This is a genomic window from Microbacterium sp. NPDC077663, assembly GCF_044542795.1.
Lineage (GTDB): Bacteria > Actinomycetota > Actinomycetes > Actinomycetales > Microbacteriaceae > Microbacterium.
On the sequence record NZ_JBITVE010000001.1, the window covers coordinates 452684 to 506801 of the forward strand.

Below are 54118 nucleotides of genomic sequence, written 5' to 3' on the forward strand. Positions count from 1 at the left end.
CGCGCACGCGTCGCGCGCACCGGTTCCAGGTCGTCGACGAGGCGCAGACGGCGTGGCTGCTGGTGTGTGAAGAGGGCGTCTGGCACGCCGAGGGCAGGTACGACTGATGGGGTGGGGCAACAACCCGTCGGTCTCGTGGTCGGAGATGGAGCGGATCCTCAGCGACCGGCGCCGCCCCGAGGGGGCTCCGGCGGGCGCCGACGGCGGCGACAGTCCGGCGTGGTCGCACAAGCGCGGCACGTACCGGACGCCCGAGATCGAGCGGCCGCGCGATGTCGTGCCCTACGCCGAGCTGCACGCGCACTCGTCGTTCTCGTTCCTCGACGGGGCGTCCTCGCCCGAGGACCTCGTCGAAGAGGCCGAGCGCCTGGGCCTGCACGCCCTCGCGATCACCGACCACGACGGGTTCTACGGCATCGTCCGGTTCGCCGAGGCGGCCGAGCACCTGCAGCTGCAGACCGTCTTCGGCGCGGAGCTGTCGCTGGGGCTCCCCGGTCCGCAGAACGGCGAGCCCGATCCGCACGGCACGCACCTGCTGGTGCTCGCCCGCGGCGAGGAGGGGTACCACCGGCTCGCCGCCGCCATCACGCACGCGCAGCTGTCGGGCGGCGAGAAGGGGCGCCCGGTCTACGATCTGCACGATCTCGCCGATCGGGCCGGCGGGCACTGGCAGGTGTTGACCGGATGCCGCAAGGGCGCCGTCCGGCAGGCGCTCGCCGCCGACGGGCCGGCCGCCGCGGCGTACGAGCTCGACCGGCTCGTCGACCTGTTCGGGGCCGACCGGGTCGAGATCGAGCTCATCGACCAGGGCGCTCCGACGGACTCGCGCGACAACGATGTGCTCGCCGCGCTCGCGGACGAGCGGGGGTTGCCCGTCGTCGCGACGAACAACGTGCACTACGCCGTGCCCGAGAAAGTGCACCTCGCGGCGGCGGTCGCGGCGGTGCGGGCGAACCGTGGACTCGATGAGCTCGACGGCTGGCTGCCTGCGCACGCAAGCGCGCACCTACGGTCGGGGGTCGAGATGGCGCGGCGGTTCCGGCGGTACCCGGGCGCGATCGAGCGCACCGTCGAGCTCGCCGAGGCGCTCGCGTTCCCGCTGCGGCGAGCAAAGCCCGCGCTCCCGAAGATGCAGGTTCCCGAGGGGCACACCCCGATGACGTGGCTGCGGCACCTCGTGTGGGAGGCGGTGCCCCGCAAGTATCCGGATGCCACCGACGCCAACCGCGCGCGCATCGAGAAGGAGCTGGGGGTCATCGAGCAGAAGGATTTCCCGGGGTACTTCCTCATCGTGCACGGCATCGTGCAAGAGGCGCGGCGCCGCGGCATCCTCTGTCAGGGACGGGGGTCCGCCGCGAACAGTGCCGTCTGCTACCTGCTCGACATCACCGCGATCGACTCGATCTTCTACGATCTGCCGTTCGAACGGTTCCTGTCGGCCCTGCGCGACGAGGAGCCCGACATCGACGTCGACTTCGATTCGGACCGGCGCGAGGAGATCATCCAATGGGTCTACGAGACCTACGGACGCGAGCGGGCGGCGCAGGTCGCGAACGTCATCCAGTACCGGCCGAAGAATGCGATCCGCGACATGGCGAAAGCCCTCGGGCACTCGCCGGGGCAGCAGGATGCCTGGTCGAAGCAGGTCGAACGCTGGGGGGCGACGCTCGACAGCCCCGCCGACCACGACATCCCGGATCGGGTGGTCGAGTACGCAGGTGAGCTGTTGAAGGCGCCGCGACATCTCGGCATCCACTCGGGGGGCATGGTGCTGACCGATCGCCCCGTCGGCGAGGTCGTGCCGATCGAGCACGCGCGCATGGAGAACCGCACCGTCATCCAGTGGGATAAGGACGACGCGGCGTGGATGGGGCTCGTGAAGTTCGACCTGCTGGGGCTCGGGATGCTCGCCGCCCTCCAGTACTGCTTCGACATGATCGAGGCGGCGACGGGGGAGCGGTGGAACCTCGATGCGATGCCGAAGGAGGAGGCGGCGGTCTACGACATGCTGTGCCGCGCCGACTCGATCGGGGTGTTCCAGGTCGAGTCGCGGGCTCAGATGGGGCTGCTGCCCCGTCTGCAGCCGCGGAAGTTCTACGACCTCGTGGTCGAGATCGCGCTCATCCGGCCGGGGCCGATCCAGGGTGGCGCGGTGCACCCGTTCGTGCGGCGCAAGCTGGGCGACGAGAAGATCACCTACGCGCACCCGAAGCTCGAGCCGGTGCTGGAGCGGACGCTCGGCATCCCGGTGTTCCAGGAGCAGCTCATGCAGATGGGCATGGCCGTCGGTGATCTGTCGGGGGAGGATGCCGACCTGCTGCGCCGTGCCATGGGGTCGAAGCGCGGGATCGAGCGGATCGATTCGCTCAAGAAGAAGCTGTACGAGGGGATGGCCCGCAACGGCCTGACCGGCAAAGCCGCCGACGACATCTACGTGAAGATCCAGGCGTTCGCGAACTTCGGCTTCGCCGAGAGCCACTCGCTGTCGTTCGGGCTGCTGGTCTACGCGTCGTCGTGGCTGAAGCTGCACTACCCGGCGGCGTTCCTCGCGGCGCTGCTGCGCGCGCAGCCGATGGGCTTCTACTCGCCCGCCACCCTGACCGCCGACGCCCGCCGGCACGGGGTGGAGGTGCGCCGTCCGGACCTGCACGCCTCGGGGGTGGATGCGGGGATCGAGCCGGTGGGTGCGGGCGACACGCACCGCCGCGCTCCGACGGGCCGGGACTCCTGCACCGACCGCCTCCAGCCGCCGGTGCCGACCTTCGACCGGTCGCTGCCCGACGAGTCGGCGGCGCACCGGCGGGACGGGAACTTCGCGGTGCGGCTGGGGCTCGCGTCGATCACGGGGATCGGCGTGCCGCTGGCGACGAAGATCGTGACCGAGCGCGAGGCATCCGGTCCGTACCGGGACCTGCGCGACCTCGTGCGGCGGACGGGGGCGACGGCGGCGCAGCTCGAGGCGCTCGCGACGGCGGGCGCGTTCGAGAGCCTCGGGATCACGCGGCGCGAGGGCATCTGGTTGGCGGGGGATGCCGCGCAAGACCGGCAGGAGTTCCTCGAGGGGTCGCTCGTGTCGGTGCAGCCGCCGCTGTTCCCCGACCAGTCGAGCTACGACGTGCTCGCGGCGGACCTGTGGGCGACGGGGGTGTCGGCCGATGACCATCCGCTGACGCACTACCGTTCGCAGCTCGACGCGCGCGGGGTGATCACCTCACGTGGGATGCGCGAGCACGAGGTGGGCAGGCGCATCGAGGTCGCGGGTCTGGTGACGCACCGGCAGCGGCCGGCGACGGCATCCGGCATCACGTTCCTGAACCTCGAGGACGAGCACGGCGTCATGAACGTCATCTGCTCGGTCGGGGTGTGGAACAGGTACCGCCGCATCCTGCGCGACAGTCCCGCGCTCATCGCGCGCGGCATGCTCGAGCGCTCGCCCGAGGGGGTGACGAACCTCGTCGCCGACGCGTTCGAGGATCTGCGGGTCGGGGTGCAGCACCGGTCGCGCGACTTCCGGTGAGCGGTGCCGCACCCCATGCGTCACGCGGTCGCGCGCCTTCGCTGCGCCGCGTCGACCGCGACGTCGATCACGACGAACGCGGCGAGCGTCCAGCCGAGGACCGGCAGCGCGAGGCCGAGGGCGACCCCACCGACGACGACGGCGGTGACACCCCACCAGGGGGCGCCGTCGAGCACACCGCGGCGCGGCGGCGTCCCGACCCGCGCGGTCTTCGTCGGGCGGCGCTTGATCCACAGGGCGTAGCCGAGCACGACCATGCCGGCGATACCGACGGCGAGCAGCAGCATGACGATCTGGTTGGCGACGCCGAACATCGTGCCCATGTGGATCGAGACGCCCCACGAGGCGAGCTTCGCGGGCAGGGAGAAGTCGGCGAAGTCCACCCGGTCGACGGGCTGCAGCGTCGCGCCGTCGATCGCCACGGCATCGAGGTGCCCCGGGAAGCCGCGGTCGATCTCCTGCACCTTCCACGCCTGGTCGGCAGCAGCGGGTGGCGTGATCTGAACGAGGCCCGTGTCGATGTTCACGCGTTGCGCCGCCGCCAGCACGTCGTCGAAGACGGCCGGGTCGACCTCGAGAGCAGCGGATGCCGCGCCGTGGCCGGCGTGCTCATCCTGCGTGGTCTCCGCTCCGAGGCTGGTCGACACCGCGGGCGTGCTCCAGTCGAGCGCGGCACGCAGGTCGGTGACGTTCTGTCCGCCGTAGGTCGACCAGGTGATGCCCGTCGCCGAGAGGAACACGGCGCCCAGGGCGACCCAGATTCCGACCGAGGTGTGCCAGCTGAACAGCCGGCGGTACCCCGTGAGCTTCCGCGACGGGCGCACGAAGTCCTTCTTCGCGCGGGCCTCGCGGATGCGGATCACCCAGAGGATCACGCCCGCCACGACGACGATGCCGAGCCAGGATGCCGCGAGCTCGCTGTACAGGCGACCGGGTTCGCCGAGCCCCAGGTTGCGATGGAACGTGCTGATCTCGGTGCGCAGCGGGAGCGACCCGCTCGTGCCGTAGACGGTCTCGTCGCCGCGGATCTCACCGGTGCCGGGGTCGATGAACACGGCGCGCGATTCGCTGGCGCCGAGACCGTCCTGCGCGAACATCACGCGGGTCGTGTCGCCCGCTTCGGGTGCGGGGCGGACGGCCGACAGTGTCGCCGCGTCGCCGACGTGGGATTCGGCGATCTCGACCTGCTCGCCGAGGGTCAGCGGGGTGTCGGTCGCCGGCGCGTGCAGCTGGCGCGCGTACACGGCCTGCTCGATCGTCGGCGCGATCGCGTAGAGCGCGCCGCTGAGCGCGGCCACGAGGATGAACGGTCCGACGAGGATGCCGGCATAGAAGTGCAGACGCACGAGCAGTGCGCCGAACCAGCCGGGGCGTGACGCGGGTCGCGGGGGAGAGGACGGAGGGGTGGGAAGGGTGGCGGTCATGATCGCTTTCGAGAAGAAGAGGATGCCGAGGCGGCGAGGGGGCGCGCCGAGGGACGGCGCGGCGCGCCGCGGCATCCGTCGTCGAGAGCGGGGAGGCGGCGCGTGTCAGATCGTCAGCGCGCGCGGGGGTCCGCGTCGGGCGGGAACCCGGAGGGCGACCGAGCGCAGCGCCGGCACGACGTCGGGTGCTGCGGGCAGCGTGGGCCGGTCGGCGGCGCCGAGGGCGAGGACGGCCGCGAGGATGCGGCGACGCGCCCAGCGGGCGAGGCCCGCCGCGACGGCGAGCAGGCGGCGGGCGGCGTGCTCGCCGCGGTGCAGCACGGCGACGGTGAGGACGGCGGCGACGCCGTGCATGACCCACATGAGGGGATCGGCGTGCATCGCGGCGGTGGGGGCCGCGGCACTCGTCATCGGCAGCAGGTGATGCGCGTGCGTCGCGCCCGACGGGGTGACGGCGCCGAGGACGAAGAGGGTGTGGAACAGCACCTGGCTCGCGGTCACCGCGAGGGCGAGCCGGAGGAGCGAGAGGCGGCGTCCGGCGAGGGCGGTGCAGACGGCGATCGACAGGACGAGCGGAACGGTGATGCCGAGCCATCCCGGCATCTGCCCGCCGGCCGCGACGTGCGAGAGGAGCGCCGCCCAGGTGGCGACGGATGCCGCGACCGCGCCGCGTACGACGCGGGAGAGACGGGACGGGCGCACGGGTCCATCATCGCAGGAGTGTTCCCGTCGGGATTGCAACCCCTGGGGTCACCGCGGTCAGCGCACGTAGCGTGAGGGGACGCTCAACGGTCGGAGGACACCATGTCGAACCAGGCACAACGCACCGCAGCGGTGCAGCGCACGCAGATGGGCTCGGGTGCGTTCATCGCGATCTTCATCAGCCTCGTGTTCCTCGTCGTGGCGGCGGGATTCGCGATCCTCGGGGTGCTGTTCATCACCAACCCGATGCCGGTGATCGTCCTGGGCGTCCTGATGCTGATCGGAGCCGTGGTCTTGCTCGCGACGAGCGGCGCCTGCATCGTCGCAAGTGTGCAGGCGATCGCGCGTCCCGCGAAGGCGAAGGCTCGACTCGACCGCATGGCGTGACGACGCGAGCCTGAACGCACGAGAGCCCCGAACCGACCGGTCCGGGGCTCTCGGGAAATCTGGGGGTCAGACGGCCTGCGCGAGGGCGAAGCCGACGGAGCCGTCCTCTTCGAGACGGGCGTCGAGGATGCGGTCGTCGAGCGCAACGCTGGCGGCCTGCTCGACGAACACTCGCGCGCCGTCGCTCTCGACGACGGTGTCACCCTCGGCGGGAGCCGGGGCGAGGGACAGGGCGTACCCGTTCTGCGGGTCTGCGGCCTCTGCGATGCGGAGTCCACCGGTCTCAGTGGGGATCTGCGAGGCGAGGCTCTTGACGGCGGTGCTGGCGTTCTCGGTGAGAGTGAGCATGATGCTCCCTTCCGTGGATTGCGTGCGTGAGGGGGCCACGATTCCGAGAATGAGCGGATGCCGCAACCGCTGACACACCTTGCGGCGGCACTCACACGGTTTACGGAGGTTGAGGGATCATCCGCCCGGCGTACCCAGATCATCACGCGGGCCGATTCCCCGGCGCGGCGCAGCGGCTTGGCTGGAGTCATGTCCCACCGCGCCGCATCCGCCTCGTCCCGCCGTCTCCGTCTCGCCGCTGCCGTCGGCCTCGTCGCCCCGCTCCTGGCCCTGACCCTCGCCGCGTGCAACCCCATGGATGTGCTCGAGAAGGTGCAATCCGAAGAGTTCGGCAGTCGCGCCGACGCCGAGAAGGGCTGGGTCGGTGTCGCCGTGCCGGCGTGGATTCCGGCGGACGCTACGAAGATCAAGAACACCGCGACGAACAACGAGACCAACTCCGTCATCGCCGTCGAGGGTGGCGGCGCTCCGGAGGGCTGCGAGAAGACGGACCGTGTCGGGCTGCCGTTCGACAGCCGCTACGGCAGCCTCGGCGAACCGCTCCCGACGGAGGCGTTCGCATGCGGACCGTACGAGGTCCTCGAGGCCGGCACCGGCTGGCTCGGGTGGTTCAACGCGCGCGAGGAAGGTCAGACCCCCGACGACCTCCGGTGAGAGCGGATGCCGTTAGCTCGACCGGCGGCGCAGGTTGAACCACACGGCGCGGACGGTTTCGTCGCCTTCGTTGCTGATGAGGTGATTCCGTTGAGCGACGTAGTGCACGGCGTCGCCCGGGCCGACCTGATGCTTCTCGTCGTCGAGGGCCACGGTGAGCGTCCCGTCGACGACGAGGCCGAACTCGTACCCCCGGTGGTGGGAGGGCTGCCGGTTATGGGTGTCGCCAGGCTCATAGGTATCGACGTACATCTCGACGCCCAGCTCGAGATTGTCGACCGCGAGCCGGCGAGTGGCGCCGCCGGCCGTCTCCCACTCGGTCTGCTGGTCGAGGGGCACGACCGGGCTCTCGGTGGTCATCCCGACGACGAACAGCGACGCGAGTGGAACCTCGAGCGCTTCGGCGAGGGCGTGCAGTGTCGTCAACGACGGCGCGGTCTGACCGCGCTCGACCGTGCTGATCATCGAGACGCTCAGCTCCGTCATCGCGGCGAGCTCGACGATCGTGAGCTGTCGTTCCCGTCGCAGGCTGCGTACGCGCGACCCGATCACCGCGAGGGTGGATTCGAGGTCGCGAGTGGTGGGGGCGAGGGCGAGCTGATCCGTCATGCGACCACGGCGCTGCGCGCCGCCCATGCGGCGGTGAGCTCGGCGGCATCCATCACGACACCCAGGTGGAGCGAAATGATGTCCATCGCGGCCTTCTCCATCTCCTCGTCGAGCCCGGCGGAGGCGTCGGGCAGCGCGATCACACGATAGTCCAGGTTCTGCGCGTCGAATGCGGTGTTGAGGACGCAGCAGTGCGAGAGCACGCCGTTGAGGACGATCGTGCGCACGCCCATCTGCCGCAGCAGGAAGTCGAGGTCGGTGGGGTAGAACGCCGAGAAGCGCTTCTTCGTGGTGACGAGCTCGTCGCCGGGCTCGATGCGCGTCGAGAAGCGCGCCCACCGGGAGCCTTCGATCGCGTGCTCGGCGACGTTCACCGGCGGGTTGTCACGCTCGGCGACGATGGCGCGCCAGGCCGAGGGGATGCCCTCGTCGACACCGGAGGGCCGAATGCTCGAACGCACGTGGATGATCGGGATGCCGAGCGCGCGCGCCTCGTCGTGGAAGGCGTCGACGGCGTCGATGATCGCTCGGCCGCGCGGGGAGGGGGCGGGTGTCATCGGATCGTCCGCGAGGTGCCCCTCGTGCATGTCGATCGAGACGACGGCCGTCCGGCGCGGATCCAGGTACTCCTGGAAGAACGGGTTCTCGGGGAAGTCCTTGCGCTGGCCGCGGACGTAGTAGGTCGTCATCGTGCTCCGATCTCGATGGGGCGGTCCTTCGATGATGCCATCGCGCCTTCGGTGAATTTCACTCCAGCTGGAATCCGTTACAACCAGATCCGCTGTTTGTTACACCGACGACACATTGCGCTCCTAACTTGGCCGTCAATCCCACCCCTCCGACGATCGGATCGCCATGAGTCGCCCGTACTCCCCGCGTCGCACCACCCTCACCCTGCTCGCCGCCGGCTCCGCTCTGGCCTTGGCCGGCTGCTCCGCTCCCGAAGGCGCTCCGGTCGCCGACGGCACGACCTCCGCGTCCAGCGGCGACGAGCTCGTCGTCTCGGTATGGGGCGGTCTCTACGAAGAGACCATCACGGCCGCCATCGCCGACGAGTTCACCGAGAAGACCGGTGCGAAGCTCGTCTTCGACACGGGCAGCTCGACCGACCGTGTCAACAAGGTGATCAGTCAGGGCTCCGGCTCGGGCGTCGACGTCATGATCAACAACGGCGAGCTGACCTCCACCGCCGAGACGGCGGGTGTTCTCGCACCCCTCGCCGCCGACGCCGTGCCCGCTCTCGCCGACGTCGCCGACTGGGCGGTCCAGGGCGAGTACGGCGTGGCCTTCGGCGCGTACGCCATGGGCATCGCCTACGTGAACGGCGCGGTCGACACCCCGCCGACGTCGTGGGCAGACCTCTGGTCGGACGAGTACGCCGGCAAGATCGCCGTCCCCGGCGCCGCGCACGGACACATGCCGCAGTTCGCGACGATCGCCGCCGAGCTGAACGGCGGCGGCATGGACGACCTGGACCCGGGTATCGAGGCGCTCGCGCAGCTCGAGCCGGCGACGACGTCGATGTTCTACACGGATTGGGCACCGCTGGCCGCGTCCGGCGAGGTCTCGGTCGCGGTCGAGTACTCGATGTACGCGAACCTCATGAACTCGACGGGCGACTACGACGTGACCTTCGTCTACCCCGAAGAGGGTGCCATCGGATCGCTGTCGGTCATGTCGATGGTCGACGGCGGCGACACCGAACTCGCCTCCGCGTTCATCGAGCTCATGCTCGAGCCCGAGAACCAGGAGGAGCTGTCGGAGGCGCTGTTCCACACGCCGGCGAACACCGCCGTCGAGGTGCCCGAGTCGGTCGCCGACACGGTGCCCGCCCAGGACGAACTCGGCGAAGAGGTCCGTTTCTTCGACGACGCCGCGCTCGCCGAACTGCGGCCGGGGCTCACGCAGCTGATCACCACCCGGGTGGTGCCGGAGTGGTGACCCTCGCTCCCGCACCCGCACAGGACTCGCCGGCGGTCGTGGCCGCCGGCGAGCCGGTGCACCGCGGCCGGCGTCGCTCCGGCGCCGGCCATCGGCGGATCGGAGCCTCCGGCGCGGGAATCGTCGTGTTCTCGGCGGCGGTTCTCGTGCTGCTCGGCGTGCCGGTCGGATCGCTCGTCCTCAGCAGCCTCGAGGCGGAGCCGGCGATGGCGCTGTTCGGGCACGAGGGTGCGTTCGCGAACTACGCGTACCTCTTCGCAGAGCCGACGAACCAGGAGATGCTGTGGCGGACCGCCCGGGTGTCGCTGACGTCGACCCTCGTCTCCGTCGTGGCCGGCTACCTCATCGCCTTCGCACTGCGGGGCATGGGTCGCCGTGCTCAGCAGTGGTGGACGGTCGTACTCCTCGCGTCCATGCTCACCGGCCCGCTCGTGACCGTGATCGGCTGGATGGGGCTGTTCGCCGCCGGCGGCATCGGCTACCAGGTCGTCAACGCGATCCCGGGCCTGTTCGGCGTCGAGCCGCAGCGACTGCTCCAGACGGAGTTCGCGATGACGGTCGGAACCATCCACTTCGTACTGCCGTTCGTCGTCCTCACGATCGCACCGGCCATGTCGCGGGTGTCGCGCTCCCTCGAGCAGGTCAGCCTGACCCTCGGTGCCGGCTGGTGGCGCGGCTTCCGCACCGTGACCTGGCCGATGACCCGCAACGCGACCTTCGGCGCGTCCCTGCTCGCCTTCACCCTCAGCATCGGATCGTTCGTCGCCGCGCAGTTCCTGGGCGGTGACCGGGTGCTGGTGGCGGCGACCGCCATCCGTCAGATGATCGCGACGATGACGCACCACCTCGCATCCGCCCTGGGCGTGATCGTCGTGCTGGCGTGCGTCGTCGCGCTCGTCGTTTACGTGCGCCTGACGGCCCGGGCGACTCGGACGAGCTCGTACCGGGAGTCCGGCACCGGCCCCGCCGTGCTCCTGCCCCGCGGCGTCTCGTGGGCCGTGCTCGGGACGGCGGGTCTGTTCCTCAACGCTCCGCTGCTGCTGACCGCGGTCCAGTCGGTCAACGCGACCAGCGCGTTCCCCGCCCCGTTCCGCGGCTTCACCCTCTATTGGTACGCGCAGTTCTTCGCGTACGAACCGTTCCGACAGGGCATCACCAACAGCCTGATCGTCGCGGTCACCGCCTGCGCGCTGGCATTGGCGCTGAGCCTGGCCGCCGGGCTCGCCGTCACGCGGGGTCCCCGGTGGTGCCGGTCGGCGATCGCGGCGGGCATCATGTCTCTGCCGAACATGGTGCCGCACATCGTGATCGGCCTCGCCCTGCTCCAGTTCGTCTCGGCGCTCGATGTGCCGATGGGGATGCCGGTGCTCATCGTCGCGCACACGTTGGTCGTCGCGCCCTACATCCTGCGCACGCTGCAGCCCATCGTCGACACCGTCGATCCGCGCTTCGAAGAGGCGGCCGCCACCCTCGGCAGCCGCAGCACCCGCACGTTCGCGCGGATCCTGGTGCCGCAGCTGCGGGCCGGTTTGGTGAGCGCGGGCCTGGTCGGTCTGACCCTCTCCTTCATCAACCTGCCGGTGTCGCTGTTCCTCGGCACCGCCCACACCCGCACCCTCCCGCTCGTCGTGTCGGAGTACATGACGTCGCAGCTCGACCCGATCGTCGCCTGCTACGCCGTGCTCCAGACGATCGTCGCGGTGCTCCTCCTGTCGCTGGGGCAGCGGTACCTCTCGCTGCGCCTCCTCTCCTGATCGGACACCTGCCATGACTGCCTTCTCCCTCGACGACGCCTGCATCGCCTACAGCGGCAACCAGGTCGTCCACGACGTCAGCCTCAGCCTGGGTGAGGGGCGGCTGCTCGCCCTTCTCGGTCCGTCGGGCTGCGGCAAGAGCACGCTGCTCCGTGCGGTCGCAGGGCTCCTGCCGCTCAGCTCCGGTCGCATCGTGTTCGGTGACCGCGACGTGACCCGGACGGCACCCCGTCACCGGAACGTCGGTCTGGTGTTCCAGGACCACCTGCTCTTCCCGCACCTCACCCTGCTCGAGAACGTCGCCTACGGACTCCGGTCGCGTCGGGCCCCCGGAGCCAAGGCTCGCGCCCTCGAGATGCTCGACCTGGTCGGCCTCGCGCACCGCAAGGACGATCACCCGTCGGATCTGTCCGGCGGCCAGTCGCAGCGTGTCGCGCTCGCGCGGGCGCTCGCCGTCGACCCGGCGGTCCTGCTGCTGGACGAGCCGTTCTCGGCGCTGGACGTCGACCTGCGTGCCGCGATGCGCGAGGAGGTTCGACGGATCGTGACCGAGGCGGGCGCGACCACCATCATGGTGACGCACGACCGCGAAGAGGCGATGGACATCGCCGACGAGGTCGCGCTGCTCTCCGACGGCCGGCTCGTCGAGCACGGCACCGTGCGGGACCTGTACGAGTCGCCCGAGAACCCCTACACGGCTTCGTTCTTCTCGCGCTCGAACCTGCTGCCCGCGGTCGCCACCGCATCCGGCCAGGCCTCGGTCCTCGGCTGGCGCACTCCCGTGCGGGGTTCGGCAGCAGGTGTGGGACCGGCGACCGTGGCCGTGCGGCCCGAGGCGTTCGCGGTGGGGGCGGTGGCCAGCGGCATCCCGGCCGTCCTGGAATCGGTGAAGTGGATGGGCGACCGGGTCGCGACGCGGTGGCGTGCCGTCGACGAGTCCGACCTGACGCTGCGGGTCAGTCTGACGTCGGAGCCGTCGGTCGAAGTGGGACAGATGGCGGGGCTGTCGTTCGCCGAGAAGGATGCCGTCCGCGTCGCATGAGCGTCACGGCACCACGTCTCGTCCGCCCGCTCATCCTCGGGACTTACGTACCGGCACTGCTGTTCGACCTCGGGATCGGCGCCGTCCTGCCGGTGATCGTCACGCGCTCGCTCGAACTCGGGACATCCCTGGTGGTCGCCGGGCTCATCACGGCGCTGCTCGGTTTCGGCAAGCTCGTCGCCAACATCCCGGCCGGGTGGCTCGCCGCACGGATCGGTGACCGCCGTGCGATGCTCATCGCGACGATGATCGCCCTCGCCGCGCTCGCCGTCGCGTGGCTCGTCGACGAGGTGGTGGTCTTCGCCGTCGCGATCGCTGTGACCGGGGCCGCCTGGGCCGTGTTCAACCTCGCCCGGCACTCGTTCCTCACCGACGTGGTCCCGTTCGAGCGGCGGGCGCGCGCCTTGTCGACGCTGGCCGGCGTGCACCGGATCGGTCTCTTCCTCGGGCCCGTCGTCGGTGCGGTCGTCGTCGCCATCTTCGGTGCGAGCGCGAGCTTCGCCGTCGCGATCGCCGCCGCGGCTGCGGCCTATTTCTTCGTCCAGTTCACCCCGGATCCCGAGGCCGTGCCGGCGCCGAGCACGCCGCCGGCGCCGCGAGTGGTCCCCGGCGGTCGCGGTCGAGTGTTCGCGACGCTCGGCACCTCGGTCCTCCTCATCGGAGCGGTCCGCGGCATCCGGACGACCGTTCTGCCGGTGTGGGCGGCTCACCTCGGTTTCGATGCGACCACGACGAGTGTGATCTTCGCGGTGTCGAACCTGCTCGACATGCTGCTCTTCTACCCGTCCGGCATGGTCATGGACCGATTGGGCCGGCTGTGGGTCGGCATCCCGTCGATGCTGGTGATGGCGGCAGCCTTCGGCCTGCTGCCGTTGACGTCCGACTTCTGGTCCTTCGCGGCCGTCGCCGCACTGCTCGGTGTCGGCAACGGGCTGGGCTCGGGCATCGTGATGACGCTCGGGTCGGATGTCGCGCCGCCCGGCCCCGCGCGGGCACGCCACCTCGGCCTGTGGCGCGTGTTCCAAGATGTCGGCGACACCGGCGGGCCGGCGCTCATCTCCGCCGGCGTCGCGGTCGGGATGCTGTCGGCGAGCGTCTGGATCGGCGCCGGCATCAGCGTCATCGCCGCCACGATGCTCTGGCGCTGGGTGCCGGATTACGTGCCAGTCGCCGCCCGCCCGCACGATCACGGCACACGTCGCGGTGCTCGGCGGCGCCGGAGCCGTCGGACGGTTCGTCGCCCACCCGTGGCGTGACGGCCCCCGACGACCTCCGGTGAGACACTGGAGCCTCGAACTCTCGGGGAGGCAACCATGGCACGGATGAGGATGCGGGCGGCCGGCGCATGCACCGGCGCGCTCGCCGTCGCGGTGCTGCTGCTCGCGGGCTGCGCACCCGAGCCCGTGCCGTCACCGACGGCATCCGTCTCTTCACCGGCACCGACCGCGTCGGCTCCGTCCCCGACGACCTCGACCCCCGCCTCGCCGACGCCGAGTGCGACACCGACCCCGGACGGTCCGCCGGCGACGCGTCCCGTCGAACCGCCGACGAGCACCGATCCGGATGCCGCGGGGATGGCCGGCACGCAGGCCATAGAGCTGTGCGCCGCCGAGCAGCGGAACGGATTGGGCGCCGGCGACACGCAGATCGGTGAATCGACGGCGTACGACCGGACGGTCGAGCCGCGGTGGTACGTCACGATCCTCGCCGAGAACGAGTTCGGTCAGTACTACCAGGAGTGCATCCTCGGCGGTCCTGCGGACGACCCGGAATGGGCGGTTGTGCAGCAGACACCGGAGGATCAGCTGACGAAGGCGCATATCGAGCAGATGCGCACGCAGAACGAAGGCTTCGACGAGGACCACTGACGGATACGGTGAGGCATGGCCATCACCGTTTTCCCTCCGCGCGACTTCGCCCTCGACCGGCAGCGCTGCCGCGTCCACGTCTACGACGTCGTCACCGGCACCGACCGAATCGTCTTCGAGACCGACGAGATCCTGCTCGAAGCGCCGAACTGGGCGCCCGAGGGCCTGCTCCTGAACGGCGCGGGAAAGCTGTGGTCGCTCGAAGCGGATGCCGACGGTGGCGACATCAGCGAAGTGCCGCTTCTCGGCATCCCGCCCATCAACAACGACCACGTGCTGGTGCCGGGGACGGGCGACATCCTGCTGTCGGCCAACGACGGACAGATCTACCGGGCGCCGCGCACCGGGGGAGAGGCCGTACGCGTCACGAATCCGGACGACCCGTTCATGCACTTCTTGCACGGGGTGAGCCCGGATGCCGCGTGGATCGCCTACACGGCGCTGTCGATCGAGGACGGACGGGTGCTGTCGGCCGACCTGCGCACGGCGCGCATCAACGGGTCGGATGACGAGCCGCTCACGACGGGCGAGGTCGCCGACGGCAGCGAGTGGGCGCCGGACGGGTCATGGATCTACCTGAACACCGAACAGTTCTCCGAGACTCCGGGGCATGCGCAGATCGCGCGGATGCACCGCGACCGGTCGCACATCGAGCAGCTGACGTTCGACGATCGGGTGAACTGGTTCCCGCACCCCTCGCCGACGGGGCGCGATGCGGTGTACATCAGCTTTCCGCCGGGAACGCACGGGCACCCGGCCGATCTCGAGGTCGAGCTGCGGCTCGTGCGGGGCGGGCGCTGGGGGCAGCCCGAGACCGTCGCGACAGTCTTCGGGGGGCAGGGGACGATCAACGTGAACAGCTGGACCCCGGACGGATCGCGGTTCGCGTACGTCGACTATCCGGTGGGGTGAGGCGGCGTCAGCAGTCGACCTCGGGGACGGGTTGATCGTCGAAGGTGACCACCGAGCGATGATCGAGCGGTCCGTCGAGTTCTGTGACCAGTGTCGCCGGCGAGGTGTCTGCCGGGTAGGCGCCCGAGCCCGTGAGATAAACCGAGAGGAAGACCTGCCCGAGCGTTCCGGCCTGGCGCGCCTCGGCGGACTCGACTCCGCGCCCGGACTCGTAGGTGATGGTGATCACCTCGGGGTCGTCGGAGCACATCGCGTGCCCGATGGCCGGGACCGCGCGCTCCCAGGTGGGAGCACAGGCGGACAGCAGCAAGGTCGTGGCCGCAAGGAGAATCGCGACGGCTCGACGAGACGACGCGTGGGGTCGTGTGGCAGGACTCACGAGCGCACGCTATCGGCCGGTGGAACCGCCGCGCTAGAACGGGATCTTGATAGGCAAGTGATCACGACCTCCCGGTGGGGGAGTTCCGCTGACTGACCGTCGTCGACCCGGCGTCGCCCGAGGGCACGCAGCTGTCGCTCGAGCCGAAGGGTCACCCCGCGGTGGTGCCGTTCACCGACGCGCTGCTCGAGGACGGCATCCCGTTCTTCGTCCTCGGTGTCGACGACGTGCCGGCCGAGTACGACCGGCTGACGGCGGCGGTGTGGAGTTCACGCAGCCGCCGGTGGATCACGGCCCGGTGACGACCGCGGTGTTCAGCGACACGGTCGGAACCTGCTGCAGCTTGCGGCGTTCAAGGGCTGAGGTCACTCGGCCGGCGGAGCGCCGGTGTCGATCTCGAGATAGCGCGGTTGCAGCGGAATGACGTCGCCCGGGTGGATGACCGGGGGCTCGGCGGCCCACTCGCCTGTCAGTGAGGTCAGGTAGTACAGATCGAAGCAGAAGCGGTCGCGGATGCTGCGCCAGTTGTCGTTCGCCGCGACGGTGTAGTCGATGAGGGTGCCGTCGGCGTCGGAGCGGCTCGTGCCCTTGGCGCCGTAGGCGACGCCGGTGTCGATCGGTGCGCCCGTGACGTTCGCGCGGGAGACGGGGGAGTTGTACTCAATCGGCTCCCAGCCGATGGACGCGACGATCGGATACCCGGTCTCGTCTGTCGGGCACGCGGGAAAGAGATAGCCCGATGCGCGGCGGGCATCGGCGAGCGACTCTTTCTGCAGGGCGATGTGCTCGCCTGCGATGAGCGTGGTGGCGTTCGGATCGTAGGTCTCGTAGAGCTGCTCAAGATCGAGGCAGAAGCGGTTCGCGACGCCCTGCAGGGTGTCGTTCACTGCCAGGACGTAGATCGTGGCGAGTCCGTCATCGTCGCGCTCGTACACCGCACCGTCCGCGCCGGTGCGGTGTCCAGTGTCGGCACGCTCCGGTGAGGCGGCGCAGGTCTCTCGGACCTGCTGCTGCTCGGCCCTCGCCTCGTTCGACACCTCGGTGACCGCCGGCGCGGCGGACGGTTCCGCAGCCGACTCCGACGTGTCGACCGTGCAACCGGTGAGAGCGGTGGTCACGATCGCGAGGACGGCGATGGTTGCCCAAGCGGATGCTGCGCTCCGACGTGTCATGTTCTGCGCGGCGCTCATTCCCGCACGCTATCGGCAGGTGGGGTGATCCTCAAACGATTCGAAGAACCCGATCCGCGAAGCGCTCGCCGATGAGGCGATGCGCCTCGGGGCTCGGGTGCAGCCGGTCGGGGAGCGGGTGGGCGGTGGCATCCGCTTCGCCGTAGAGGGCGAGGCCGTCGACGAGATGCAGGTGCGGGTCGTCGCGGTGCGCGTGGACGTCGGCGAGCGCGTCGCGGATGACGCGGAGCGTGAGGCGTCCGCCGGCGGTGTCGCCGGGGGTGCCGGCCGCGCCGAAGAGCAGGGTGCCGGTGGCGAACGAGTCGGGCTCGATGATGCCGGGCCCGGGGGTGTCTTCGTGGATGCCGCACCAGATCGGCGTGATGAGGTGCAGGGGCGTGTCGGGGTGGCCGTCGCGGATCGTGTCGAGAAAGCCGTGGACGGCCGGGACGAACGCGCGCAGCCGCATGGCGTCGGCGTTGACGACGTTGATGCCGAGCGCGACGCTGATGACGTCGGCCGGGGCGTCGCGGATGACGCGCGCCATGAACGGGTCGACCTGCGCGCTGCCGCCCACGCCCAGGTTGCGCAGGTCGAGTCCGGCGCGGCGGGCGGCGAGCGAGACCCAGGTGGAGCTCGGCTCGGTCGCGTTGGACCCCTGGCTGATCGAGCTGCCGTGGTGCACCCAGCGCGGGCGCTCGGTCGTGTCGGGCGAGGCGGGCGCGTCGGCGCGCAGCGCGATGAGTTCGATCGTCTCGTTGTGCGGCAGCCAGAGCTCGATGAGCTTGTCGCGCGGGTCGAGTCCGTCGACGGTGATGCGCTGCGCGGGTCCTTCGACGAGCTGACGGATGCCGGTGGCCGGGTCGGTGTCGAGGGTGTCGCCGCCGTCGACCTCGACGCTGGCGTGCAGGGCGCCGTCGATGCGGACGTCGACGCGTCCGCGCGGGCGCGAGAGTCCGCGCAGGGTGGCACGCGTCGAGTGCAGGTCGAGGTCGAGGCGGGATGCCGCGGTGCGCACCGCGATGCGTGCGCCGGCGGGCTGCGCCTCGACGCCGAGGAGTTGCGGCTCGGGGTACTGGGTGCGGACCCAGGCGGGCAGTCGGTGCGGGCGCAGGCCGCGGTCGGTGGGTTCGAGCTCGGCGAGCCCCTGGACGGTCGTGGTGTCGAGGGTGATGTCGATCATGCGGGGTCTTTCGTGGTCCAGGTGCGGAGGGCGCGGTCGAGGCCGTCGAGGGCGCGGTTCCAGGAGGTGTCGGTGGCTTCGTCCCGGTGGGCGAACGATGAGGCGGATTCGAGGGCGAGGTAGCCGGCGATGGTGGCGCTCGCGAAGCGGACCGCGTGGACGGTCTCGCTCTCGGGTAGCGCGTAGTCGCCGAGCGAGCCGACGACGAGCGCCGAGATGCGGGATGCCGCCGGCCCGGTGATCTCATTGCGTTCGACCGATTGCGAGATCATCGCCCAGCGCGCCGGGCGAGCGAACGCGTAGGCACGTTGCGCGTTCGCGAGGCCGCGGAGGGTGGGAGTGTCGCCGATGGTGTCGGCGAGCTCGTGGAAGACGGCGGCCTGGACGGCGCTGCGGAGCGCGGCGAGGTCACGGACGTGGGCGTAGAGGCTGGCGGTCTGCACGCCGACGCGTCGCGCGAGCGCCGACATCGAGAGCGCGTCGGGTCCGTCGTCGTCGATGAGGTCGAGCGCCGCCCGGGTGAGGGCGTCGGGGGAGAGGTTCGCGCGGGGCACGAGGAGTTAACCTACACCCTTTAGGTTTGAGGGTGGTGATTGCGGCCGGATCGTGATCCCTGACGCGGCACGGTAGCGGTACGTTCGGCGCGAGGGAAGGGGCGCGCACATGGTCGGCAGCGGGAAGCGATGGCGTGCCCTGCTGGGTCTGGTCGCGACGCTGGGCCTGCTCGCGGTCGGGGCAGTACCGGCATCCGCTGCTGAGGACAACACTCCCGCCGACGTGATCGCCGCCTTCTCGGTGGACACCGCGGTCGTGCTCGGGTCGGACGAGGCTGCCGGCCTCGGACGTCTCGCGGAGGCCGCATCCTTCGGCACCGTGCATCGGGTGCACGCGTGGAGCGCGTCGCTGATAGCGGGGAAGGCGAGCGACCCGGTGTCGGCGATGGACGAGTGGGTGGCGCCGATCCTGACCGCGTCGGGCGAGGCCGTCGGTGTCTATCGGGTGTGGCGTGAGACGCCGGATTCGGACGCGAGGTTCGCCGGCGTTGACGGGGATGCCGCGACCGCCGCGGCGCTCGCCGAGGTCGCGGCGGGCGTGATGCTCATCGAGGATCCGACGATCGCCGCCTGGTACACGCTCGACGCGGGTGTGGTGACGCCGGTCGGCTCGGCGCGATTCGACGACATCCGCGTCGCGACGCCGATCGACCGGGTGGCGGAGATCGTGTCGGCCCGGTTCGCGCAGAACGTGCGGGATGCCGCGCCCCCGGTAGGCCTCTCCTACGAGAGCTGGATGTGGGCCGGCATCGCGCTGCTGGTGACGGCAGCCATCGGGGCTGGTCTGGTGATGCTGCGGCGACGCCTGCCGGCGTGACAGACGGGCCGCTCGTGCGAGCATGACGGCATGACTCGTGACGACGATCTGCCGCGACTGCACAACCACGCTGTCGACCCCGCTGCGCTCGCGGGCGAGGGGGAACCGTTCCTCGATCTTGTGCGGCGGTATGGCGCGGAGCCGATTCCTGTTCCGGTGACGCACGGGTGGCGAATCCTCCGGCAGCACGAGGGGAGCGCCATCATCGGCGCACCGGCGGATGCTGACCGTCAGACGTGGTGGGTGGCGTCCGTCCACGACGGCGAGAGCGTCTGGCCCGAGGAGGCTCCCGCGCGACTGCGCGCGAGCTACGCCGAGCGTCGCCGCGGCTTGACGCTGCGCTGGCCGGCGGGCCAGCGGACGGACGCCGGGCCCGACGGTTTCGCGATCGACATCGTCAATGAGGGTGAGCAGCCGTGGGAGCCCGACGGCGACAGGTTCCACGTCGTGGGTGCGGTGACTAAGCCGAACGAGCCTCGAATGATGATGATGTGGATGGAGTCGGACGGGACGCCGGCAGTGGCGCTCGGTCCCGGCGAGTACGCGCGGGTCCCCGTCGTGATCGCGCAGGAGCCATGGGAGCAGCTGGAGTGCGGCGAGGCGACCCTGCACGCGTGGCTGGTGCCGCTGGACGTGAGGGCCGAGCCGCTGCCGATCACCGTCACGACCGCATCCATCGATGGCCTTCGTCGGGGTGAGAGGTGGAAGGATTCGGGCTGGTCGCTGCGGGAGATGACGGAGGAACTGAACCAGCAACGGGCGGTGTCGAGTGCGGCATCCCGCCTTCCGGACATCGTCGCCGCGCTCGGCGGGACGACGACGGACGACGAGGCTGTCACCGCGATCGCGGCGCGCCTGGAAGTCGACGAGTCGGCGGCGGGCGCGATCTTCAACGCGTTCTTGCGGGACCTGCACCCGGCTTCCGCGGAAGATCGATGCGAGCGGATCGCTGATCTCGAGCGGATGGTGGAGCAGGAGCGCAACGTCGCGGAGTGATTTCCGTCGCGAGGGGGAGGCTCGCCGCTCGCGGCCCGGCTTAGCCTCGAACCGGGAAGGAGCGAGCCATGACGGAAGAGAAGTCCGAGGCACCTGTCGCGGTCTGGTACTTCATCGGAGCGACGTTCGCTGGGGTGGCGCCGGTGCTGTTCTTCAACGGCGCGGAGTGGTGGGTGAAGCTGCTGTTCATCCCCGTGGCGTTCGCCTTGATCGTGGCGGGGTTCGTGCAGTTGCGAGGCGAGGCCGGGTGGGGCAAGAGCGAGGGCGAGCAGCCGCCTACGGACTGACGTCAGGACTGTCCGGGCTCCCAGGGGAACGGGTTGAAGATGAAGTTCTCCTGCAGCGTGAAGTCGCCCTGGCGCATGCCGCTGTAGACGCCGTCGTACCAGTCCTGCGGCGACGTGCCCTCGTAGTTGTTGGGGAACGCGTCGGACAGGTACGCGTCGTGGATGACGTCGAGGTAGCCGATCGCCGCATCCTCGTCACCGCGGTCGAACGCCGCTCGGGCGGCGTCGACGTTGGCGTACTCGAAGTAGCTCCAGATGCGGTTGGCAGTGACGACCTCGGCCCAGTTCGGTCCGTCCTGGGGGCGGTCGTAGTAGCCGGGGTCGACGGGGAAGGAGTAGCCGGCCGGGAGCGCGAAGGGGAACGCCGTCGCCGCGTCGCGGTAGTACTCGAGGATGCCGTCGACGTCGCGGTGCAGCATGTGGTGCGGGTTCGCCTGCATGTAGGTCTCGGCGTACTCCGCGGGGGAGACCGGGTTTGAGGGGAGGGCCTCCCAGTCGGGAGCGTTGGGGCCGGGGGCTCCGGCTGACTCGGGCGCCGGAGCGGTTGCAGCTGGCTGCTCGCTCGTCGCGACGATCCCCACCGCCGAGCATGCCGTGAGCGATCCGGTCGCCAGGAGAGCCGTGGTGGCGAGGGCGAGGAACGTCGAGGTACGGCGCATGGGGGGCAGTCTGTCAGACGGGGCGGCGGAGTACATCGCCCGATGAGGTGAAGTCGTGCTGACCGCCGTTATGTCCTGGTGCGCTCTCGCGGGCGTTCGGGTGTGCTCGGGGCGTGGCGCTTTCCCGATCCGGCGCTGGTCGATAGCCTCGACTAACTCGAACCAATGGGGGAAACAATGGAGTTTCAAGACCGCTTGAGTGCGCTCGCCGTCAAGGTAGAAAACCAGGCGTCAGCAATTGGCACAGAAGAAGCGACGAAGAATGCGTTTGTGATGCCGTTCATCTCGACCATCCTCGGGTACGACGTCTTCGACCCTCTCGAGGTCGTGCCCGAGTTCACCGCTGACGTCGGTATCAAGAAGGGCGAGAAGATCGACTACGCCATCATGCGAGATGGCGAAGTTCAGATCTTGATCGAGTGCAAAGCGTCGACGGGCGCGCCGAAGATCGAGCACGCCTCGCAGCTCTTCCGCTACTTCGCCACCACCAACGCGCGCATTGCCGCACTCACGAACGGCGTGATTTGGCAGTTCTTCACCGATCTCGACGCCCCAAATCGAATGGACGCTAAGCCCTTCCTTGTGCTGGATCTGCTCGACATCGACGAGACGTTGATCCCTGAGGTACAGAAGCTCAGCAAGGACAACTTCGACCTCGAATCCATCATCAACGCCGCTGAGGAGCTGAAGTATGTGGGGGCTCTCAAGCGGGAGATCGCAGCGCAGTTCCGCGAGCCCAGCGATGATTGGATCAAGTACTTCGCCCAGAAGGTCTACGACGGCTCGTACACTCAACGCGTTCGCGAGCAATTCACGACTCTGGTGACAAAAGCTGCCCGACAGTTCCTCAACGAAAGCGTCAACGACCGCTTGAAGACGGCCTTGGGTGCGGGTGTCGGTGTCCGGGTTCCGACCGAGACGCCGGCAGTGACCAGCGAGCCGGTCGTTCAGGATGACCTGGACCGAGACACCGAGATTGAGACCACTCTTGAGGAACTCGAGGGCTACCAGATCGTCAAGGCAATCGCGTGTGGCGAGACGAAGCCGCAGCGGGTGACTCACCGTGATGCCAAGAGCTACTTCGCAGTCCTGCTCGACGACAACAATCGCAAGCCGCTCGCGCGCCTGCACTTCAACGGAAAGCAGAAGTACCTGGGTCTGCTGGACGAGGCGAAGGTCGAGACGCGGCATCCGATCGAGACGCTCGACGAGATCTACGAGTACGCCGACGCCATCCGCGAGGCTGTCGTCCGGTACCGCTGACCCTCGGGGAACACGCTGATAGCGTCGGTCCGGTGACTAGTGAGCAGGTCAAGCGTGCGCTGCACGAGTTCGTAGAGGAGCGCGACTGGGCCCAGTTCCATTCGCCGGCCAACCTCGCGAAGAGCGTTTCGATTGAGGCCGCCGAACTGCTCGAATGCTTCCAATGGAGTGATGACGCCGATGCCGATCGGGTCCGGGAAGAACTTGCGGACGTCGTGACGTACTGCATCCTTCTCGCCGACAAGCTGGGTCTTGATCTCGATGAGATTGTGCTCGAGAAGCTTAGGGCGACAGCGCTGAAGTATCCCGTGGATCGCGCGAAGGGGACCAGCGCCAAATATGACGCCCTTTGAAATCGAGCGCCTCCCGTTCACGAAAAGCGCTGCGGATGCGTGGGCGCAAGCAGATGAGCGTCGGCGTAACTGGCCGGTCGTTTATGTGCTCGATGGTGCGGGTAAGGCGGGTACCTCGTCGGTGTATGTGGGGGAGACCGTCAATGCAGGATCCCGGATGCGGCAGCATCTCGCGAGTCCCTCGAAGGTGAACTTCCGCCAGGTCCGGGTGGTCTTCGACGAGACCTTCAACAAATCCGCGTGTCTCGACCTTGAGTCGCATCTGATCAGATGGCTGGCCGGCGATGGCCAGTTTGAAGTCGCGAACGGCAACGAGGGGATCGTCGACGCTCGATACTACGAGCGCGAGATCTATCGCGAGAGCTTTGCCGACATCTTCGACCGGCTCCGCATGGAGGGCTTGTTCCGCCAGACGATCCCCGAGATCGAGAACAGCGACCTCTTCAAGCTGTCGCCCTTCAAGGTTCTCACTCCTGAGCAGGCCAGCGCCGTCGAGAACATCCTCGAGGGTCTCTTCCAGGACCTCGCTGTCGGAGGGACCTCGACGAGCGTCATCGAAGGACACCCCGGCACGGGCAAGACGATCGTCGCGATCTATCTCATGAAGCTTCTGGCAGACATTCGCGACTACGACTCTGCGGTCGACTTCGAGCCCGATTCGGTATTCGCCGAGCACTTCGTTCACGAGAACCGAGAACTGCTCCGTGACCTTCGCATCGGCATCGTTGTGCCGCAGCAGTCGCTTCGCGAGTCGATCAAGCGGGTCTTCCGGAAGACGCCGAAGCTGAGCCAGGCGCAGGTGCTCACGCCGTTCGATGTGGGCGCGGCGGCTGAGGAGTGGGACATCCTGCTCGTCGACGAGACGCACCGGCTGAACCAACGAGCGAATCAGTCATCCGGGGTGAACAACAAGCGGTTCTCAAGCATCAACCAGGACCTGTTCGGCGCGGACGATCTGTCGAACACTCAGCTCGACTGGATACGCGCAAAGAGTCGGCACCAGATATTCCTGCTGGACGCGGAGCAGACGGTGCGGCCCGCCGACCTACCGCTTGCCACACTCCGCGGGATCCTCGAGCGCGCGAAGGCGGACAACCGAGCCTTCCACCTAATGACCCAGATGCGTGTCGCCGCGGGGTCGGACTACGTAGCGGGCATCCGTGCTCTACTTCGTGGCGAGCCGTCGCCCGATGCATTGCGTGGGCTCGGAGACTACGACCTGCGCTTCTTCGACGACCTCGGCGAAATGCGTCGCCAGATCCTCGCCAGGAACGAGGAACACGGGCTCGCACGACTTCTCGCCGGATACGCGTGGAAGTGGCGGAGCCGAAAGGACGGATCTGCCTTCGACATCGAGATTGACGACGTCCTACTGCGGTGGAACAGCACCGACAAGGACTGGATCAACCAGCCGACGTCGGTGAACGAGGTCGGCTCCATCCACACGGTGCAGGGTTACGACCTGAACCATGCGGGTGTGATCATCGGTCCCGACCTTCGGTTCGACACGGTGAGCGGACGGCTTGTCGTTGATCGCGCGTCGTATCACGACACCAAAGGCAAGGAGAACAACAAGCAGCTCGGCGTCGTCTACTCCGATGACGACCTGCTGACGTTCATCCGCAACATCTACGGGGTCCTGCTCACGCGCGGGATCCTCGGAACGTACATCTACGTCTGCGACCCGGCCCTGCGCGAGTATCTGAGGGCGCAGATGCCTGTCAGCGAGTGACCGGGCGGTCGTCTCTCACTCGCAGGTCTCGAACACGTACGCCGGATCGTCCGGAGTAACGAGATCCCGGTCCCGCAGTACGACGGATGCCGGTGTCTCCGGGTCGTCGCAGATCTCGTCCCACGGGCGGGGGAGGTTGTCGGTGTACTCGATGGCGAGGACGTGATCGCCGTAGACATCGGTGTAGGCGGAGCACTCCTCGTAGGCCGCGCACTCCTCGACGACGGCGAAGTCGAAGCCGGCGCGCGAGTGGAGGAAGGGGGCATCCTCCGCGGCGTTCTTCTGTCCGGCGGCGAGTCCGACGTCGTGTGCGGTCTCGACGAGCAGAGTCGCGAGGTCGAGCGCGTCGTCGCGGTTGAGGGCGCCGTCGGTGCGGGTGTAGGTGTCGAGGTTGTCGAACTCGACAGCGTCGAATCCGTCGGACGCGCAGTCGCGGATCCACGGCCCGACGACCGTCGCGATCTCGTCCGCTTTGCGGGTGTCGAGGATGACCTCGTCCGGCCAGTCCGGGTCGATGACAGGCTCGCCGTCGTCATCGCGGAGCAGGAGATCGTCCGGCCAGGCATCGAGCTCACCCGGCTGCGTCTGGAAGCCGTTGACGTAGCAGACGGAGTAGAGGTCGTCGACGGATGCCGCGGCACGGTCGCGGACCACGATGTCGACGCCGTCGGGCGGGTCGTAGGCGCCACCGAGCTGGTAGTCGAGTTGACCTCCGGCGGGTGGCAGCTGCGGTCCGGCGGGCGGGTCGTGCGGCGGAGGTGACTCACCGGCGCAGCCGGTGAGCAGCAAAGCTGTGGCGGCGAGCGGGAGAAGTGCGCGCCGGACGTTCATGTCGCGAACCTACCTGACGCCGGGGGATCGGTAGACTCGACGGGCCAGCCTCTGTAGCTCAATGGAAGAGCAGTTCCGTCCTAAGGAAACGGTTGGGGGTTCGAGTCCCTCCAGGGGCACAGTTCAATTCGAGGAACGCTCGAGGCCTCTCAGCTGCTCCCATGACGCGTGAAGGTGACGTTCAGGGGCGGCACACTTACGCTCCGCCCGCGGTACCCGCGGCCCGTCCGGCTTGCGACCGATGAGGCGCGCTCTGATTCACCGATAGATTTGGTGAGAGTCGGTAAGGCTTGTGTTGGCGCGGGTAGGGGAATCGATGGACTTGGGTAAGGGCGGCCAGGACGCGTCTAGCAATCGCCGAGGAGTCGAAGCTTCAAAAGGCAGCGCCTCCGTCTCGAATCGCAATCTGAAGGGCATCGAGGAGCTTTCAGAAACTCGGTATCTGCGCAGCATCTGGTCGTCCGAGATCAGCAAGCAGTTGAACGACCTAAAATTCAGCTCCCACAATTTTGTGGTTGACCCGCTCCAAGGCGCTGTCATCGCAAGGAATATCGATGACTTTATAGGTCAGCTATCGCGGGACTTGAAGTCTGGGGCATATGCGCCCGGTCGCGGCGTGATCATCAGGTCCGCCAAGAAGCTAGGCATCTCTCGGCCGGTGTGCGTCCTTCATCCTCGAGACGCTCTCGTCTATCGAGCGATCGTCAAGCTCGCAGAAGGCGAGCTACTCAGGGGCGTGCCCTCGTGGGTGGCGTTCCAGCGCGCTGACAAGGGCAGTTCCGCCGAGGATGACACAGAAAGCTTAGATTGGTTCGAGCGGTGGATGCGACATGAAGGTATGCTCCCGAATTTGCTGGAGCGGGACGATATAAATTTCGTCGTTCAGTCAGATATTTCGAACTTCTTTCCTTCTATCAGGCTTGAAGTTGTTCGCGAGCACCTTTCGAACAATACCAGTCTGGATCGAACTCTGGTAAGGCTTTGCTGCCAGATAATTTCTGCTGTGCATCCACGAACTGCGTACGCGGACGATTCGTTTCTCGGCCTGCCGCAGGAGGCACAAAACACTTCCAGGGTAATCGCGCAGGCAGTTCTAAAGCCGATTGACACCGAGTTTGCGGACCTTGGGAAAGATGGGCGCTACTCACGCTTCATGGATGACGTCCTCTGGGGAGTGGAGACGAGCGAGGAGGCTCATCGCATTCTCGCTCGATTTCAGCTGAGGCTTGAAGCGTTAGGACTTTATCCGAATGGGTCTAAGACGCGGATCCTCTCGAAGTCCGAATTCATTGAGTCTTACATGATCTCGAGCAACGCAGAACTCTCTCGAGTCGACGACCTTGTCGAGCCTCTTTTTGATCATGGGCGGCTTGTGAAAGACGTTCCGGCCGAGCTGGCCGAAGAAGTGGTCCAGCTTGCTTCCAAACACCGCACCTTACCGGTAAGGCCCGACCGTTGGTCGAGAGTAACGAGGCGCTTCTACACAATCCATCGGAGGCTTGGGTTACCCGATATGGCGGCGGACTGGGCGACTGATCTAGCCGACGACCCGGGGGGTGCGGCGACCTACTTCGAATATTTCCGATCGTGGCCACTGACGAAGGATGGACTAAACACCGCTGGTGCCGCTGTGGACGGCTATTTCGGTCTATATGCGGATGTTGAGGTGATGTTTGCCGAAGCGGTAGCTACGGCACCGGTGGCAAAGGACGAGGAGCTTTGGTCGTGGATTTTTGACTATGCTGCGGATCGCTTCAAGAGATCGGCGACCGGCCCGGGGAAGGATTCGAACCTCGCATCTCTCTGGTACCTCACGGCTTTCAAATATGGCAACTTCCAGCAGAGAGCCACGGTCTCGGATAAGGCCGTGAAGTGGTGTGCCGCCAGCATGCCTGAGGTTGTGGTTCAAGTAGCTGCCGTGGATGCCAAGATCGACCTTTCGGCTGTCCTGCCGGCCGCGCAATATGGGCCAGAACAGGTAGTGGCAGCGGATTTCCTCCGACGCCTAGATAGGAAGGACGCGCAAAGCCTTAACGTCGTTCTGAATCAGTTGACCCCCAGGCCGCTCTTGGCTCCGCTTCGGTTCGTCGTTCGTCCTCGCTCGTTGCAGCTCTTGGACCGGGCTGGGGGTCTGCGCGGACTCCGAGACGGTAGGTCAAAGAAGTGGCTTGCAGACCTCGAATCGAATGAGCCCCGGCTGCGAGATCACCGTGTTGAGTACCTATTGTCGGTGTGGACCTGAGGGAGTCACACTTAGCCTCCGCTGAAGCGCGGCACCCGTTGGTCTACGATTCGCACGGAAGGCCCAATAGAGGAGGCGAGAGTGATCGACACGATCTTCAACGCACTGCGCGTCGTCTTTGAGGTCTTCGGGATTCTTATCACCGTCGACCCGTCGTTGAGCGGCTCGGGTCTCACCATCGCGCTACTCGCGCTCGTCGCCACCACGCTGGCGCTCCTCGCAACGGCGCTCCACGCAGCCGCTCGAGGATCCGCCCCGCATCCCACCCGCCGTATCGAGCTCGTGGCGCCGCTGGCGCAGAGCGATCCCGATGCACCGGGGCACGTCCGCCGTCGCGGGCCCGGTCAGGTGACTGCGGCCGCGTAGCGTCGAACCGTCCGGGCACCGGGTGCCCGGGCATCCGTTCGCGGCCGATCAGCCGACCCTGATCGCTCCGACGAACGGAACCCCGTGGACATCACCACCCTGCCTGTCATCTCCACCCTGCTCGACCTCGCCTCCCGCGGCCTCCTCGGCCTGACCTCGCTCCTCACCCCGTGGACGGGAGCGTTCGCGGGCGCGCTCGCTATCGTGCTCGTGACCCTCTTGGTGCGGGCGGCGCTCATCCCCGCCGGCATCGCCCAAGCCAAAGCCGACCAGGCGCGGATGCGTCTCGCGCCGCGGCTGCGCGAGATCCAGACCCGCTACCGCGGCGACCGGGAACGCCTGCAACGCGAAACCATGGCGCTCTACCGCTCCGAGAACGTGTCGCCGTTCGCCAGCTGCCTGCCGATCCTCATCCAGGCGCCGATCGTCGGCCTGCTGTACTCCGTGTTCGTCCACGCGAGCATTGCCGGTCACGCCAACGAGCTGCTGTCGCAGACGCTGCTCGGCGTCCCGCTCGGCACGAGCCTGATCCACGCCGTGTCGACCGGAACCGCCGGCCTCGCGACCTGGCTGGTGATCGGATGCCTCGTGCTGGCGATCGCGGCGGTGGGGGAGATCACGCGGCGGGCGTTCCGGGTCGAGCCGGTCGAGGGGGTGCCGGGGGCGGCGCTGGGGATGCTGCGGTTCGCGACGGCGGTCGTCGCGGTGTTCGTGCCGGTCGCAGCGGGGGTGTACCTGCTGACGACGGTGACGTGGACGCTGGGGCAGCGGGTGGTGTTGCGGCGGGTGTATGGGTGAGCCACGACCCCAGGACTGCCCGCTATGCGACACTGCGATCGTGCGGACTCTCTACGCATCCGACCTCGACCGTACGCTCCTGCGCTCGGACTCCTCACTCGGACCCGAGTCGGTGCGCCTGTTGAACCACGTCATCCGGGAGGGCGTGCTCTTCACGTACGCGACCGCTCGCTCGCACCTCAGCTCTCGACGCGCGACACAGCAGCTGGAGTTGCAGCTGCCGGTCATCACGTACGGCGGAACGATCACCGCCGATGCCGACACCGGGCGGGCCCGCGATCTGCACCGTCTCGGCGATGACGCCGTGACCGGAGTGCTGAACGAGTGTCGATCGAGGCCCGACGCCCAGCCGATCCTGCACACCTACGAGGACGGCCGAGACTGGGTGAGGTGGCGGCCCGAGCACATGACCGCCGGCACCCGCGCGTTCCTGGGCAGCCGCCCGCAAGACCCCCGACTGCGACCCATCACGACAGAGGACCCGCTCGACCGGCGATCCGTCTTCTACATCTCGATCCTGGCGGAGCGCGACGTCCTCGGGCCGATGCGCGAGTCGCTTGGTCCCGCGCTGGCGGGAGTCGCCACCTTCCTGAGCGTCGATCCGTCGACGCCGGGACTCGATTGGCTCGAACTCCACAGCGAGGACGGGACGAAGGCCCGCGCTCTGCAGCGCCTCATGACGCAGACCGGCGCCGACCGTCTCGTCGTCTTCGGCGACAACGAGAACGACCTGCCGATGTTCGCCATCGCCGACGAGTCGTACGCCGTCGCGAATGCGATCCCGTCGGTGAGAGCGGCAGCCACCGGGGTCATCGACGACAACGATTCTGACGCGGTCGCACGCTGGATTGCGCACGACGCGAAGATCTCGATGCGGTAGCGCAAAGGGCGTGCGTGATTCGCATCCCAAACCGATGTCGGAGGCCCTCACCACAATGGGAGTATGACCACCTGGCACGGCACGATCGGCACGCGGGAGCGACTCTCGCCCCTCGCCGACATCGCGCACGAGGCGGTCATGGCCGAGAAGCTCCTCACTCAGGCGCAGATCGTCCAGCTGCAGGTGCTCGCCCGCGCGGGCGAGCTCGCCGAGAAGCAGGCCGCCGATTCTCCCGCTCGCGTGAAGGCGCACGACATGGCGCTGCGTGCGATCGCCGCCGAGCTCGGTGGGCTGATGCGGCTCACCGACCGCGCCGTGCAGCGCCGCATCACCCAGGCCCGCACGATCGTCGAGGACTACGCCGCGTCTCTCGAGGCGTGGCGCGCCGGAATCATCACCCGCGGACACGTCGACCTCATCGTCGAGGCGGGCGCCGACCTGCCCGCCGACATCCGCCTGCCATTCGAAGCCGTCGCGATCCAGCGGTGCCGACGCGACACCCCCAACCGGGTGCGCGCCGAGATCGAGATGCTCGCATTGCGGATGCACCCGCGCACCTTCACCGAACGCCACCAGGATGCCGCGGCCCGCCGCGCCGTGCGCCTCATCCCCGGCCGCGACGGCATGAGCGACCTCGTCGCGACGCTCCCGACCGTCATCGCCGAAGGCATCCACGACCGGCTCACCCGCCAGGCCCGCGCCGTCATCGACACGCGGGCCGAACGCTCCAGCGACGTCGTCGACACCGACGGCCGCACCACCGACCAGGTCCGCGCCGACGTGTTCGCCGACCTCCTCCTCGCCGGCACCCCGGCCCTCGACGACACCCGCGACACCACCGCCGGTCCGCTCGGCGCGATCCGCGCCCACGTGCAGGTCGTCATCCCCGCCCTTGCCCTCTCCGGCGCCGAGGTGCCCTGCGACCTCGTCGGGCGCACGCCCATCGACGCGGCCACCGCCCGGCGCCTCGCCGGCGACACCCCCTCGTGGGAACGCCTCGTCACCGACCCCATCACCGACACGGTGCTCGCCGTCGACACCTACCGGGTGCCGCATCCGCTCCGCCGTCACCTCCGCGCCCGCGACCAGCACTGTCGATTCCCCGGATGCCGCGTCCCCGCCATCCGCTCCGAGATCGACCACACGCACGACCACGCCCTCGGCGGGCGCACCGAGAGGTCGAACCTCGCCCACCTGTGCCAGCGGCACCATTCGATGAAGCAGTTCACCGCGTGGAAGGTCCGACAACTCGGGGGTGGAGTCCTCGAATGGACCTCACCCCTCGGCAGGATCTACCGCGAAGACGCACCCACCCCGGCCGTCGCGTTCGCCCCTGCCAGGCGGAAGCCCCACAGCCAGGATCCGGCGCCGTTCTGATCCCCGCCGTTCCGAGATCGCAGACGCACGCAAGGCCGCGCCGCGCGACGAGGGGGCGCGCCGGAACCGCGACATCGAGGAGAATCCCCGACTCCGCGCGGCGTGAACCGTCCCCACACGTTCACGCCGCACGGCATCCGTCGATGTGTCGCGCGGGGCGGTCCATCCCCCAGAAGCCACGCCGCACGGCATCCATCGTCATTGTCGAGCTATGTCAGCGTAGGGAGGCGCGTCAACCGCTCGCGATGGGGAGTCCTCCCCATTGCGCGTCCGCGGACGACCTCTCTCAGGGCAGGATGCTGTCCACGTACCCGCCGTCGACGCGCAGCGCGCCACCCGTCGTCGCCGACGCCAGCGGCGACGCGAGGTACACGACCATGTTCGCGATCTCCTCGGGCTCGATCAGCCGGCCGATCAGCGACTGCGGACGCGCAGTGCGCATGAACTCGCGCTGCGCGGCCTCCCAGTCCAGCGACCGGTCGACCATCTCGTACACGAAGTCCTCGACGCCCTCGGTGTGCGTCGGCCCGGCGATCACCGAGTTCACCGTCACCCCTGTGCCCGCCGCCGCCTTCGCGAACCCCCGCGACACCGCGAGCAGTGCACTCTTCGACGCGCCGTAGTGGATCATCTCCTCGGGGATGACGATCGCCGAGTCGCTCGCGATGTTCAGCACGCGACCCCAGCCGCGCTCCACCATCCCGGGCAGCACCAGCCGCGTCAGTCGCGCCGCGCTCACGACGTTCACCTCGAAGAACCGCCGCCACTCGTCGTCGTCGATCTCGAGCGCCGGCGTCGACCCGAAGATGCCGAGATTGTTGACGAGGATGTCGACGGCACCCGCGGCATCCACCAGCGCCTGCGCACCCTCGGCCGACGTCACGTCCGCCTCGACGCCCCGCACCGGGAGGCCGCTCAGCGACGCGACCGCCTGCGCCACGCGCTCCGCGCTGCGCCCGTTGATCACGACGTCGGCGCCCGCCTCGGCCAGCCGCCGCGATATCGCGAGCCCGATGCCCTGGGTCGAGCCGGTCACCACCGCGGTCTTGCCCGTAAGGTCCAGCGTCAGTCCGTCAACCATGGGATGTCCTCTCTCGCACGTCCTTCGATGCTCGCAGACGCACGCGGCCCCGGCGCCGCGCAGCGGTGGCACGCTGGAAGGGTGACGTCCGCTCCGCCCTACATGACCCGCATCCGCGGTCGCGTGCTCACCGCCCTCGCGGGCGACCCGACCGGCATGGCACCGTACGTCCGCTCCCTCGCCGACGGCGACGACGCCGGATACTTCGCCGAGAACGGCCCCGCCTGGACGGTCCACGCCGGCATGGGCACCCTCGTCGCCGGCATCCGCGCCCTGCTCCTGCAGGCCCTCCACCCGGGCGCCCTCGCCGGCGTCCACGACTGGTCGCGCTACCGCGACGACCCGATCGGGCGCCTCACCGGCACCGTCCGCTGGGTCATCACCCTCACCTACGGCTCAACGGAACAAGCGGATGCCGAGACGGCCCGCGTCGGTCGCTTCCACCGCCGCGTGCAGGGGGAGTACGTCGCCGGCGACGGTTCCGCCCGCACCTACACCGCCGAGCAGACCGACCTCGTGCGCTGGGTGCACCTCGCCTTCACCGACGCGTTCCTGCGCAGCCACCAGGCCTACGGCGGCCCGATCCCCGGCGGACCCGACGGCTACGTCGCCGACTGGGCCACCGCCGGGCGCCTCATGCGCGTCACCGACCCGCCGCTCACCGACGCCGCGCTCCGCCAGGAGATCGACGGATTCCTCGACCGCGGCGAGCTGCGCCGAGACGAGCGCGTCGACGACGTCGTCCGCTTCCTCAAGAAGCCCCCGTTCACCGGGATGATGGGCGTCGCCTACCGTGTGCTCTTCGCCGCCGCGGTCGCGACCTTCCCGCCGCGCATCCGACGGATGCTGGGCCTGCGGCGCTCGTGGCTGCCGGTGAAGACCGCGACCCGCCTCATCCTTCGCGTGACCGAGCGGGCGCTGGGCTCCGGCCCCCGCGCGCAGGACATGGCGCGGCTGCGGTTGCGGCGGCTCGGGCTCTGACGCCACGGCACTGGATGCCACGCGGCGCGTCCGATAGCGTGCGGACATCGACGAAGGGGATGCCGCAATGCCGCAGTACGCCGTCCTGATCTACACCGACGACTCCGCGCACGCGCTCGACGCGTCCGACGAGCAGCTCGCCGAGCCCAACGGCCACGGCGACGAGCTCGCCGCATCCGGAACGATGCGTGCCGCCTTCGCCTTCACGCCGCGCGCGCTCGCCCGATCCGTCCGCGTCGGCGGAGTCAGCGACGGGCCGTTCGTCGACGCACCCCAGGTCGTCGCCGGCGTCTACGTGATCGAGGCGCCGGACGAGGATGCCGCCCTCGCGATCGCCGCCACGAACCCCGCCATCCGCGGCGACTCCGGCGTCGAAGTCAGGCTCATCCACAGCGGCACCTGACGCCGCATCCGAGCCACACCTCGCCGGGATCGTCAAGACCGGCCCCGACGGCGCGAGAAGGTGTGACACTCGCTTGATGCGCACCATCGTCAACACCGGAGCCAGCGACGGCATCGGCGCCGCGGCATCCCGTCAGCTCGTGGCCCGCGGCCACCGCGTCGTCCTCGTCGGCCGGTCACCGAAGAAGACACGAGCCGTCGCCGCCGAGCTCGGCACGCCCTACCACCTCGCCGACTTCGCCGACCTCGCCCAGGTGCGCCGCCTCGCCGACGAGCTCCTCGCCGCGTACCCGCGGATCGACGTGCTCGCCAACAACGCGGGCGGGATCTTCGGCCCCCGCACCCTCACCACCGACGGCTTCGAGCAGACGTTCCAGGTCAACCACCTCTCGCCGTTCCTGCTCACGAACCTGCTGCGCGAGCGACTGGTCGAGAGCGAGGCATCCGTCATCCAGACCGCGAGCGCCGCCGCGCGAATCTTCTCGCGCTTCGACGTCACCGACCTCAACGCCGCGCGGCGCTACTCGGGTCGCGTCGCTTACGGCAACGCCAAGCTCGCGAACATCCTGTTCACCCGCGAACTACAGCGCCGGTGGGGGAGCGACGGGGTCTCGGCCGCCGCGTTCCACCCGGGCGTCGTCGCGACCGGCTTCGCCGGCAACCTCACCGGACCGTTCCGTTGGATGTACCACAACCCGCTCGCCAAGCGGCTGCTCACGACGACCGACGAGGGCGGCAAGCGCCTCGTCTTCCTCGCCGACGGCACCCCGCGCGAGGACTGGCTGCCCGGCGCCTACTACGAGAACGACCGCGTCACGAAGACGCACCGGCTCGCCACCGACCCGCGCCTCGCGCAGGAGCTGTGGGAGCGGAGCGCGGAGATGGTCCGGCTCGCCTGACGAAGCGGCGTCGGCCGGGTCAGACGAGCTTCTCGAACACCATCGTCGCCTGGATGCGATCGCCGCCACCGAAACCGGTGCTCGTCGACGACGACGTCGAGATCGTGTGCAGGCGATAGCCGAGCGCGGCCTGGTTGTTGATCGCGGCTTCGAGCTCGATGAGGTTGTTCGACCCGGCGCCCCACATCTTCTCCTTGAGCACCACCTGCAGCACCACGTAGCTCATGCCGGCAGGCGCCTGCCGCGGCTGCGCGCCCGCCGCGGCGCTCGCCTGGGCGTTCGCGACGAAGCCCGCGAGACCGCCCGCGGGCGGAGGAGGCGGCTGCGTCCGATCCGTCCACGCGGTGCCGTCCCACCAGCGCATCGTCCCGGAACCGTCGTCGTACCAGCCTTCAGAAGCGTCGCTCATGTCGTCACCGTAGTGGTGCACGGCGTCCGCGGTGAAGAGTCAGACGGAGCCGGGCGCGCCGATGAGCCACGCCATGAGCGCGATCGTCGTGATCAGCCCGGTGATCGCGGCGACCGCACCGAGCGAGCCACCGATCAGCGCGGGCGGCTTCGACTGGCCGCGCGTCAGCGCTAAGACACCGAGCGCGAACGCCGACAGCCCGAGCAGCAGGCCCACCCACGGGATCAGACCCGTGAGGAACGCAAGGATGCCGACGATCAGTGTCGCGATCGCGAGGCCGTTCTTCGGCGTCGTCTGCTGCTGCGTCATCGTGTCTCCCTCTCGTCGAGCTCGACCGTCGTCAACAGCTCGAGCTGGCGGCGCAGCGTCCCGACGATGTCGGTCGCGTCGGGGTCGTGCATCCACTGCACCTGCAGACCGTCCCAGAGAGCCAGCGTAGACACCGCCGCGAACTCGGCGTCGACGCCCGGGCGCAGCAGCCCGGCATCCGCCATCTCGCGGAAGGCGCCGGTGAACTCCGCTCGCACGCGTGCGTAGCGGAGGAAGAAGTACTCGTTGCTCGGATGCTCCGGCGTCGCCGACTCGGCCGAGAGAAGCGTGTAGAGCTCGACGATCCCCGGGATCTTCTCGTTCGCGCGCGCGAGGCGCAGGAACGCGGCGGGGGTGTCGGCGGGACCGGCCGCAGCGTCGGGAGCCGCGTCGCCGAGGCTGCGGGTGTCGCGGTCCTCGAGCACCCGCTGCAGCAGCACGCTCTTGTTCGCGAAGTGGTGCAGGATCGTCGACGCGTCGATCCCCACCCGATCCGCGATCTCCTTCAACGACCCGGCGCGGTAGCCGTGCGTCGCGAACACCTCGCCGGCCGCGTCGAGGATCTCGCGCTGCCGCGCGGCGGTCTTCGCGTACGGGCCGCGCTTGCTGGGGGTCATCAGCCCAGCCTACCGACCAAAGTCCAACGTCCGCTGGAATTTGCGCTACCGTGATCGCACACGACTCACGGGAGAGCACATGGCGACGTCGGCATCCGTCCGCTGGATCAGCACCACGCAACACGAGCCGTGGCGAGAACTCGCCGCACCGTCGCTCGGCGAGGTGCGCGGCATGCCGTCCGTGTTCCTGCAGACCGACGACCCGCAGCAGCGCATCGAGGGGTTCGGCGCCTCGTTCAACGAGCTGGGATGGACCTCCCTCGCGCACCTCGACGAGCGGGATCGGGATGCCGTGCTGCGGCAGCTCTTCGAGCCCGGCACCGGCCTGAACCTCACCCGCTGCCGCATGCCCGTCGGCGCGAACGACTTCTCGACCGACTGGTACAGCTACGACGAGACCCCGGGCGACCTCGCCCTCGAGGACTTCTCGATCGAGCACGACCACGCGACCCTGGTGCCGTTCATCCGGGCTGCGCAGCGTCACCAGCCCGAGCTCACCCTGTGGGCCTCTCCCTGGAGCCCGCCCACCTGGATGAAGGTCAACGGCCACTACGCCGCCGCGAAGGCGAGCCCCCTCAGCCCCGGCGTCGACAACGGCATCCGCGACGATCAGCTCGGCGCCGAAGGCACCGACATGATGCGCCTCGACGATGACGTCCTCGCCGCGTACGCCGCCTACTTCGGCCGCTTCGTCGACGCGTATGCCGATCTCGGCATCCCGGTCACGATGGTGATGCCGCAGAACGAGTTCAACTCTGCGCAGATCTTCCCCAGCTGCACGTGGACGCCCGAGGGGCTCGCCGCGTTCGTCCGACACCTCGGGCCCGCGATGGCTGCCCGTGGTGTCGACGTCTTCCTCGGCACCCTCGAACGCGCCGACGACGGACTGGTCGAGCAAGTGCTCGTCGACACGGATGCCGCGCGGTGGATCACCGGCATCGGGGCGCAGTGGGCGGGCAAGCGCGCCGTGCCGTACCTGCACCGCCACCACCCCGACCTGGCGATCTACCAGACCGAGCAGGAGTGCGGTGACGGGCGCAACGACTGGCGCCTCGCGCGGCACGCGTGGTTCCTCATGAAGCACTTCCTGCTGCACGGCGCGACGGCCTACATGTACTGGAACATGTCGCTCCTGCGCGGCGGCGTCAGCCGGTGGGGGTGGGCGCAGAACTCCCTCGTCGTCGTCGACCCCGACACCCGCACGTTCGAGTTCACGCACGAGCACTACATGCTCCAGCACGTGTCCCATTTCGTCGCGCCCGGCGCGCGCCGCATCCCGACGCTCAGCTACACCGGGCACGAGAACCAGCTCGCGTTCCGCAACCCCGACGGCAGCCTCGTCATCGTCGTGCAGAACGACCTCGCCGAGGAGATGGCGATGTCGTTCTTCATCGACGGTCAGGCGCTCGAGGTGACTCTTCCGGCGGACTCGCTCAACACCCTCGTCGTCGCCGCCTGACGTCCGGCAATAGGCCTCAGCGGTGCCAGGATGGTCCGGTGGCCGAAGCCGTGAACGCCCTCCAGAACCATCCCGGTGACGTCGAGTACCCGGTCCGCTCCCGCCGCCGGTACACGCGGATGCTCGACGCGAAGCGCAAGACCGACCCGGCCGAGATGCGTCGTCGCGCTCTGCCCGTGACGCTCATCGCCGCGCCCTTCGGCATCGCCGCCTTCGTGCTGTCGTTCGTGTGGGACGTCACCGACGTCGGCCTCAACTTCTTCGCCTTCGTCGTCGGCCTGTGCATCGGCCTGCTGATCGCGTCGATCGTCCTCGCGGTGAGGGATGCCGGTGCTCCCCGCCGTGCCCAGCTCGCCTACATCGCGGCATCCGCCCGTCGGCCGCTCACCGAGCGGCAGCAGCAGATCCTCGCGCTCGACGTCGCGAGCGACTTCGCCGTCCGCGGCTGGAACGCCTCGCTCGCCTTCACGCCGACGTTCGCCGAGCTCCCTCAGGACCTGCGCGCCACGCACCGGGACGGCGAAAACGGCACACCGTGGTTCGCGCTGCCGATGACGCCGCTGAAGCAACTCCGCGGCGCCCTCGACGAGCAGTTCAAGATCGTGACGAAAGCCGACGCCGAACTCCTCGTCGCCGACACCCTCGCCATGGGCCTCAACTCGCAGCGCTTCGTCGAGGTCGCTCACAGCGACAACGCCGAGCACATGATGTCGCGCGTCGCCGCCCTCACCGACCTGCCCGTCTTCGACATCCAGGACCTGCTGCGCGGCACCGACGAGCGCCCGGCCCGGCTGCTGCTCGCCGCCGACATCGAGCGGGGGATCGGCGGCATCCGCTACGCCTACGTCGCCGGCTACCTCACCGCCGATGAGACGTGGGCGCTCCTCGAACCGCTCGCCGAGAAGGCGTTCAGCACTTACCGCAGCTGGGACGAGTACTGGCGCGACGTGAGCATCGCCACGGCGTTCCGGACCGACTCGCTGCAGGCCGTGCAGAGTCAGCGCGATGCGCTCGCCGAGCTGCGCACGTCGCGGTGGCCCGCGGCATCCGTCGCCTGGCCGAACGCGTAAGCGCGGTCAGCGGGCGTCAGCGCTCGACCGGGCGACCTTCCGCGATCCACGAGCCCGTGCCGCCCTCGACGTTCGTCGTCTCGAGACCGTGGTGCTCGAGGAACGCCGCCGCACGTGCGCTGCGCCCGCCCGCCTGGCAGATGAGGTGCAGGTCGTCGAGCTCGCGCAGTTCGTCCACGTGGTCGGGCACTGTGGCGAGCGGGATGTTGCGCGCCCCGGGCACGTGGCCCGCCGCGAACTCGTCGGGTTCGCGGACGTCGATGATGTTCGCGGGGGAGGCCTCGGCCAGCTGCGCCGTCGTGATGGAGTGCATACGTCGATGCTCGCAGATCAGAGCGGATGCCGGGCCGATAGTCTTCGCTCATGATCCCGATCGAGAACCTGCTCGCCTTCGCGCTGGCGTCGGTCGTGATCATCGTCATCCCGGGTCCGGGCGTCCTGTTCGTCGTCGGGCGATCGATCGCACTGGGCCGCCGCGCCGGCATCCTGAGCGTGCTCGGCAACTCGCTCGGCAACATCCCCGCGATCCTCCTCGTCGCGTTCGGCGTCGGCGCGATCGTCGCCTCGTCGGTCGTCGCGTTCACCTCGATCAAGGTCGTCGGGGCGATCTATCTTGTCTACCTCGGTGTGCAGGCGATCCGTCATCGGCGTCACCGCGCCGAGCAGGGGCGGCCGACCGCGGCATCCACCGTCACGCTGCTGCGACAGGGGTTCGTCGTCGGCCTCACCAACCCGAAGACCATCGCCTTCTTCGTCGCCGTCCTGCCGCAATTCGTCGCGCGCGACGCGGGCCCGATCTGGGCGCAACTGCTCCTTCTCGGCCTGATCTTCCAGGTGATCGCGCTCGTCTGCGACAGCACCTGGGCGCTCGCCGCCGGCACGGCACGGGCATGGTTCGGGCGCTCCCCGCGCCGACTCTCGGCACTGTCGGGCACCGGCGGCATCCTCATGATCGGCCTCGGGGGAGCGCTCGCGTTCACCGGCGCGAAAAGCTGACGGGGAATGTTCCACCGCCCCGATGCGCTGGAACCCCGCATGACGAACAACACGAAGCCTGCACAGTCGTCCGGCACGTTCCGCATCGGCGGAGACCTCGAGGTCAACCGCCTCGGCTACGGCACGATGCAGCTCACCGGACCCGGCGTCTGGGGTCCGCCCAAGGATCACGACGAGGCCATCCGCGTCCTCCGCCGCAGCGTCGAGCTCGGCGTCAACTTCTTCGACACCGCCGAGTCCTACGGCCCATACGTCGCCGAAGAACTCCTCAAGGAAGCACTGCACCCCTACGCCGACGACGTCGTCATCGCGACGAAGTCCGGCCTCACCCGCACCGGCCCCAACGTGTGGCCCCCGCTCGGGCGCCCCGAGTTCCTGCGCCAGGGTGCCGAGATGAGCCTGCGGCGTCTCGGGCTCGAGCGCATCGACCTGTTCCAGCTGCACCGCATCGACCCGAAGGTCCCGCTCGAGGACCAGGTCGGCGAGCTGAAGGCGCTGCAGGACGAGGGCAAGATCCGTTACATCGGCCTGTCTGAGGTCTCGATCGACGAGGTGAAGGAAGCGCAGAAGATCGCCGAGATCGTCACAGTTCAGAACCTCTACAACCTGCAGCATCGCGACGCCGAGGCGCTGCTCGACTGGTCGGAGGAGCAGGGCATCGGCTTCATCCCGTGGTTCCCGCTCGCGACCGGCGGTCTCACCGGCGCCGACTCGCCGCTCACCGACATCGCCGAGCGCAAGAACGCGACGCCGGCGCAGGTCGCGCTCGCCTGGCTGCTGAAGCGTTCGCCGGTCATGTTGCCGATCCCGGGCACGTCGAGCGTCGCGCACCTCGAGGACAACCTGCAGGGTGCCGTCATCGAGCTGACCGACGAGGAGTTCGTGGAACTCTCCGCGCTCGGCAGCTGACCCCCTCGCGTCACCCGCCCACCTCTGCAAGGGTGGGCGGGTGACGCATTCCAGTGGTCAGCCCGTCGTCCGGATGTGGACGGGCGTCGTCCGCACTGAGGACGAAGGCCGTTACGTCCAGTACGTCGAACGCACCGGCATGGACGCGTATCGCGCGACACCCGGGAACCTCGGAGCGTGGCTGTTGACCCGGGACCTGGGCGACGGCCGGACCGAGATCACCACCCTGTCGCGGTGGGAGAACTTCGCCGTCATCGCGGCTTTCGCGGGGGACGACATCGAACGCGCCGTCTTCTATCCCGAGGACGACGAGTTCCTCCTCGAACGCGACGAGCGGGTCCGCCACTACCGCCAGACGTGACCCGTATCTTCTGGGCACCATCGCGCGTACGGTGGGGCCTATGTGGACAGTACTCATCATCTTGCTCGTCATCTGGGTGGTGCTGTCGATCGTCGGATTCGTGTTCGAGGGCCTCTTCTGGTTGGGCCTCATCGGAATCGTGCTCTTCGTCGGCACCATCCTCTTCGGATTGATCCGGCGCAGCGCCGCGAAGAAGAAGGCCTGAGCGGGCGGCATCCGCGTCGGTGGGGCAGGGTAGAGGCGTGGCCGTCGTCTCCGAGCTCTACCGCTATCCCGTCAAAGGGTTCACGCCCGAGCCCCGCACCGAACTCCGCGTGCAGGACGACGGTCGCATCGCCGGTGACCGTGTGCTCGCCTTCCGCTTCGCGGATGCGACCGAGCCCGAGGATGCCGGTGGCCTCGAGTCGTGGCCGAAGAGCAGAGGGCTGTCGCTCATGGACTTCCCCTCGATCGCGCGCGTGCGCGCGGTCTTCGACGCGCAGACCGGTCTGCTGCGACTGAGTGAGGACGGGCGGGTCCTGGCGGAGGCGGGCCTCGACGAGGCGGGACGGCACGAACTCTCAGCGGCCGTCACCGGATTCGTCGAACGGTCCGCGGACGCGCGGCTGCTGCAGCGCCCGGGCGTCCTGCCCCTGCACCTCGTGGGAGACGGTCGCACCGCGCGGTTCCAGGATCGCGCCCGCGGCTACGTGTCACTGCACGGCGCGGAGACCGTCGCAGACGTGGATGCGGCGACGCCCGCGCCCGTCGACAGTCGCCGCTTCCGCTCGAACATCGTCGTGTCGGGGGTCGCGCCCTGGGCCGAGCTCGACTGGTCCGGTCACGTCCGCATCGGCGAGGTGCGGTTCGAGGTGCAGCGTCCCATCGGACGGTGCGCCGCGATCACCGCGAACCCCGACGACGGACGGCGGGATGCCCGTCTGCTGCGAATCCTGACGACCGAGTTCGGCCAGGGCGAAGCGACCCTGGGGGTCCTGCTGCTACCCGCGGACGCCGGCGGAGTCGTGCGTGTCGGCGACGAGGTCGTCGTCGAGGCGGGCTGACCGCTCGAACGAGACCGTGGCGGCCAGCGTGGCCACGGCGGCGGCACGGTCGTTCTCCCGCGCGGCGAGGTCCATCGTCTGGGTCTCGACCTCGGCCTGTCGCGCGCGCAGGTCTGTGCTGATCTCCGCGAGTCGATCGGCGAGGAAGGCCGCGAGGCCGTCGTGGAGCTGTTCGAGCGTCGTGCCGTGGATCTCGAGGCGACGGTCGGCCACCGTCAACGTGACCGATCCGTAACCGGCGTCCGCCAACAGCCGCGCGGTGTCGTCGCCCACGATCTCGTCGAGTTCGGCCTTCTCGGGCCGCCGGTCGAACACCGCCTCGACGGTGTACCGCTCGGGTGCGGCCTGCGTCATCAGTCCGGCGGGAAGGGACCCGACGAGGACCGACCTGAGGCCGAGGACGTCGGCGGTGCCGCGTCCTGATTGCGTGTGTGTGCTCATCTTCGGACGTTACGCCCCTCAGATGTGCACCTCACAGGTTGGGCTGGGGGGAGCGCGTTCGAGGGAGCGGGACCGTGACGGGTCAGCAGCAGCCGCCCGCGTCGCCACAGCCGCAGACAGCCGCACCGGTGTGGCATGCGCCGTGCGCGGGCGTGGGAGCCGGCACGTCCAGTGTGGGGTTCTGATCGAAGAACCCGTGGGGCACGAGCGAGAAGCCGGTGCTGTCGACGGGCATGATGGGCCAGTCCTCGGTCCGTGGGAAGTGGGTGAGGCCGAGCGTGTGCCAGATGACGATGTCCTGACCGTCGATGTCGGCGTCGCGCTCGATCCAGCGATCAATCGTGCCGTAGCCGTCGTTCTGGTTCACGAGCTCACCCGAGGGGAACCGCTCGATGGGGAAGTACCGCGTCACCCACAGGTCATGGGTCGTGAACGCGGCCCGCCGTGCGATGGAGGATTCCGGATCGGCGAGCAGACTCGGCTGGCCCTCCGACCGCAGCGTGTAGCCGACGGGCTTGCCGACGACGTTCGTCACCTCGGGGTTGACGATGTGCCACACCCGGCCGCGCTTGCCGTCGGCATCCCTCACGCCCTCGCTCTCGGTCCGCAGGCGCGTCGTCGAGAGCGTGAACCCGTTGCCGTAAGGGTTCTCTGCCGAGATCGGTACGCGCTTCGCCTCGAGCTCGTCGACCGCGTTGCGCACCCCGTCGAGGGTGACGTCGAGGCGAGCCGAGAACAGGTGCTGGTGGTACGGAGCGCCGATGCCCGGGGCGATCTGCGACGCCCACGGGTAGTCGCTCCCGTCCGGCTGCGCGCCCGGGTAGGCCGAGGCGAAGACCACACCCGTCGCCTTGCACTCCAGCTCGATGCGTCCGTCGAGGTAGAAGTGCCAGTAGAAGCCGTAGTCGTAGTTGCCGACGGTGATGAAGAACGAGACCACGAGCCGTCGATTCCGACGCACGTCGGTCGAGTGGTAGTACTCGTCGGTGTGCTTCCAGAGGATCGAGGCGTCCTCCTCGTGCATGCAGATCGCGTTCCGGATCGTCTGCGGACGTCCGTCGGTCGCCGCGATCGTCGCATCGAAATAGCGGATCTCGCCCAAGCAGTCGCACCCCAGCGCCAGGGAGTTCGCCGACTTGCCGAGTGAGTACTCGCCCGCGTCGAAGTAGTTCTGCCAGAACCGTACCGGGCTCGGGTCGCCGTACGGCACGACCATCTCGGCCACTGACGCGCGGTACAGGATCGAGCGGTGACGGGCACCGTCCGTGAACCCGACCTCGTGCAGGGTAAGGCCCTCGACCTGGTTGAACCCGATGCGGAAACGCCACTTCTCCCACTCGACGACATCAGCGTCGACGGCGAAGCTCGGCCCCTCGGGCTGCGTGATGACGATCGGCTTCTGCGTCGTCCGCGCCGGTGCCAGAGCCTCCGAGCGGTGGAAGTTGTACGGCTCGCGCGGAACATCGAAGAGCCGGTCGTCGATGAGGCGGATCACCTCGCCGGTGACGAGATCGACGTAGGCGACGACGCCGTCGATGGGGTGCGCCCAGGCGTTGTCGTCGGCGTCGAGCTGCAGGAAGGACAAGCAGCGGACGATACGGCGGCCGTCCTCGTCCGGAAGCCCGAATCGTCCCGCCGAGAGCGCCGAGATGCGCACGAGCGACACATCGTCGATCCCGCGCTTCGCCATCGCCGCCGTCCACCCCTCGTGTGCACGCAGAAGCTCCTCGATGCGATCGAACTCCTCGAGCACGATCGGGGGCTGTCCCTCCGTGACGACATCGACTGTCCGGCGCGAGACGAGCGCCCCCGCGGCGACGTCGGTCGTCACCTCGGTGACCGTCCCGTCTCGCCGGTCGAGGAGGACGTTGCCGACGAGACGCCCACGCGCCGATCCGTCGAGGACGGCCGACTTGTCGGGCTCGATGAGGTTGACCAGCACGAACGCCGTCGCCTCCTCGTCGAAACCCGCTTCGAGGACGAGCGAACGGTTCGTCTCGATCTCGGTGCCCGAGAGTCGGGTGAGGGGATGCGTCATGGTCATGCTCCTGCAGCGAGTCAGCGTCAGCGCCCGGCGAACCAGGTCGTCTTCAGTGCGGTGTAGTTGTCGAAAGCGTGGAGGGAGAGGTCGCGCCCGAAGCCGGACTGCTTCATCCCGCCGAACGGGGTGGTGACGTCGAGCGCATCGACGGTGTTCACCGACACCGTGCCGACCCGCAGCGCTCGCGAGACGCGCAGCGCTCGGTGAATGCTGTCGGTGAAGACGGATGCCGCGAGCCCGTACTCGCTGTCGTTCGCCAGCCGGATCGCCTCGGCTTCGTCGTCGAACGGCGTGATGGCCAGGACCGGGCCGAAGACCTCCTCGCGCCACAGCGTCGCGTCCGTCGGGACGTCGGCGAACACCGTCGGCTCGAGGAAGAACCCGCCGTTCTGCTCGACGGCCCCGCCGCCGGCGACCAGTCGTGCCACCGGCCGGGCAGCGTCGACGTAGTCGCGGACGCGCTCGAGCTGCGCAGCGCTCACCAGCGGCCCCATGCCGGCATCCGGGTCGAGCGGATCGCCGACGGTCAGGGCACGCGCACGTGCGGCGACCTTTTCGGTCAGCTCGGCCGCGATCGAGCGTTCGACGAGCAGGCGAGAATTCGCCGAGCACACCTGGCCGCTGCAGGCGAAGATCCCCGCGACGGCGAAGTCGGCGACCGCGTCGAGGTCGGTGGCATCCGCGAAGACGATGTTCGCGCTCTTGCCGCCGCACTCCAGCCACACCGCCTTGCCGTTGGACCGGCTCGAGTACTCCAAGAACTTCTTGCCGATCACCGTCGACCCCGTGAACGCGATGACGTCCACGTCGTCGTGCAGGCCCAGCGCCTGACCCGCCTCGTGGCCGAAGCCGGGCACGACGTTGAGCACCCCGTTCGGCAGGCCGGCCGCCGCGGCGAGCTCCGCGAGGCGCAGCGCGGACAGTGGCGTGTCCTCGGCCGGCTTGAGGACGACACTGTTGCCGGCGGCCAGCGCCGGGGCGACCTTCCAGATCGCCGTTTCGAGCGGATAGTTCCAGGGGACGACCGCTCCGACGACTCCGACGGGTTCTCGGGTGACGACGGCGAGATCGCTCCCCGCCGTCGGTGCCACCTCGCCGTAGACCTTGTCGATCGCCTCGGCGTACCACTGCAGGATCGCCGCGCTGCCGGGGACGTCGACGGTCGACGTGTCGGCGATCCGCTTGCCCCCGTCGAGGGTGTCGAGCAGCGCCAGTTCGTCCGCGGCATCCCGGATCGCGGCCGCGACCGCCAGCAGCACGCGCTTGCGCTCGCCGGGCGTGGCCTGCGACCACACGCCGGACTCGAACGAGGCGCGTGCGGCGGCGACGGCACGGTCGATCTCCGGCCCGCGGCCACGGGTGACCTCAGCCAGCACCTTTCCGGTGGCCGGGTTCACCGTCTCGAACGTCTCGCCGTCGGCGGCCTCGGTGAACGCGCCGTCGATCCACGCCCGAGTGTGCGGAGTGATCGTCGCAGCCAGGCGCGTCCATTCAGCGTGTGTACGCATGAGTCTCCTGTTCGGGGTGGGTGAGCGCGTCGACGATCGTCTGCGCCATGAGTGTCGCACCGTCCAGCGCCGCGCGGTCGCCCGCCGGGGCGACGGTCGCATCGGCGAAGGCCGCCTGATGGTTGACGGCGGGCGCCGAGTCGATGCCGAGGTACGGGTGGATGGCACGGACGCGGCGCGACACGTTTCCCATGTCGGTGGACGCGGTGTTCATGCCGCCGGGACGCCGCTCGGCGGCATCCATGTCCCGTCCCAGCGTCGCCGCCCATGCCGCGAAGGCGTGTGCCAACGGCTCGTCATTGCGGAACTCCGAGTAGCGCGGACTCGTCTCTCGGATTTCCAGAAAGCACCCCGTCGCGAGCGCGCCGGCTTCGAAGCAGGCGCTCACGCGCCGGAAGGCCTCTTCGAGCTCCTCGAGCGACGACGCACGGACGTACCAGTTTCCGAGCGCCGACCCCGGGATGGCATTCGGCGCGGTGCCCGCCTCGCGCACGATGCCGTGTACGCGCACGCTCGGCGGCAGCTGCTGGCGCAGCAGGCCGATCGCCACCTGCGCGACGGTGAACGCATCGGCGGCGTTGACCCCGAGTGTCGGGTAGGCCGACGCGTGCGATTCGCGGCCCGTGTAGGCGACGTCGAAGTGGGCGACGGCGAGCGGCCGCGCCCACAGGGCGTCTGCGGGGCCGGGGTGGATCATCATGGCGAGGTCGACGGTGTCGAACACACCGGCATCCATCAGGTGGATCTTCCCGCCCCCGCCCTCCTCGGCGGGGGTGCCGACGACCTGGACGGTCGCGTCGAGCTCTTCGGCGAGCGGCGCGAGCGCGGCCGCCGCCCCGACCGCCGCCGCCGCGATGATGTTGTGCCCGCAGGCGTGGCCGAGACCGGCGAGAGCGTCGTACTCCGCCACGAGGGCGACTGTCCGCGAGCCGGCTCCCACGCGAGCGACGAACGCGGTCTCGAGTCCGCCCACCCCGGTCTCGACCTGCATGCCGAAGGAGGCGAGCGTCTCCGTGAGCCGATCCACGGATCGGTGCTCCCGCCACGCCGTCTCAGGATCCGCGTGCAGGGCGTGACTGACGCCGAGGATCACTTCCCGGTGCGCGGCGACGGTCTCTGCCACGCGTGCCGCGAGAGCGTCATTCATCGCCGGGCACGCCGTACGACGGAGCGGATACCGGGGCGACAGCTCGCGTCAGATAGTCGGCCTTCTGGGGAGACCACAACTCCCACAGACGCCGGAGCTCGACGATCGGCTGGTCGTGGTCATCGACGCGCAGGTCGGTCGTGCGCCACGACGCCCCCTCGACCACGGCGAGACCCGCTGACCGGAGCGGACCCGCCTCGCCTCCGGCGGCCACCGCGGACTCCAGCGCCGCCAGCAGACGATCCTCCAGCGGGCCCGATGCCGCTGCGAACCCCGCCACCATCGCGTCGAGCACGTCGTCGCCGGCGAGGAGGTTGCCGGCCGCGACGCATCCGTCGCCGACCGATGCGCCGTGGATCCCGAGGGCCTGCGTCCCCGAGTGCACCGACACCCGGCCGGTCGCGTCCACGGCGGTGACCTGGCGGTAGTCGGCGTAGGCGTCTGCGGCGAGGGCGGCCGCGATCGCGGCATCCGGCGCAGCGCCCGCGGCCAGTGCGTCGAGTGTCGCAGGTCCGAGCGCGGGATTCGTGACGTTCTGGGAGGCGACCGCACCCACGCCCGGGCGCAGATGTGCGCACCGGGAGGCGACGGCGGGGCTCGAGGAGGAGATGACGATGCCGAACGCACCATTGAGATGCGCGACGAGGGAGAGCGTCACAGGATCACCTCCGCATCGTTCGCGGGGTCGCTGATGACGGCGGTCGCGTCGATCTCGACCAGCCACTCCGGTCGGGCGAGGGCGTCGACGACGAGACCGGTCGAGACCGGATAGACACCTTTCAGCCAGCGACCCATCGTGCGGTACACGGGTTCGCGGTAGCGGATGTCGGTGAGGTAGACGACAACTTTCACGATGTCCTCGACCCTCGAGCCCGCCTCGCGCAGCAGCATGTCGATGTTCGCCATCGCCCTCTCCGCCTGCGCCTCGACGTCACCGATCCCGACGCTTTCGCGCGTCTCGAGGTCCTGACCGATCTGTCCGCGAAGGTAGATGACGCCTCCGGCGACGACCGCCTGGCACAGGTCGTTGTCGAGCGACTGCTCGGGGTACGTGACCTTCGTGTTGAAGGGGCGGATGCGGGTGTGCGCGGTCATCGGACTGTCTCCTTCTCACGTGCAGGGGACGCCGGCTCGGTGGCCGGGCGGTATGCGGCGTACATCCGTTGGATGCCGATGTGGTCGGCGACGTGCTTCGCGTCGTGCCACACGCCCCAGATGAAACTCGAACCGCGACGGGACTGCCACGGCAGACCGAGGAAGTAGATCCCGGCCTCCGCCGAGACACCGCGCCGGTGAGCGGGGCGGCCTGTGGCGTCGAGGGCGCCCGCGGGGAGCCAGCTGTAGTCGGACGTGAAGCCGGTCGCCCAGACGACCGAGGTGATGCCCGCGGCGGCGAGGTCGAGTTCGCGCAGAGGCGTCGTGACGCACGCGGGCTCCGGCCCGAACCGGCGCGCCTCGGGCTCCTCCGGCAGATCGAGCCCGTGTCGGACGACGTACGCGTCTGCCTCGTCGAGCAGGTCGAGGTAGTTCGCGTCACCGGCCGCGATGTTGCGGGCCAGGTCGTCACCGAACTCCACGGTGCCGTTCAGATATCCCGTCGCCCGGCCGACCAGGGTGACGCCTTCCTCGGCCAGTCGGCGGAAGTCCACCGTGTGTCCGCCGTCCGCGCCGCTCACAGCGATCGTCACGTGTTCGGCGCCGCGCGGGGGAGTGGCGGCATCCCACTTGTCCAGCACGCCCAGCCACCACACGAAGTCGCGGCCGCGGTAGCTGCGCGGCGGCCGGTCGTGCGGACCGACCGCCAGGTGCACATCTCGGCCCGACCGCTGCAGCTCGGCGGCGATCTGCACGCCCGAGCTGCCGGCTCCGACGACGAGGACGCCGCCCGCAGGCAGCTGCGCGGGGTTGCGGTACTGCGACGAGTGCAGCTGGACGATGTCGTCCTCCGCGGGGATGAGCGAGGGGATGACGGGGGTCTGGAACGCTCCGGTGGCCGCCACCACGTAATCGGCTCGGTAGACACCGTCCGTGGTGTCGACCTCGAAGCCGCGCGCTCCGTCGAGTCGGTGGACACGTCGAACCTCGACGCCGCACCGCACCGGCGCGCCGTACCGCTCGGCGTAGTCGGTCATGTACTGCGCGACCTGCTCCTTTGTCGCGAAGCCGTCGGGGTCGACATCGTCGAAGGTCATGCCGGGGAACCGGTCGTGCCAGGCCGGACCGTTCGCGACCAGCGAGTCCCAGCGCTCAGATCGCCAGCGCTCCGCGATGCGTCCGCGCTCGAAGACGAGGTGACGGATGCCGGCTCGCGACAGGTGCTCGCTCATCGCGACGCCGGCCTGACCCGCGCCGACGACGATCACCTCGACCTCTCGCGGAACGGGGGCGGTGGTCGACTGGGGGGTTGACGCCATGGTGCGGATGCTTTCGATCGGGGGGTGAAGTCCTCCCCGAGTCTCGGAAAGCCATCGGTGTGCGCGCAAATAGCGGATCACGCGCTTTTGTATCTAAAATGCAGATGCAGACTCCTTAGCAATATCTCTGAAACACATCGGAAATGTGAGCCCATGCGACCCACCTCCCGCCCGGACATCTCGCTCACCCAGTTGCGCTACTTCGTCGCGGCGGCCGAGCACGGCAGCATGACCTGGGCCGCGGAAGAACTCTTCGTCGCTCAGTCGGCCATCTCGACGTCGATCGCCAACCTCGAGAAGGCTCTCGGAACCCAACTGCTCATCCGCCGCCGCGCGAAGGGCTTGCAACTCACCGCGCAGGGGATCGACCTCCTGCAGCGCAGTCGCGGAATCCTCGCGGCGGTCGACGACGCCGTGCACGCCCTGCGTCCCGAGAACACCTCGGGTCGCGTGAGCGTCGGGTGCTTCCGCACCCTCGCACCCTTCTACCTGCCCGACATCGTGAGTGCTCTCGAAGACAGCCATCCCGAGCTGCAGCTCGACGTGACCGAGCTGCTCGCCGACGGCGTCAATGACGCGCTGCACGATCAGTCGATCGAGGTCGCGCTGAGCTATGACCTCGGGCTCGACGGGGACATCGACCGGGAGGTCCTCGCGTCAGTCCCGCTCTACGCCGCCGTCGGTGCGGAGCACCCGCTGGCCGCCCGCGACCGCGTGCGACTGGCCGACCTCATCGACGAGCCGATGGTCCTGCTCGACCTGCCCGTCAGCCGGGACTACTTCCTGCAGGCGTTCACCGAGAACGGCCTGCGGCCCTCGGTCCGTTACCGGTTCGCCAACTTCGAAGGCGTGCGCGCGATGGTCGCCAGTGGGCACGGATTCACCCTGCTCAACCAGCAGCCGAAACTCGGCTACACGTACTCGGGTGGCGAGCTGCACCGGCTGGCGATCGTGGAACCGACGATGCCGCTCGACATCGTCCTGGCGCGGCGGGCGTCGTCGACGCGTCTCACGCGCAAGGCCGAGCTGTTCGCGGCGGAGGCCCGGAGCGCCGTCGCGCGCGTCCTGGGCGCGGAGACTCAATCCGCCTCGTAGACGACCTGCCCACCGACGACCGTCCGAAGCACCCGCGCGCCGCCGAGTCCGGTCACGTCCCGGACATCTCGATCGATCCAGACGAGGTCTGCGAGCATCCCCTCGCGAAGTGTCCCCGTGATGTGTTCGAGTCGGTTGATCCATGCCGCCTGCGACAGGTAGGCGTCGAGCGCCATCGACAGAGGCAGCGCCTGCTCCGGGAGGAGCGGCTCGGTGAGCACGTCGGTGCCGATCGCATGCGGATCCTCCGGGACGCCCGTCCTGGTCACCGCGGTGCGCACCGACCACAACGGATTCGGGTCCGTCACCGGCCAGTCGCTCCCGCCGACGATACGGCCGCCGGCTGCCGCGATAGAGGCGAAGGGGAAGTGCCTCCGAGCACGTTCTGTTCCCAGCAGGGGGAGCTTCCGCGTCAGGATCTCCTCGTCGGTCCGCGCCCACAGCGCCGTCACGTTCGCCGACACGTCCAAGGCCGCGAACCTCGGGACATCGGCGTCGTCGACGACGTCGAGGTGAGCGATGTGATGGCGATTCGGTGTGGCCCCCCGGTGCGCGTGGATCGCCTCGACGGCGTCGAGACAGCTCCGGACGGCACCGTCGCCCACCGCGTGATAGTGGATCTGGAAGCCCGCGGCATCGAGAGCCACGCTCAGGGCGTCGAGATCCTCCTGCGCGATGAAGGTCACGCCGCGATCATCGCCGTGGCCGTCGAAGGGCTCGAGCATGGCGGCCGTCCGGTTCTCGACCATCCCGTCCACCATCACCTTCACCGTGCCACCGTCGATGCGGCCCCCCGCGGCCAGCCGGTCGCGGATCTCGAGCAAGTCGTCGATCTGGCCGAGGCCGCGCGCCCTGTCCCACCAGAGTGCGGCGACCACCCGCGCCGTCAGCCGCCCGTCTGCGGCCGTGCGCTCGTAGGCAGGCAGGGCGTCCGGTCCGATGTCGGATGCGCCGACCGCGGCGTCCTGCCAGGCCGTGACGCCCATCGAGTGCAGTCGATCCTGTGCCGCGAGGAGCGCGGCGACCAGGGTGTCCGCATCGGGTTCCGGCAACAGGCCGACGATGAGTCCGACGGCGGCTTCGACGAGCATTCCGGTCGGATGGCCGGTCTCGTCGCGGAAGATGCGCCCGCCCGCGGGATCCACGGTCGAGGCGTCGATGCCCGCGGCGCGGAGGGCCGCGCTGTTGACCCAGACTCCGTGCGCGTCGTGGCTGTAGAGGATGACGGGTCGATCCGCAACGACCTCATCGAGATCGGATGCCGAGGGGAAGCCGCCCGGGAAGACGTCGCCGAACCATCCTCCGCCGCGCAGCACCGCAGCATCCGGATGCGCGTCGGCGAACTCGGCCACGATGCGGAGGTACCCCTCCCGTGAATGCGCCGGCGTGAGATCGACGCCGATGAGCTGCAGCCCTGCCAGGACGGGATGCACGTGCGCGTCCTGGAAGCCGGGAAGCAGCGTGCCGCCTCGAAGGTCGACGACCTGATCGGCGGCGGGCGCATGTGCGGCGGCGGGGAGGACGGCGGTGATCCGGTCCTCGTCGACGAGGAGGTGGCCGGGCTCACTCCGACCGTCGCCGAGGTAGAGCAGGCCGTTGGTGTAGAGCGTCGTGGACATGCTGTCCTCTCGATCGGGGGAGGCCCTCACTGTCCGGGGTCCGCATTTCGCATTTGTAACGCCGATATTGCGGGCTAGTTGCATCACATTTTTTGATGTACCGTCACGATCTCCGCTATTTGCAGACCTCGACGTGCGCTGTCGATCCTGGACGAACCCGCCCGACACCTGTCCCCGGAAGGACACCCATGTTCCGCTCCACCCGCTTCCCCCGTACGGCCGCCGCGGTCGGGATCGCCGCCGCATCCGCATTCGTCTTCTCCGCCTGCGCCTCGACCGGCGGCGCCTCCGGCTCGGCCGACGGCACCGACACCGTCGGCATGGGCATCCAGCCCTGGCTCGGCTACGGCCCCTGGTACGTCGCCGACGAGAAGGGGTACTTCGACGATGAGTCGGTCGATGTGACCATCACCAACTTCATGAATGACGCCGACATGAGCGCTGCCTTCGCCTCCGACCGCATCCAGGTCGCGAACGTCGCGAGCCACACGGCGCTGCAGCTCAAGGAGCAGGGCCTCGACATCTCGATCGTCCTCCTGCTCGACGCATCGCTCACCGCGGACGCGATCCTGACCGACGGCAGCATCACCGATGTCGCCGACCTCAAGGGCAAGAACATCGCCTTCGAGGAGGGCTCGGTGAGCAATCTGCTCCTCGGGTACGCGCTGGAGGAGGCGGGGCTCAGCCTGGATGACATCACTCCCGTCCCGATGGATCCCTCCGAGGCCGCGACGGCCCTCATCGGTGGAAGCGTCCCGGTCGCCGTCACCTATGAGCCCTACATCTCCGAGGCCAGCCAGGCCGGCGACTTCGAGAAGATCTTCACGGCCGCGGAGAAGACCGGACTCATCAGCGACGTGCTCATCGTCGACAACGGCTACCTCGAGGTGAACCCCGAAGCCGTCCAGAAGGTCGTGAACGCCTGGGGACCCGCCGTCGAGTTCTACAACTCCGACACCGATGAGGCCCGCGCCATCATCGCCGAGAACGTCGGCAGCGATGTCGAGGCACTCGCCACCGCGTTCGACGGCGTCGAGTTCTACTCACTCGCCGATAACAAGGAGCGCTTCGGCGGCGACTACGCCGAATCCGTCCTCCCCGCCGTCGAAGAGGTCGCCACTCAGATCGGCCTCCTCGAGGGTGGTGCCGACCTCGCCGCACTCATCGACACGGAGTTCGTCGAGAACGCGCCGTGACACTCACATCGACCCCGGAGGTCACTCCCATGACGATCACTCCTCCGACGACCCCCGTCGCGCGCCGCTCGCGCGCGACGGGGGCCGCCCGCCCCGTGGTCGGCGCGCCGCTGACGCGTCGGCATTACCTCACCACGGCAGTCATCGGCTTCGTCGTCCTGATCGCGGTCTGGGCCGCCATCTCGATGTCCGAGCTCGTGAACCCGCTGTTCCTGCCCTCGCCCATCGCGGTCGTCGAGAAGCTCGGCGAGCAGGCCGTGAACGGCGAACTCTGGTCCGACATCGGGGTGAGCACGTACCGCGTGATGGTCGGCTTCCTCGCCAGCACCGTCCTCGCGATCCCGCTCGGACTCCTCTGCGGCGCCCTCGTGCGCGTCGAGGCGGCTGTCGAGCCCATCGTCGACTTCATCCGATACATGCCGGTCGTCGCCTTCGTGCCGCTCACCATCCTCTGGGTCGGAACGGATGACGCGCAGAAGTTCCTCATCATCTTCCTCGGCACGTTCTTCCAACAGGTTCTGCTCTTCGCGGACGCCGTCCGCCGGGTCCCGGTGTCGTACCGCAACCTCGGTGCGACGCTCGGTCTCACCCGTGGGCAGGTCCTCGTCCGCATCGTCCTTCCCTCCGCCCTGCCCCGCATCTGGGACGCCCTGCGCATCAGCCTCGGCTGGGCCTGGACCTGGCTCGTGGTCGCCGAACTCGTCGCCGCCACGTCCGGAATGGGCTACCGCATCACACAGGCGCAGCGCTTCCTCGAGACCGACCTCATCATCGGCTACGTCATCGTGCTCGGCCTGCTCGGCCTGGTGTTCGACCAGATCATGCGCGCGCTCGGCCGCCGCTTCTTCCGCTACCTGAAGGGACGCTCCTGATGTCCGCGACCGCCGTCCTCCCTCCCAAGGTCCGCATCGACGCCGTCGACAAGCGATTCGGCGACGTCCACGCCCTCAGCGAGGTCTCCCTGGTCCTGGGTGATCAGGAGTTCGTGTCTGTCGTCGGTGCGTCCGGATGCGGCAAGAGCACACTCCTGTCGATCATCGCCGGGCTCGAACCGCCGACATCAGGCGAGGCATCCAT

General features: G+C 68.9%; 60 protein-coding genes and 1 tRNA gene (2 of these 61 cut by a window edge). 37 read left to right on the top strand and 24 right to left on the bottom strand.

Annotation, left to right across the window (positions count from 1 at the left end; genetic code table 11):
• Positions 1-107 carry the 3' portion of a DNA polymerase Y family protein gene (locus ACIGEP_RS02175; RefSeq protein ID WP_396659993.1) on the top strand. Its footprint begins 1477 nt before the window's first position, so 107 of the gene's 1584 nt are visible here — the last part of the coding sequence; its start codon lies off the left edge, out of view; the stop codon is at positions 105-107.
• The gene (locus ACIGEP_RS02180) at positions 107-3517 is read left to right on the top strand and encodes an error-prone DNA polymerase (protein ID WP_396659994.1); all 3411 of its coding nucleotides are present in this window, start codon (positions 107-109) and stop codon (positions 3515-3517) included. Before ACIGEP_RS02175 ends, ACIGEP_RS02180 begins: the two co-directional genes overlap by 1 nt.
• A 20-nt stretch (positions 3518-3537) precedes the next feature.
• On the opposite strand, the gene ACIGEP_RS02185 is transcribed toward ACIGEP_RS02180, so the two are convergent.
• Positions 3538-4941, bottom strand: coding sequence for a PepSY-associated TM helix domain-containing protein (locus ACIGEP_RS02185; RefSeq protein ID WP_396659995.1), 1404 nt, complete (start codon positions 4939-4941; stop codon positions 3538-3540).
• A 105-nt stretch (positions 4942-5046) separates the two neighbouring features.
• A complete protein-coding gene (locus tag ACIGEP_RS02190; RefSeq protein ID WP_396659996.1) occupies positions 5047-5643 on the bottom strand; it encodes a hypothetical protein in 597 nt (198 codons plus the stop codon).
• Between the two features lie 102 nt (positions 5644-5745).
• Between ACIGEP_RS02190 and ACIGEP_RS02195 the strand changes: the two genes are divergently transcribed.
• Positions 5746-6030 (top strand): hypothetical protein, encoded by a 285-nt coding sequence (locus ACIGEP_RS02195; protein WP_396659997.1) that lies wholly within the window; start codon positions 5746-5748, stop codon positions 6028-6030.
• A gap of 66 nt (positions 6031-6096) precedes the next feature.
• Here the strand turns inward: ACIGEP_RS02195 and ACIGEP_RS02200 are convergent, their stop codons facing one another.
• Positions 6097-6378 (bottom strand): Fe-S cluster assembly protein HesB, encoded by a 282-nt coding sequence (locus ACIGEP_RS02200; protein ID WP_396659998.1) that lies wholly within the window; start codon positions 6376-6378, stop codon positions 6097-6099.
• A 189-nt stretch (positions 6379-6567) separates the two neighbouring features.
• On the opposite strand from ACIGEP_RS02200, the gene ACIGEP_RS02205 reads away from it, so the two are divergent.
• On the top strand, positions 6568-7032 hold the full coding sequence (locus tag ACIGEP_RS02205; RefSeq protein ID WP_396659999.1) for a hypothetical protein: 465 nt from the start codon (positions 6568-6570) through the stop codon (positions 7030-7032).
• A gap of 12 nt (positions 7033-7044) precedes the next feature.
• On the opposite strand, the gene ACIGEP_RS02210 is transcribed toward ACIGEP_RS02205, so the two are convergent.
• Positions 7045-7641, bottom strand: a complete 597-nt coding sequence (locus ACIGEP_RS02210; protein ID WP_251579430.1) for a helix-turn-helix domain-containing protein — start codon at positions 7639-7641, stop codon at positions 7045-7047.
• Positions 7638-8330, bottom strand: coding sequence for a cysteine hydrolase family protein (locus ACIGEP_RS02215; protein WP_396660000.1), 693 nt, complete (start codon positions 8328-8330; stop codon positions 7638-7640). Before ACIGEP_RS02215 ends, ACIGEP_RS02210 begins: the two co-directional genes overlap by 4 nt.
• Before the next feature lie 166 nt (positions 8331-8496).
• Here ACIGEP_RS02215 and ACIGEP_RS02220 point away from each other — a divergent pair, with 166 nt between their 5' ends.
• Genes ACIGEP_RS02220 through ACIGEP_RS02245 form a run of 6 tightly spaced genes read left to right on the top strand, consistent with a single transcriptional unit; the run spans position 8497 to position 15158 of the window.
• Complete coding sequence (locus ACIGEP_RS02220) at positions 8497-9582, top strand: extracellular solute-binding protein (protein WP_396660001.1); 1086 nt, start codon at positions 8497-8499, stop codon at positions 9580-9582.
• Positions 9579-11336, top strand: a complete 1758-nt coding sequence (locus ACIGEP_RS02225; protein WP_396660002.1) for an ABC transporter permease — start codon at positions 9579-9581, stop codon at positions 11334-11336. Before ACIGEP_RS02220 ends, ACIGEP_RS02225 begins: the two co-directional genes overlap by 4 nt.
• A gap of 13 nt (positions 11337-11349) precedes the next feature.
• Positions 11350-12378 carry an ABC transporter ATP-binding protein gene (locus tag ACIGEP_RS02230; protein WP_396660003.1) on the top strand — a complete coding sequence of 343 codons (1029 nt, stop codon included), beginning with the start codon at positions 11350-11352 and terminating at the stop codon, positions 12376-12378.
• Positions 12375-13634, top strand: a complete 1260-nt coding sequence (locus ACIGEP_RS02235) for an MFS transporter (RefSeq protein WP_396660004.1) — start codon at positions 12375-12377, stop codon at positions 13632-13634. The genes ACIGEP_RS02230 and ACIGEP_RS02235 overlap by 4 nt, the downstream gene beginning before the upstream one ends.
• A gap of 57 nt (positions 13635-13691) precedes the next feature.
• Positions 13692-14246 (top strand): hypothetical protein, encoded by a 555-nt coding sequence (locus tag ACIGEP_RS02240; RefSeq protein ID WP_396660005.1) that lies wholly within the window; start codon positions 13692-13694, stop codon positions 14244-14246.
• A gap of 15 nt (positions 14247-14261) precedes the next feature.
• Complete coding sequence (locus ACIGEP_RS02245; RefSeq protein WP_396660006.1) at positions 14262-15158, top strand: TolB family protein; 897 nt, start codon at positions 14262-14264, stop codon at positions 15156-15158.
• Between the two features lie 7 nt (positions 15159-15165).
• Here the strand turns inward: ACIGEP_RS02245 and ACIGEP_RS02250 are convergent, their stop codons facing one another.
• Positions 15166-15537 (bottom strand): hypothetical protein, encoded by a 372-nt coding sequence (locus tag ACIGEP_RS02250; RefSeq protein ID WP_396660007.1) that lies wholly within the window; start codon positions 15535-15537, stop codon positions 15166-15168.
• A 161-nt stretch (positions 15538-15698) separates the two neighbouring features.
• On the opposite strand from ACIGEP_RS02250, the gene ACIGEP_RS02255 reads away from it, so the two are divergent.
• Positions 15699-15839, top strand: coding sequence for a hypothetical protein (locus ACIGEP_RS02255; RefSeq protein WP_396660008.1), 141 nt, complete (start codon positions 15699-15701; stop codon positions 15837-15839).
• A 63-nt stretch (positions 15840-15902) separates the two neighbouring features.
• On the opposite strand, the gene ACIGEP_RS02260 is transcribed toward ACIGEP_RS02255, so the two are convergent.
• The 3 genes from ACIGEP_RS02260 to ACIGEP_RS02270 are packed head-to-tail and all read right to left on the bottom strand — an operon-like array spanning position 15903 to position 18443.
• Positions 15903-16727 carry a hypothetical protein gene (locus ACIGEP_RS02260; RefSeq protein WP_396660009.1) on the bottom strand — a complete coding sequence of 275 codons (825 nt, stop codon included), beginning with the start codon at positions 16725-16727 and terminating at the stop codon, positions 15903-15905.
• Between the two features lie 31 nt (positions 16728-16758).
• A complete protein-coding gene (locus tag ACIGEP_RS02265) occupies positions 16759-17889 on the bottom strand; it encodes a GDSL-type esterase/lipase family protein (RefSeq protein ID WP_396660010.1) in 1131 nt (376 codons plus the stop codon).
• Complete coding sequence (locus ACIGEP_RS02270; protein ID WP_396660011.1) at positions 17886-18443, bottom strand: TetR/AcrR family transcriptional regulator; 558 nt, start codon at positions 18441-18443, stop codon at positions 17886-17888. The genes ACIGEP_RS02265 and ACIGEP_RS02270 overlap by 4 nt, the downstream gene beginning before the upstream one ends.
• Before the next feature lie 109 nt (positions 18444-18552).
• Here ACIGEP_RS02270 and ACIGEP_RS02275 point away from each other — a divergent pair, with 109 nt between their 5' ends.
• From ACIGEP_RS02275 to ACIGEP_RS02285, 3 genes are all read left to right on the top strand, one after another.
• Positions 18553-19260: a hypothetical protein gene (locus tag ACIGEP_RS02275; protein ID WP_396660012.1), complete on the top strand. Its 708-nt coding sequence runs from the start codon at positions 18553-18555 to the stop codon at positions 19258-19260.
• 30 nt (positions 19261-19290) lie between these two features.
• The gene (locus tag ACIGEP_RS02280; protein ID WP_396660013.1) at positions 19291-20256 is read left to right on the top strand and encodes a hypothetical protein; all 966 of its coding nucleotides are present in this window, start codon (positions 19291-19293) and stop codon (positions 20254-20256) included.
• 68 nt (positions 20257-20324) lie between these two features.
• Entirely contained in the window at positions 20325-20543 is a 219-nt protein-coding gene (locus tag ACIGEP_RS02285; protein ID WP_396660014.1) for a hypothetical protein, read from the top strand.
• A gap of 2 nt (positions 20544-20545) precedes the next feature.
• Here ACIGEP_RS02285 and ACIGEP_RS02290 read toward each other — a convergent pair whose 3' ends face one another.
• Positions 20546-21202 carry a hypothetical protein gene (locus ACIGEP_RS02290; protein WP_396660015.1) on the bottom strand — a complete coding sequence of 219 codons (657 nt, stop codon included), beginning with the start codon at positions 21200-21202 and terminating at the stop codon, positions 20546-20548.
• 177 nt (positions 21203-21379) lie between these two features.
• On the opposite strand from ACIGEP_RS02290, the gene ACIGEP_RS02295 reads away from it, so the two are divergent.
• The 3 genes from ACIGEP_RS02295 (at position 21380) to ACIGEP_RS02305 (ending at position 24550) form a co-directional block, all read left to right on the top strand.
• Positions 21380-22465 carry a type I restriction endonuclease gene (locus ACIGEP_RS02295; protein WP_396660016.1) on the top strand — a complete coding sequence of 362 codons (1086 nt, stop codon included), beginning with the start codon at positions 21380-21382 and terminating at the stop codon, positions 22463-22465.
• Positions 22466-22497: 32 nt separating this feature from the next.
• Positions 22498-22818 carry a nucleotide pyrophosphohydrolase gene (locus tag ACIGEP_RS02300; protein WP_396660017.1) on the top strand — a complete coding sequence of 107 codons (321 nt, stop codon included), beginning with the start codon at positions 22498-22500 and terminating at the stop codon, positions 22816-22818.
• A 157-nt stretch (positions 22819-22975) separates the two neighbouring features.
• Positions 22976-24550 (top strand): DNA/RNA helicase domain-containing protein, encoded by a 1575-nt coding sequence (locus ACIGEP_RS02305; protein ID WP_396660018.1) that lies wholly within the window; start codon positions 22976-22978, stop codon positions 24548-24550.
• Positions 24551-24565: 15 nt separating this feature from the next.
• On the opposite strand, the gene ACIGEP_RS02310 is transcribed toward ACIGEP_RS02305, so the two are convergent.
• Entirely contained in the window at positions 24566-25381 is an 816-nt protein-coding gene (locus ACIGEP_RS02310) for an endo alpha-1,4 polygalactosaminidase (protein ID WP_396660019.1), read from the bottom strand.
• Between the two features lie 47 nt (positions 25382-25428).
• On the opposite strand from ACIGEP_RS02310, the gene ACIGEP_RS02315 reads away from it, so the two are divergent.
• From ACIGEP_RS02315 to ACIGEP_RS02340, 6 genes are all read left to right on the top strand, one after another.
• Positions 25429-25500 (top strand) — tRNA-Arg (locus ACIGEP_RS02315).
• A 197-nt stretch (positions 25501-25697) separates the two neighbouring features.
• A complete protein-coding gene (locus tag ACIGEP_RS02320) occupies positions 25698-27623 on the top strand; it encodes an RNA-directed DNA polymerase (RefSeq protein ID WP_396660020.1) in 1926 nt (641 codons plus the stop codon).
• An 81-nt stretch (positions 27624-27704) separates the two neighbouring features.
• Positions 27705-27989: a DUF6412 domain-containing protein gene (locus tag ACIGEP_RS02325; RefSeq protein ID WP_396660021.1), complete on the top strand. Its 285-nt coding sequence runs from the start codon at positions 27705-27707 to the stop codon at positions 27987-27989.
• Between the two features lie 84 nt (positions 27990-28073).
• Positions 28074-28787 carry a YidC/Oxa1 family membrane protein insertase gene (locus ACIGEP_RS02330; RefSeq protein WP_396660022.1) on the top strand — a complete coding sequence of 238 codons (714 nt, stop codon included), beginning with the start codon at positions 28074-28076 and terminating at the stop codon, positions 28785-28787.
• A 40-nt stretch (positions 28788-28827) separates the two neighbouring features.
• Entirely contained in the window at positions 28828-29667 is an 840-nt protein-coding gene (locus ACIGEP_RS02335) for an HAD hydrolase family protein (RefSeq protein ID WP_396660023.1), read from the top strand.
• 63 nt (positions 29668-29730) lie between these two features.
• A complete protein-coding gene (locus ACIGEP_RS02340; RefSeq protein WP_396660024.1) occupies positions 29731-31044 on the top strand; it encodes a DUF222 domain-containing protein in 1314 nt (437 codons plus the stop codon).
• Between the two features lie 286 nt (positions 31045-31330).
• Here the strand turns inward: ACIGEP_RS02340 and ACIGEP_RS02345 are convergent, their stop codons facing one another.
• Positions 31331-32125 (bottom strand): SDR family NAD(P)-dependent oxidoreductase, encoded by a 795-nt coding sequence (locus ACIGEP_RS02345; RefSeq protein ID WP_396660025.1) that lies wholly within the window; start codon positions 32123-32125, stop codon positions 31331-31333.
• Positions 32126-32227: 102 nt separating this feature from the next.
• Here ACIGEP_RS02345 and ACIGEP_RS02350 point away from each other — a divergent pair, with 102 nt between their 5' ends.
• From ACIGEP_RS02350 to ACIGEP_RS02360, 3 genes are all read left to right on the top strand, one after another.
• Entirely contained in the window at positions 32228-33106 is an 879-nt protein-coding gene (locus ACIGEP_RS02350) for an oxygenase MpaB family protein (RefSeq protein ID WP_396660994.1), read from the top strand.
• A 67-nt stretch (positions 33107-33173) separates the two neighbouring features.
• Positions 33174-33509: a YciI family protein gene (locus ACIGEP_RS02355; RefSeq protein WP_396660026.1), complete on the top strand. Its 336-nt coding sequence runs from the start codon at positions 33174-33176 to the stop codon at positions 33507-33509.
• 76 nt (positions 33510-33585) lie between these two features.
• Positions 33586-34407: an SDR family NAD(P)-dependent oxidoreductase gene (locus ACIGEP_RS02360; protein ID WP_396660027.1), complete on the top strand. Its 822-nt coding sequence runs from the start codon at positions 33586-33588 to the stop codon at positions 34405-34407.
• Positions 34408-34426: 19 nt separating this feature from the next.
• Here the strand turns inward: ACIGEP_RS02360 and ACIGEP_RS02365 are convergent, their stop codons facing one another.
• From ACIGEP_RS02365 to ACIGEP_RS02375, 3 genes are read right to left on the bottom strand one after another with little or no spacing between them, the layout of a single operon-like run.
• Positions 34427-34816 (bottom strand): DUF2510 domain-containing protein, encoded by a 390-nt coding sequence (locus tag ACIGEP_RS02365; RefSeq protein WP_396660028.1) that lies wholly within the window; start codon positions 34814-34816, stop codon positions 34427-34429.
• 39 nt (positions 34817-34855) lie between these two features.
• Positions 34856-35125, bottom strand: coding sequence for a hypothetical protein (locus ACIGEP_RS02370; protein ID WP_396660030.1), 270 nt, complete (start codon positions 35123-35125; stop codon positions 34856-34858).
• The gene (locus ACIGEP_RS02375) at positions 35122-35742 is read right to left on the bottom strand and encodes a TetR/AcrR family transcriptional regulator (protein ID WP_396660031.1); all 621 of its coding nucleotides are present in this window, start codon (positions 35740-35742) and stop codon (positions 35122-35124) included. The genes ACIGEP_RS02370 and ACIGEP_RS02375 overlap by 4 nt, the downstream gene beginning before the upstream one ends.
• Before the next feature lie 79 nt (positions 35743-35821).
• On the opposite strand from ACIGEP_RS02375, the gene ACIGEP_RS02380 reads away from it, so the two are divergent.
• A complete protein-coding gene (locus ACIGEP_RS02380; protein ID WP_396660032.1) occupies positions 35822-37201 on the top strand; it encodes a glycoside hydrolase family 30 beta sandwich domain-containing protein in 1380 nt (459 codons plus the stop codon).
• Between the two features lie 38 nt (positions 37202-37239).
• Positions 37240-38271: a DUF1266 domain-containing protein gene (locus ACIGEP_RS02385; protein WP_396660033.1), complete on the top strand. Its 1032-nt coding sequence runs from the start codon at positions 37240-37242 to the stop codon at positions 38269-38271.
• 16 nt (positions 38272-38287) lie between these two features.
• On the opposite strand, the gene ACIGEP_RS02390 is transcribed toward ACIGEP_RS02385, so the two are convergent.
• Positions 38288-38584 (bottom strand): rhodanese-like domain-containing protein, encoded by a 297-nt coding sequence (locus ACIGEP_RS02390; protein WP_064001585.1) that lies wholly within the window; start codon positions 38582-38584, stop codon positions 38288-38290.
• Positions 38585-38634: 50 nt separating this feature from the next.
• Here ACIGEP_RS02390 and ACIGEP_RS02395 point away from each other — a divergent pair, with 50 nt between their 5' ends.
• The 5 genes from ACIGEP_RS02395 to ACIGEP_RS02415 are packed head-to-tail and all read left to right on the top strand — an operon-like array spanning position 38635 to position 41580.
• The gene (locus ACIGEP_RS02395) at positions 38635-39267 is read left to right on the top strand and encodes a LysE family translocator (RefSeq protein ID WP_396660034.1); all 633 of its coding nucleotides are present in this window, start codon (positions 38635-38637) and stop codon (positions 39265-39267) included.
• A 39-nt stretch (positions 39268-39306) separates the two neighbouring features.
• The gene (locus tag ACIGEP_RS02400; protein WP_396660035.1) at positions 39307-40176 is read left to right on the top strand and encodes an aldo/keto reductase; all 870 of its coding nucleotides are present in this window, start codon (positions 39307-39309) and stop codon (positions 40174-40176) included.
• Between the two features lie 40 nt (positions 40177-40216).
• Entirely contained in the window at positions 40217-40537 is a 321-nt protein-coding gene (locus ACIGEP_RS02405) for a hypothetical protein (RefSeq protein ID WP_396660036.1), read from the top strand.
• A gap of 40 nt (positions 40538-40577) precedes the next feature.
• Entirely contained in the window at positions 40578-40742 is a 165-nt protein-coding gene (locus ACIGEP_RS02410) for a hypothetical protein (RefSeq protein ID WP_217532526.1), read from the top strand.
• A gap of 37 nt (positions 40743-40779) precedes the next feature.
• Positions 40780-41580 carry an MOSC domain-containing protein gene (locus tag ACIGEP_RS02415; RefSeq protein ID WP_396660037.1) on the top strand — a complete coding sequence of 267 codons (801 nt, stop codon included), beginning with the start codon at positions 40780-40782 and terminating at the stop codon, positions 41578-41580.
• Here the strand turns inward: ACIGEP_RS02415 and ACIGEP_RS02420 are convergent.
• The 7 genes from ACIGEP_RS02420 to ACIGEP_RS02450 all read right to left on the bottom strand — a co-directional run bounded on the left by ACIGEP_RS02420 (position 41518) and on the right by ACIGEP_RS02450 (position 49131).
• Complete coding sequence (locus ACIGEP_RS02420; RefSeq protein ID WP_396660038.1) at positions 41518-42021, bottom strand: hypothetical protein; 504 nt, start codon at positions 42019-42021, stop codon at positions 41518-41520. The genes ACIGEP_RS02415 and ACIGEP_RS02420 overlap by 63 nt on opposite strands.
• A gap of 82 nt (positions 42022-42103) precedes the next feature.
• The gene (locus ACIGEP_RS02425) at positions 42104-44059 is read right to left on the bottom strand and encodes a primary-amine oxidase (protein ID WP_396660039.1); all 1956 of its coding nucleotides are present in this window, start codon (positions 44057-44059) and stop codon (positions 42104-42106) included.
• A 26-nt stretch (positions 44060-44085) separates the two neighbouring features.
• Positions 44086-45570, bottom strand: coding sequence for an aldehyde dehydrogenase family protein (locus ACIGEP_RS02430; protein ID WP_396660040.1), 1485 nt, complete (start codon positions 45568-45570; stop codon positions 44086-44088).
• Positions 45554-46717, bottom strand: a complete 1164-nt coding sequence (locus ACIGEP_RS02435) for an amidohydrolase (protein WP_396660041.1) — start codon at positions 46715-46717, stop codon at positions 45554-45556. Before ACIGEP_RS02435 ends, ACIGEP_RS02430 begins: the two co-directional genes overlap by 17 nt.
• Positions 46710-47375: a DUF1028 domain-containing protein gene (locus ACIGEP_RS02440; RefSeq protein ID WP_396660042.1), complete on the bottom strand. Its 666-nt coding sequence runs from the start codon at positions 47373-47375 to the stop codon at positions 46710-46712. The genes ACIGEP_RS02435 and ACIGEP_RS02440 overlap by 8 nt, the downstream gene beginning before the upstream one ends.
• Entirely contained in the window at positions 47372-47812 is a 441-nt protein-coding gene (locus ACIGEP_RS02445) for a RidA family protein (protein ID WP_396660043.1), read from the bottom strand. The genes ACIGEP_RS02440 and ACIGEP_RS02445 overlap by 4 nt, the downstream gene beginning before the upstream one ends.
• Entirely contained in the window at positions 47809-49131 is a 1323-nt protein-coding gene (locus tag ACIGEP_RS02450; protein ID WP_396660044.1) for a flavin-containing monooxygenase, read from the bottom strand. The genes ACIGEP_RS02445 and ACIGEP_RS02450 overlap by 4 nt, the downstream gene beginning before the upstream one ends.
• A 153-nt stretch (positions 49132-49284) precedes the next feature.
• Here ACIGEP_RS02450 and ACIGEP_RS02455 point away from each other — a divergent pair, with 153 nt between their 5' ends.
• Positions 49285-50226, top strand: coding sequence for a LysR family transcriptional regulator (locus ACIGEP_RS02455; RefSeq protein WP_396660045.1), 942 nt, complete (start codon positions 49285-49287; stop codon positions 50224-50226).
• Here ACIGEP_RS02455 and ACIGEP_RS02460 read toward each other — a convergent pair.
• Positions 50211-51845 carry an amidohydrolase gene (locus ACIGEP_RS02460; protein ID WP_396660046.1) on the bottom strand — a complete coding sequence of 545 codons (1635 nt, stop codon included), beginning with the start codon at positions 51843-51845 and terminating at the stop codon, positions 50211-50213. The two genes, ACIGEP_RS02455 and ACIGEP_RS02460, sit on opposite strands and share 16 nt — an antisense overlap.
• Before the next feature lie 188 nt (positions 51846-52033).
• On the opposite strand from ACIGEP_RS02460, the gene ACIGEP_RS02465 reads away from it, so the two are divergent.
• The 3 genes in view from ACIGEP_RS02465 to ACIGEP_RS02475 are tightly spaced (at most 29 nt apart) and all read left to right on the top strand, a layout consistent with a single transcriptional unit that may run on beyond the window.
• Positions 52034-53041: an ABC transporter substrate-binding protein gene (locus tag ACIGEP_RS02465; RefSeq protein WP_396660047.1), complete on the top strand. Its 1008-nt coding sequence runs from the start codon at positions 52034-52036 to the stop codon at positions 53039-53041.
• Positions 53042-53070: 29 nt separating this feature from the next.
• The gene (locus tag ACIGEP_RS02470; RefSeq protein ID WP_396660048.1) at positions 53071-53913 is read left to right on the top strand and encodes an ABC transporter permease; all 843 of its coding nucleotides are present in this window, start codon (positions 53071-53073) and stop codon (positions 53911-53913) included.
• Positions 53913-54118, top strand: the 5' portion of a protein-coding gene (locus ACIGEP_RS02475; protein WP_396660049.1) for an ABC transporter ATP-binding protein. It continues 562 nt past the right edge of the window; only the first 206 of its 768 coding nucleotides appear in the window; the start codon lies at positions 53913-53915; its stop codon lies beyond the right edge, outside the window. Before ACIGEP_RS02470 ends, ACIGEP_RS02475 begins: the two co-directional genes overlap by 1 nt.

Bases quoted from the DNA above. Each gene is read 5' to 3' on its own strand.
- ACIGEP_RS02180 (WP_396659994.1), top strand. From the start codon at position 107: ATGGGGTGGGGCAACAACCCGTCGGTCTCGTGGTCGGAGATGGAGCGG.
- ACIGEP_RS02185 (WP_396659995.1), bottom strand. From the start codon at position 4,941: ATGACCGCCACCCTTCCCACCCCTCCGTCCTCTCCCCCGCGACCCGCG.
- ACIGEP_RS02195 (WP_396659997.1), top strand. From the start codon at position 5,746: ATGTCGAACCAGGCACAACGCACCGCAGCGGTGCAGCGCACGCAGATG.
- ACIGEP_RS02200 (WP_396659998.1), bottom strand. From the start codon at position 6,378: ATGCTCACTCTCACCGAGAACGCCAGCACCGCCGTCAAGAGCCTCGCC.
- ACIGEP_RS02205 (WP_396659999.1), top strand. From the start codon at position 6,568: ATGTCCCACCGCGCCGCATCCGCCTCGTCCCGCCGTCTCCGTCTCGCC.
- ACIGEP_RS02210 (WP_251579430.1), bottom strand. From the start codon at position 7,641: ATGACGGATCAGCTCGCCCTCGCCCCCACCACTCGCGACCTCGAATCC.
- ACIGEP_RS02215 (WP_396660000.1), bottom strand. From the start codon at position 8,330: ATGACGACCTACTACGTCCGCGGCCAGCGCAAGGACTTCCCCGAGAAC.
- ACIGEP_RS02220 (WP_396660001.1), top strand. From the start codon at position 8,497: ATGAGTCGCCCGTACTCCCCGCGTCGCACCACCCTCACCCTGCTCGCC.
- ACIGEP_RS02230 (WP_396660003.1), top strand. From the start codon at position 11,350: ATGACTGCCTTCTCCCTCGACGACGCCTGCATCGCCTACAGCGGCAAC.
- ACIGEP_RS02235 (WP_396660004.1), top strand. From the start codon at position 12,375: ATGAGCGTCACGGCACCACGTCTCGTCCGCCCGCTCATCCTCGGGACT.
- ACIGEP_RS02240 (WP_396660005.1), top strand. From the start codon at position 13,692: ATGGCACGGATGAGGATGCGGGCGGCCGGCGCATGCACCGGCGCGCTC.
- ACIGEP_RS02245 (WP_396660006.1), top strand. From the start codon at position 14,262: ATGGCCATCACCGTTTTCCCTCCGCGCGACTTCGCCCTCGACCGGCAG.
- ACIGEP_RS02260 (WP_396660009.1), bottom strand. From the start codon at position 16,727: ATGAGCGCCGCGCAGAACATGACACGTCGGAGCGCAGCATCCGCTTGG.
- ACIGEP_RS02265 (WP_396660010.1), bottom strand. From the start codon at position 17,889: ATGATCGACATCACCCTCGACACCACGACCGTCCAGGGGCTCGCCGAG.
- ACIGEP_RS02275 (WP_396660012.1), top strand. From the start codon at position 18,553: ATGGTCGGCAGCGGGAAGCGATGGCGTGCCCTGCTGGGTCTGGTCGCG.
- ACIGEP_RS02280 (WP_396660013.1), top strand. From the start codon at position 19,291: ATGACTCGTGACGACGATCTGCCGCGACTGCACAACCACGCTGTCGAC.
- ACIGEP_RS02285 (WP_396660014.1), top strand. From the start codon at position 20,325: ATGACGGAAGAGAAGTCCGAGGCACCTGTCGCGGTCTGGTACTTCATC.
- ACIGEP_RS02290 (WP_396660015.1), bottom strand. From the start codon at position 21,202: ATGCGCCGTACCTCGACGTTCCTCGCCCTCGCCACCACGGCTCTCCTG.
- ACIGEP_RS02295 (WP_396660016.1), top strand. From the start codon at position 21,380: ATGGAGTTTCAAGACCGCTTGAGTGCGCTCGCCGTCAAGGTAGAAAAC.
- ACIGEP_RS02305 (WP_396660018.1), top strand. From the start codon at position 22,976: ATGCGGCAGCATCTCGCGAGTCCCTCGAAGGTGAACTTCCGCCAGGTC.
- ACIGEP_RS02310 (WP_396660019.1), bottom strand. From the start codon at position 25,381: ATGAACGTCCGGCGCGCACTTCTCCCGCTCGCCGCCACAGCTTTGCTG.
- ACIGEP_RS02320 (WP_396660020.1), top strand. From the start codon at position 25,698: ATGGACTTGGGTAAGGGCGGCCAGGACGCGTCTAGCAATCGCCGAGGA.
- ACIGEP_RS02340 (WP_396660024.1), top strand. From the start codon at position 29,731: ATGACCACCTGGCACGGCACGATCGGCACGCGGGAGCGACTCTCGCCC.
- ACIGEP_RS02345 (WP_396660025.1), bottom strand. From the start codon at position 32,125: ATGGTTGACGGACTGACGCTGGACCTTACGGGCAAGACCGCGGTGGTG.
- ACIGEP_RS02350 (WP_396660994.1), top strand. From the start codon at position 32,228: ATGACCCGCATCCGCGGTCGCGTGCTCACCGCCCTCGCGGGCGACCCG.
- ACIGEP_RS02355 (WP_396660026.1), top strand. From the start codon at position 33,174: ATGCCGCAGTACGCCGTCCTGATCTACACCGACGACTCCGCGCACGCG.
- ACIGEP_RS02360 (WP_396660027.1), top strand. From the start codon at position 33,586: ATGCGCACCATCGTCAACACCGGAGCCAGCGACGGCATCGGCGCCGCG.
- ACIGEP_RS02365 (WP_396660028.1), bottom strand. From the start codon at position 34,816: ATGAGCGACGCTTCTGAAGGCTGGTACGACGACGGTTCCGGGACGATG.
- ACIGEP_RS02370 (WP_396660030.1), bottom strand. From the start codon at position 35,125: ATGACGCAGCAGCAGACGACGCCGAAGAACGGCCTCGCGATCGCGACA.
- ACIGEP_RS02375 (WP_396660031.1), bottom strand. From the start codon at position 35,742: ATGACCCCCAGCAAGCGCGGCCCGTACGCGAAGACCGCCGCGCGGCAG.
- ACIGEP_RS02380 (WP_396660032.1), top strand. From the start codon at position 35,822: ATGGCGACGTCGGCATCCGTCCGCTGGATCAGCACCACGCAACACGAG.
- ACIGEP_RS02390 (WP_064001585.1), bottom strand. From the start codon at position 38,584: ATGCACTCCATCACGACGGCGCAGCTGGCCGAGGCCTCCCCCGCGAAC.
- ACIGEP_RS02395 (WP_396660034.1), top strand. From the start codon at position 38,635: ATGATCCCGATCGAGAACCTGCTCGCCTTCGCGCTGGCGTCGGTCGTG.
- ACIGEP_RS02400 (WP_396660035.1), top strand. From the start codon at position 39,307: ATGACGAACAACACGAAGCCTGCACAGTCGTCCGGCACGTTCCGCATC.
- ACIGEP_RS02410 (WP_217532526.1), top strand. From the start codon at position 40,578: ATGTGGACAGTACTCATCATCTTGCTCGTCATCTGGGTGGTGCTGTCG.
- ACIGEP_RS02420 (WP_396660038.1), bottom strand. From the start codon at position 42,021: ATGAGCACACACACGCAATCAGGACGCGGCACCGCCGACGTCCTCGGC.
- ACIGEP_RS02425 (WP_396660039.1), bottom strand. From the start codon at position 44,059: ATGACGCATCCCCTCACCCGACTCTCGGGCACCGAGATCGAGACGAAC.
- ACIGEP_RS02430 (WP_396660040.1), bottom strand. From the start codon at position 45,570: ATGCGTACACACGCTGAATGGACGCGCCTGGCTGCGACGATCACTCCG.
- ACIGEP_RS02435 (WP_396660041.1), bottom strand. From the start codon at position 46,717: ATGAATGACGCTCTCGCGGCACGCGTGGCAGAGACCGTCGCCGCGCAC.
- ACIGEP_RS02445 (WP_396660043.1), bottom strand. From the start codon at position 47,812: ATGACCGCGCACACCCGCATCCGCCCCTTCAACACGAAGGTCACGTAC.
- ACIGEP_RS02450 (WP_396660044.1), bottom strand. From the start codon at position 49,131: ATGGCGTCAACCCCCCAGTCGACCACCGCCCCCGTTCCGCGAGAGGTC.
- ACIGEP_RS02455 (WP_396660045.1), top strand. From the start codon at position 49,285: ATGCGACCCACCTCCCGCCCGGACATCTCGCTCACCCAGTTGCGCTAC.
- ACIGEP_RS02460 (WP_396660046.1), bottom strand. From the start codon at position 51,845: ATGTCCACGACGCTCTACACCAACGGCCTGCTCTACCTCGGCGACGGT.
- ACIGEP_RS02465 (WP_396660047.1), top strand. From the start codon at position 52,034: ATGTTCCGCTCCACCCGCTTCCCCCGTACGGCCGCCGCGGTCGGGATC.
- ACIGEP_RS02470 (WP_396660048.1), top strand. From the start codon at position 53,071: ATGACGATCACTCCTCCGACGACCCCCGTCGCGCGCCGCTCGCGCGCG.